Source organism: Stenotrophomonas sp. YJH_SMC_122 (assembly GCF_059369535.1).
In genome coordinates this window covers 113,020-168,786 of the sequence record NZ_JCAFST010000012.1, presented here as the reverse complement: position 1 = coordinate 168,786, position 55,767 = coordinate 113,020, and the positions used below count along the sequence as shown (strand labels likewise).

50 protein-coding genes and 7 tRNA genes (1 of these 57 only partly in view) are annotated in these 55,767 nt (G+C 67.1%); 25 read left to right on the top strand and 32 right to left on the bottom strand.

The features are described from left to right. Positions 1-342 precede the first annotated feature (342 nt). Positions 343-2,169: a methyl-accepting chemotaxis protein gene (locus tag AC5P66_RS16355; protein ID WP_099495732.1), complete on the top strand. Its 1,827-nt coding sequence runs from the start codon at positions 343-345 to the stop codon at positions 2,167-2,169. Here AC5P66_RS16355 and AC5P66_RS16350 read toward each other — a convergent pair. After that, positions 2,166-2,588, bottom strand: a complete 423-nt coding sequence (locus AC5P66_RS16350; protein ID WP_258390901.1) for a diguanylate cyclase — start codon at positions 2,586-2,588, stop codon at positions 2,166-2,168. The genes AC5P66_RS16355 and AC5P66_RS16350 overlap by 4 nt on opposite strands. An 80-nt stretch (positions 2,589-2,668) precedes the next feature. After that, positions 2,669-2,754 (bottom strand) — tRNA-Leu (locus AC5P66_RS16345). A 132-nt stretch (positions 2,755-2,886) separates the two neighbouring features. Here AC5P66_RS16345 and AC5P66_RS16340 point away from each other — a divergent pair. After that, positions 2,887-3,267: a response regulator gene (locus tag AC5P66_RS16340; protein ID WP_099495733.1), complete on the top strand. Its 381-nt coding sequence runs from the start codon at positions 2,887-2,889 to the stop codon at positions 3,265-3,267. Between the two features lie 72 nt (positions 3,268-3,339). After that, on the top strand, positions 3,340-3,537 hold the full coding sequence (locus AC5P66_RS16335) for a hypothetical protein (protein ID WP_049412313.1): 198 nt from the start codon (positions 3,340-3,342) through the stop codon (positions 3,535-3,537). Positions 3,538-3,582: 45 nt separating this feature from the next. Here AC5P66_RS16335 and AC5P66_RS16330 read toward each other — a convergent pair whose 3' ends face one another. Then, positions 3,583-4,539: an SOS response-associated peptidase family protein gene (locus tag AC5P66_RS16330; protein ID WP_049438471.1), complete on the bottom strand. Its 957-nt coding sequence runs from the start codon at positions 4,537-4,539 to the stop codon at positions 3,583-3,585. Positions 4,540-4,615: 76 nt separating this feature from the next. On the opposite strand from AC5P66_RS16330, the gene AC5P66_RS16325 reads away from it, so the two are divergent. Beyond that, positions 4,616-5,032, top strand: coding sequence for a GNAT family N-acetyltransferase (locus AC5P66_RS16325; RefSeq protein ID WP_049412306.1), 417 nt, complete (start codon positions 4,616-4,618; stop codon positions 5,030-5,032). A gap of 95 nt (positions 5,033-5,127) precedes the next feature. Here the strand turns inward: AC5P66_RS16325 and AC5P66_RS16320 are convergent. The 7 genes from AC5P66_RS16320 to AC5P66_RS16290 all read right to left on the bottom strand — a co-directional run bounded on the left by AC5P66_RS16320 (position 5,128) and on the right by AC5P66_RS16290 (position 6,464). Beyond that, a tRNA-Glu gene (locus AC5P66_RS16320) sits at positions 5,128-5,203 on the bottom strand. 47 nt (positions 5,204-5,250) lie between these two features. Continuing rightward, positions 5,251-5,326 (bottom strand) — tRNA-Ala (locus AC5P66_RS16315). 44 nt (positions 5,327-5,370) lie between these two features. Then, a tRNA-Glu gene (locus tag AC5P66_RS16310) sits at positions 5,371-5,446 on the bottom strand. 49 nt (positions 5,447-5,495) lie between these two features. Next, positions 5,496-5,571: transfer RNA gene (locus AC5P66_RS16305), tRNA-Ala, on the bottom strand. Between the two features lie 185 nt (positions 5,572-5,756). Beyond that, positions 5,757-5,832, bottom strand: a tRNA-Glu gene (locus AC5P66_RS16300). A gap of 54 nt (positions 5,833-5,886) precedes the next feature. After that, a tRNA-Ala gene (locus AC5P66_RS16295) sits at positions 5,887-5,962 on the bottom strand. Positions 5,963-6,065: 103 nt separating this feature from the next. Further along, the gene (locus AC5P66_RS16290) at positions 6,066-6,464 is read right to left on the bottom strand and encodes a heavy metal-responsive transcriptional regulator (protein ID WP_049440400.1); all 399 of its coding nucleotides are present in this window, start codon (positions 6,462-6,464) and stop codon (positions 6,066-6,068) included. A 186-nt stretch (positions 6,465-6,650) separates the two neighbouring features. Between AC5P66_RS16290 and AC5P66_RS16285 the strand changes: the two genes are divergently transcribed. The 7 genes from AC5P66_RS16285 (at position 6,651) to AC5P66_RS16255 (ending at position 16,085) form a co-directional block, all read left to right on the top strand. Then, a complete protein-coding gene (locus AC5P66_RS16285; protein ID WP_049415382.1) occupies positions 6,651-7,718 on the top strand; it encodes a GlxA family transcriptional regulator in 1,068 nt (355 codons plus the stop codon). Positions 7,719-7,800: 82 nt separating this feature from the next. Beyond that, on the top strand, positions 7,801-8,604 hold the full coding sequence (locus AC5P66_RS16280) for a redoxin family protein (protein ID WP_099495735.1): 804 nt from the start codon (positions 7,801-7,803) through the stop codon (positions 8,602-8,604). Between the two features lie 30 nt (positions 8,605-8,634). Continuing rightward, on the top strand, positions 8,635-9,474 hold the full coding sequence (dsbG, locus tag AC5P66_RS16275; RefSeq protein WP_049415375.1) for a thiol:disulfide interchange protein DsbG: 840 nt from the start codon (positions 8,635-8,637) through the stop codon (positions 9,472-9,474). Positions 9,475-9,988: 514 nt separating this feature from the next. Continuing rightward, positions 9,989-11,416, top strand: coding sequence for a DcaP family trimeric outer membrane transporter (locus AC5P66_RS16270; protein ID WP_099495737.1), 1,428 nt, complete (start codon positions 9,989-9,991; stop codon positions 11,414-11,416). A gap of 76 nt (positions 11,417-11,492) precedes the next feature. After that, a complete protein-coding gene (gene adiC, locus AC5P66_RS16265) occupies positions 11,493-12,845 on the top strand; it encodes an arginine/agmatine antiporter (RefSeq protein WP_049415369.1) in 1,353 nt (450 codons plus the stop codon). Between the two features lie 20 nt (positions 12,846-12,865). Continuing rightward, complete coding sequence (locus tag AC5P66_RS16260) at positions 12,866-15,154, top strand: Orn/Lys/Arg family decarboxylase (protein WP_049415368.1); 2,289 nt, start codon at positions 12,866-12,868, stop codon at positions 15,152-15,154. A 28-nt stretch (positions 15,155-15,182) separates the two neighbouring features. Then, positions 15,183-16,085 (top strand): cation diffusion facilitator family transporter, encoded by a 903-nt coding sequence (locus AC5P66_RS16255; RefSeq protein ID WP_099495738.1) that lies wholly within the window; start codon positions 15,183-15,185, stop codon positions 16,083-16,085. A 256-nt stretch (positions 16,086-16,341) separates the two neighbouring features. Here AC5P66_RS16255 and AC5P66_RS16250 read toward each other — a convergent pair whose 3' ends face one another. The 9 genes from AC5P66_RS16250 to AC5P66_RS16210 all read right to left on the bottom strand — a co-directional run bounded on the left by AC5P66_RS16250 (position 16,342) and on the right by AC5P66_RS16210 (position 24,236). Continuing rightward, the gene (locus AC5P66_RS16250; RefSeq protein ID WP_099495739.1) at positions 16,342-17,055 is read right to left on the bottom strand and encodes an energy transducer TonB family protein; all 714 of its coding nucleotides are present in this window, start codon (positions 17,053-17,055) and stop codon (positions 16,342-16,344) included. Next, positions 17,048-17,848, bottom strand: coding sequence for a ChaN family lipoprotein (locus AC5P66_RS16245; RefSeq protein WP_099495740.1), 801 nt, complete (start codon positions 17,846-17,848; stop codon positions 17,048-17,050). Before AC5P66_RS16245 ends, AC5P66_RS16250 begins: the two co-directional genes overlap by 8 nt. After that, positions 17,835-20,306 (bottom strand): TonB-dependent receptor, encoded by a 2,472-nt coding sequence (locus tag AC5P66_RS16240; RefSeq protein ID WP_099495741.1) that lies wholly within the window; start codon positions 20,304-20,306, stop codon positions 17,835-17,837. Before AC5P66_RS16240 ends, AC5P66_RS16245 begins: the two co-directional genes overlap by 14 nt. Before the next feature lie 64 nt (positions 20,307-20,370). After that, positions 20,371-21,297, bottom strand: a complete 927-nt coding sequence (locus AC5P66_RS16235; protein WP_049415359.1) for a FecR family protein — start codon at positions 21,295-21,297, stop codon at positions 20,371-20,373. Next, positions 21,294-21,803, bottom strand: a complete 510-nt coding sequence (locus AC5P66_RS16230; protein ID WP_049415357.1) for an RNA polymerase sigma factor — start codon at positions 21,801-21,803, stop codon at positions 21,294-21,296. The genes AC5P66_RS16235 and AC5P66_RS16230 overlap by 4 nt, the downstream gene beginning before the upstream one ends. Positions 21,804-21,928: 125 nt before the next feature. Next, positions 21,929-22,435: a hypothetical protein gene (locus tag AC5P66_RS16225; RefSeq protein WP_241896219.1), complete on the bottom strand. Its 507-nt coding sequence runs from the start codon at positions 22,433-22,435 to the stop codon at positions 21,929-21,931. Positions 22,436-22,543: 108 nt separating this feature from the next. Continuing rightward, positions 22,544-22,768, bottom strand: a complete 225-nt coding sequence (locus tag AC5P66_RS16220; protein WP_099495742.1) for a hypothetical protein — start codon at positions 22,766-22,768, stop codon at positions 22,544-22,546. Between the two features lie 8 nt (positions 22,769-22,776). Then, entirely contained in the window at positions 22,777-23,466 is a 690-nt protein-coding gene (locus AC5P66_RS16215) for a glutamine amidotransferase (protein ID WP_099495743.1), read from the bottom strand. After that, positions 23,463-24,236 carry a YggS family pyridoxal phosphate-dependent enzyme gene (locus AC5P66_RS16210; protein WP_049414236.1) on the bottom strand — a complete coding sequence of 258 codons (774 nt, stop codon included), beginning with the start codon at positions 24,234-24,236 and terminating at the stop codon, positions 23,463-23,465. The genes AC5P66_RS16215 and AC5P66_RS16210 overlap by 4 nt, the downstream gene beginning before the upstream one ends. A gap of 76 nt (positions 24,237-24,312) precedes the next feature. On the opposite strand from AC5P66_RS16210, the gene ptsJ reads away from it, so the two are divergent. Then, positions 24,313-25,599 carry a MocR-like B6 salvage transcription factor PtsJ gene (gene ptsJ, locus AC5P66_RS16205; RefSeq protein WP_099495744.1) on the top strand — a complete coding sequence of 429 codons (1,287 nt, stop codon included), beginning with the start codon at positions 24,313-24,315 and terminating at the stop codon, positions 25,597-25,599. A gap of 102 nt (positions 25,600-25,701) precedes the next feature. Here ptsJ and AC5P66_RS16200 read toward each other — a convergent pair whose 3' ends face one another. From AC5P66_RS16200 to AC5P66_RS16170, 7 genes are all read right to left on the bottom strand, one after another. After that, the gene (locus AC5P66_RS16200) at positions 25,702-26,208 is read right to left on the bottom strand and encodes a hypothetical protein (protein ID WP_049414232.1); all 507 of its coding nucleotides are present in this window, start codon (positions 26,206-26,208) and stop codon (positions 25,702-25,704) included. A gap of 81 nt (positions 26,209-26,289) precedes the next feature. Continuing rightward, on the bottom strand, positions 26,290-29,400 hold the full coding sequence (locus AC5P66_RS16195; protein WP_099488306.1) for an error-prone DNA polymerase: 3,111 nt from the start codon (positions 29,398-29,400) through the stop codon (positions 26,290-26,292). A 6-nt stretch (positions 29,401-29,406) separates the two neighbouring features. Next, complete coding sequence (locus AC5P66_RS16190; protein WP_495216499.1) at positions 29,407-30,816, bottom strand: Y-family DNA polymerase; 1,410 nt, start codon at positions 30,814-30,816, stop codon at positions 29,407-29,409. A gap of 9 nt (positions 30,817-30,825) precedes the next feature. Further along, positions 30,826-31,440 carry a translesion DNA synthesis-associated protein ImuA gene (imuA, locus tag AC5P66_RS16185; protein WP_021204497.1) on the bottom strand — a complete coding sequence of 205 codons (615 nt, stop codon included), beginning with the start codon at positions 31,438-31,440 and terminating at the stop codon, positions 30,826-30,828. A 217-nt stretch (positions 31,441-31,657) separates the two neighbouring features. Next, positions 31,658-32,665, bottom strand: coding sequence for a cyclase family protein (locus tag AC5P66_RS16180; protein WP_099495746.1), 1,008 nt, complete (start codon positions 32,663-32,665; stop codon positions 31,658-31,660). Next, complete coding sequence (locus tag AC5P66_RS16175; protein ID WP_099495747.1) at positions 32,662-33,351, bottom strand: DsbA family oxidoreductase; 690 nt, start codon at positions 33,349-33,351, stop codon at positions 32,662-32,664. Before AC5P66_RS16175 ends, AC5P66_RS16180 begins: the two co-directional genes overlap by 4 nt. A gap of 92 nt (positions 33,352-33,443) precedes the next feature. After that, entirely contained in the window at positions 33,444-34,349 is a 906-nt protein-coding gene (locus AC5P66_RS16170) for a LysR family transcriptional regulator (protein WP_049414221.1), read from the bottom strand. A 172-nt stretch (positions 34,350-34,521) separates the two neighbouring features. On the opposite strand from AC5P66_RS16170, the gene AC5P66_RS16165 reads away from it, so the two are divergent. Continuing rightward, complete coding sequence (locus AC5P66_RS16165) at positions 34,522-35,412, top strand: sterol desaturase family protein (protein WP_049438495.1); 891 nt, start codon at positions 34,522-34,524, stop codon at positions 35,410-35,412. A 9-nt stretch (positions 35,413-35,421) separates the two neighbouring features. On the opposite strand, the gene AC5P66_RS16160 is transcribed toward AC5P66_RS16165, so the two are convergent. Together AC5P66_RS16160 and AC5P66_RS16155 are read right to left on the bottom strand one after the other, a co-directional pair. Beyond that, the gene (locus AC5P66_RS16160; protein ID WP_111191488.1) at positions 35,422-36,126 is read right to left on the bottom strand and encodes an AraC family transcriptional regulator; all 705 of its coding nucleotides are present in this window, start codon (positions 36,124-36,126) and stop codon (positions 35,422-35,424) included. A gap of 293 nt (positions 36,127-36,419) precedes the next feature. After that, positions 36,420-36,854, bottom strand: a complete 435-nt coding sequence (locus AC5P66_RS16155; RefSeq protein ID WP_049429041.1) for a VOC family protein — start codon at positions 36,852-36,854, stop codon at positions 36,420-36,422. 338 nt (positions 36,855-37,192) lie between these two features. On the opposite strand from AC5P66_RS16155, the gene AC5P66_RS16150 reads away from it, so the two are divergent. Beyond that, a complete protein-coding gene (locus AC5P66_RS16150; protein WP_099495750.1) occupies positions 37,193-39,988 on the top strand; it encodes a beta-glucosidase family protein in 2,796 nt (931 codons plus the stop codon). 85 nt (positions 39,989-40,073) lie between these two features. Here AC5P66_RS16150 and AC5P66_RS16145 read toward each other — a convergent pair whose 3' ends face one another. After that, positions 40,074-40,979 carry a LysR family transcriptional regulator gene (locus AC5P66_RS16145; RefSeq protein WP_099495751.1) on the bottom strand — a complete coding sequence of 302 codons (906 nt, stop codon included), beginning with the start codon at positions 40,977-40,979 and terminating at the stop codon, positions 40,074-40,076. Positions 40,980-41,084: 105 nt separating this feature from the next. On the opposite strand from AC5P66_RS16145, the gene AC5P66_RS16140 reads away from it, so the two are divergent. The 3 genes from AC5P66_RS16140 (at position 41,085) to AC5P66_RS16130 (ending at position 44,962) form a co-directional block, all read left to right on the top strand. Then, positions 41,085-42,443, top strand: a complete 1,359-nt coding sequence (locus tag AC5P66_RS16140) for an MFS transporter (protein ID WP_495216498.1) — start codon at positions 41,085-41,087, stop codon at positions 42,441-42,443. Beyond that, a complete protein-coding gene (locus AC5P66_RS16135) occupies positions 42,443-42,829 on the top strand; it encodes a DUF4440 domain-containing protein (RefSeq protein WP_049438360.1) in 387 nt (128 codons plus the stop codon). The genes AC5P66_RS16140 and AC5P66_RS16135 overlap by 1 nt, the downstream gene beginning before the upstream one ends. A 222-nt stretch (positions 42,830-43,051) precedes the next feature. After that, the gene (locus AC5P66_RS16130; protein WP_049438361.1) at positions 43,052-44,962 is read left to right on the top strand and encodes a CocE/NonD family hydrolase; all 1,911 of its coding nucleotides are present in this window, start codon (positions 43,052-43,054) and stop codon (positions 44,960-44,962) included. Between the two features lie 224 nt (positions 44,963-45,186). Here AC5P66_RS16130 and AC5P66_RS16125 read toward each other — a convergent pair whose 3' ends face one another. Next, entirely contained in the window at positions 45,187-46,140 is a 954-nt protein-coding gene (locus tag AC5P66_RS16125) for a helix-turn-helix transcriptional regulator (RefSeq protein ID WP_049414561.1), read from the bottom strand. Positions 46,141-46,459: 319 nt separating this feature from the next. Here AC5P66_RS16125 and AC5P66_RS16120 point away from each other — a divergent pair, with 319 nt between their 5' ends. Together AC5P66_RS16120 and AC5P66_RS16115 are read left to right on the top strand one after the other, a co-directional pair. Further along, a complete protein-coding gene (locus tag AC5P66_RS16120; RefSeq protein ID WP_099495753.1) occupies positions 46,460-47,218 on the top strand; it encodes an SDR family NAD(P)-dependent oxidoreductase in 759 nt (252 codons plus the stop codon). 129 nt (positions 47,219-47,347) lie between these two features. Further along, complete coding sequence (locus AC5P66_RS16115; protein WP_049422814.1) at positions 47,348-47,797, top strand: MgtC/SapB family protein; 450 nt, start codon at positions 47,348-47,350, stop codon at positions 47,795-47,797. 70 nt (positions 47,798-47,867) lie between these two features. Here AC5P66_RS16115 and AC5P66_RS16110 read toward each other — a convergent pair whose 3' ends face one another. Continuing rightward, the gene (locus tag AC5P66_RS16110) at positions 47,868-48,260 is read right to left on the bottom strand and encodes a hypothetical protein (RefSeq protein WP_049438364.1); all 393 of its coding nucleotides are present in this window, start codon (positions 48,258-48,260) and stop codon (positions 47,868-47,870) included. Positions 48,261-48,497: 237 nt separating this feature from the next. Here AC5P66_RS16110 and lldP point away from each other — a divergent pair, with 237 nt between their 5' ends. The 5 genes from lldP (at position 48,498) to AC5P66_RS16085 (ending at position 54,838) form a co-directional block, all read left to right on the top strand. Continuing rightward, a complete protein-coding gene (lldP, locus tag AC5P66_RS16105) occupies positions 48,498-50,156 on the top strand; it encodes an L-lactate permease (RefSeq protein ID WP_049438365.1) in 1,659 nt (552 codons plus the stop codon). A 53-nt stretch (positions 50,157-50,209) separates the two neighbouring features. After that, on the top strand, positions 50,210-50,974 hold the full coding sequence (lldR, locus tag AC5P66_RS16100; protein WP_049438366.1) for a transcriptional regulator LldR: 765 nt from the start codon (positions 50,210-50,212) through the stop codon (positions 50,972-50,974). A gap of 4 nt (positions 50,975-50,978) precedes the next feature. After that, positions 50,979-52,118 carry an FMN-dependent L-lactate dehydrogenase LldD gene (gene lldD, locus AC5P66_RS16095; protein WP_049438367.1) on the top strand — a complete coding sequence of 380 codons (1,140 nt, stop codon included), beginning with the start codon at positions 50,979-50,981 and terminating at the stop codon, positions 52,116-52,118. Further along, positions 52,115-53,815 (top strand): D-lactate dehydrogenase, encoded by a 1,701-nt coding sequence (gene dld / locus AC5P66_RS16090; protein ID WP_049438368.1) that lies wholly within the window; start codon positions 52,115-52,117, stop codon positions 53,813-53,815. The genes lldD and dld overlap by 4 nt, the downstream gene beginning before the upstream one ends. Positions 53,816-53,953: 138 nt before the next feature. Beyond that, positions 53,954-54,838, top strand: coding sequence for a hypothetical protein (locus AC5P66_RS16085; protein ID WP_049438369.1), 885 nt, complete (start codon positions 53,954-53,956; stop codon positions 54,836-54,838). 135 nt (positions 54,839-54,973) lie between these two features. Here the strand turns inward: AC5P66_RS16085 and AC5P66_RS16080 are convergent, their stop codons facing one another. Beyond that, complete coding sequence (locus tag AC5P66_RS16080; RefSeq protein ID WP_049414567.1) at positions 54,974-55,270, bottom strand: hypothetical protein; 297 nt, start codon at positions 55,268-55,270, stop codon at positions 54,974-54,976. A 170-nt stretch (positions 55,271-55,440) separates the two neighbouring features. Between AC5P66_RS16080 and AC5P66_RS16075 the strand changes: the two genes are divergently transcribed. After that, positions 55,441-55,767, top strand: the 5' portion of a protein-coding gene (locus tag AC5P66_RS16075) for a hypothetical protein (RefSeq protein ID WP_049414568.1). Its footprint extends 333 nt past the window's final position; 327 of the gene's 660 nt are visible here — the first part of the coding sequence; the start codon lies at positions 55,441-55,443; its stop codon lies beyond the right edge, outside the window.

Genomic DNA, 55,767 nt, shown 5'->3' with positions numbered 1-55,767 from the left:
GGGCAGAATGTGAAGTACATCGCGATTGTCTACCGCATCCCTGCAGCCGCATCTGAAGTTGCGACGGGCGTCGCGGAATCCGGCTAAAGCCACCGATCGCATCGCCGATATTCCCTCTGGATCCCGCTCCAGTGGCCCGCCGCAGGACCCCAGGCCGTCCCCGATGGGCGGCCCGCGCTGTGTGTTCCGCCACTCCCAAATGCCGATCGCACCCGCAGCAGACGTTCTTGGTAGTCGCTCGAGAGGTGCCGGTTGGCACCTGTAGTCCCTGGCAACTGAAGTTGCCGTCGGGCATCCCGCCCGTCGGGTCGCAACCGCTTACCGGACACCGAGGATCAGACAATGCTCATTCCAGGCTTCACGGCAGGTGCGCAGGCGCCGGCCGAGCTGCATACCCGTTGGTCGCCGTGGCGTGCCCTGTTGGGCGCGCTGGCACCCCAGCACCGCACCGGCACCGAGGCCGTGTCGGATGGCCGTGCCGAGCTGGAAGCCCAGGTTGCGGCGCTGCACCGGGTCCAGGCGGTCATCGAGTTCGCCCTCGATGGCACCATCCTGCAGGCCAACGACAACTTCCTGCAGGCGATGGGCTACCGGCTGGAGGAGATCCAGGGAAAGCATCATTCCCTGTTCGTCGATCCCGAGCAGGCGCGTAGCGCTGCATACCGTGACTTCTGGGCGCGGCTGGGTCGTGGCGAATATGACGCTGGCCAGTACCGGCGTTTCGGCAAGGGCCAGCGCGAGATCTGGATCCAGGCCTCGTACAACCCGGTACTGGATCGGCAGGGGCGTCCCTACAAGGTGGTCAAGTTCGCCACCGACATCACCGCGCAGAAGTTGCAGGCGGCCGACTCGGCCGGGCAGCTGGCGGCGATCGACAAGTCGCAGGCGGTGATCGAGTTCGGTATGGACGGCCGCATCCTGTCGGCCAACGACAACTTCCTGGCCGCCACCGGCTACAGCCTGGACGACGTGCGCGGCCAGCACCACTCGCTGTTCGTCGAGCCCGAGCATCGTGGCAGTGCCGAGTATCGGCAGTTCTGGGAGAAGCTGGGCCGTGGCGAATACGATGCCGGCCAGTACCGGCGCCTCGGCAAGGGCGGGCGCGAGGTCTGGATCCAGGCGTCCTACAATCCGATCCTGGATCTCAATGGGAAGCCGTTCAAGGTCGTCAAGTACGCCACCGACATCACCGCGCAGGTGCATGAGAACCAGGCCATGCAGCGCGCCGTGGCGCAGACCCGTGAAGTGGTGGCGGCCGCCAAGGAGGGCGACCTGACCCGGCGCGTGTCCACCGCCGACAAGAACGGGCCGATCGCCGAGCTGTGCGAAGGTGTGAATTCGCTGGTCGAGGCGATGGCCGCGATCATCGGCCAGATCAAGTTCGCCGCCGACACCATCGCCGTCGGCGCCACCGAGATCGCGCAGGGCAACAGCGATCTGTCGCAGCGCACCGAGCAGCAGGCAGCGTCGCTGGAGGAGACCGCCGTGTCGATGAAGGGCCTGGCCGAGACCGTGCAGCGCACTGCGACCAACGCACGGCAGGCCAGTCAGCTGGCCGGTGGGGCTGCCGATGTCGCTGCGCGCGGCGGCAACGTGGTGCACGAAGTGGTCCAGACCATGGCGGTGATCAACGCATCCTCGCGGCGCATCGTCGATATCATCGGCGTGATCGACGGCATCGCCTTCCAGACCAATATCCTTGCGTTGAACGCGGCGGTGGAGGCGGCGCGTGCGGGCGAACACGGGCGTGGCTTCGCCGTGGTCGCCACCGAGATCCGCGAACTGTCGCAGCGCTCGGCCAGTGCCGCCAAGGAGATCAAGCAACTGATCGATGCGTCGGTGGCCAATGTCGGCGCCGGCACCGCGCAGGTCGAGAGCGCTGGCCGCACCATGGACGAGATCGTGGTCAACGTGCGCCGGGTCAGTGACCTGATGTCGGAGATCAGCACGGCCGCGCAGCAGCAGAGCGACGACATCCAGCAGATGAACCACGCTGTCGATCTGATCGACCAGGGCACCCAGCAGAACGCTGCGCTGGTCGAGGAAGCCTCGGCCGCGGCGCGCAGCATGGAGGAGCAGTCAGCGCAGCTGCTGCAGACCGTGGCCAGCTTCCGCGTGCACGGTGGGGCGGGGAACCTGCATGGCGCGGCGGTGCTGCGCGCGGTCTAGGCCCGGCGGTCGGAGTGCTGTTCCCCGGCCTCGAGCGCCGGGGCAGCATGCACGCAGTTGCGGCCGGCATGCTTTGCCCGGTACAGGGCCTGGTCGGCCCGCTCGACCAGGCCTCGTGGGTCGGCCTGCTCATGCGCGGCCTGCCAGGCTACGCCGACGCTGATGGTCACATGGGCCTCTGCGGCGGGCAGGCGGCGGCTTCCATGGCGGCGCTCGACGCCGCCCAGGCCCAGGGCTTGGGCGGCGTCGGGCGCGGGCAGGGCCGCGATGAACTCCTCGCCGCCGTAGCGGGCCAGCCGCCGCCGGTGCCGATCAACTGGTCGTCGGCGTTTGTGCTCGATCACGCCCGGCAGCGGGAAGTAGTGGGACAGGCGACTGCGTCGGACGCCGAAGGAGGGGCAATCGCGCGGGCAGGGCATGCTGGGGCATGCTTGCCAGTGCCGGCGCTCGGGCCTGGGAAATGCAAAAGGCCAGGTCATGGACCTGGCCTTTGATGCAGTGGTGCCGGTGAAAGGACTCGAACCTTCATGGGGTCACCCCCGGCTGATTTTGAGTCAGCTGCGTATACCATTCCGCCACACCGGCAGGCAGCGTGCGAGTGTAACCGAGGTCGGCAGGCGATGCATAGTAGGAGGGCCTATGAGGGCGGTTCCTGTCGGCATTGGCCCATTGATAGCTATACTCCCAGCGAGCAATTGCCTCCAGGAGCGGTAGCCGATGACAGTGTTGCAGGACCTGAGGGTGCTGGTGGTCGAGAACGACGAAATGAGTGCGGCCCTGCTGCAGATGCAGCTGGTGCACGCCGGTGCGACTGTGGTCGGGCTTGCAGCGAGTGTGTCCGAGGCCCTGCGGCTGCTGGAGCAGAGCACTCCTGACGTGGCCCTGCTGGATTACCGGCTGGCCCGCAACGAGACCAGTGAACCAGTGGCTGCAGCGCTTTCGGCGCGTGGCATTCCGTTCGTGCTGGCCAGCGGGATGCTGGCCGAGCAGCTGCCGGCGCCGATGTCGGCCGGCCTGCTGCTGGTCAAGCCGTACCTGTCGGCCGATCTGTCACGCGCGCTGGCGCGTGCGGTTGGCCGCTCCAGCGTCAAGGCCTGAGCATCCCACTGCGGACCGGCAGGAGGGATATGCTGCCAAGGCCTGAATGCTCAGGCCTACAAGGAGAGTGGCATGAAGAAGTGGATCAAGCGCATGGTTGCTGCGGGTGTCCTTTCGATGACGGTCTTCGGTGGTACGGCGTCTGCCGCATGGTGCGGCCAGCCCTGTTTCCAGCTCTACAAGAGCTGCATCGCACGCGGCGGTGAGGTTGAGCAGTGCCTGCAGGAACAAGCCTTCTGCGAAGAGGCGATGTGCGGCGGCCACCCCTGATCCAGGAACCCCGCCCAGGCGGGGTTTTTCAATTGCGTCCGGCGCTCAGCCCGCTTCCTCGTACACGTAACGGATCTCCTCGCGGTCATCGAGGATGCGGTACTGGCGCGCCAGGTCATCCGGTTCGGGGTTGAGCCAGGCGTCGAGGTGTTCCTTGCGGATCGGCACCACCCCGCGGTCATGCCCGGCAGCGGCGACGTCGCTGGGAGGTGCGTCGGTGATCGTGGCAAACGACAGCAGGCGGCCTTCCGGCCCTTCCCATTCCGCCCAGAGGCAGGCCAGCAGCAGGTCGCGGGGCGGATCGGGACGGAATTCGAGTACCACGTCCTCTTCCTTTTCGTTGGCACCGAGGGTGCGGCCGGCGATGGCGTGGCGGGGCACGTGCTCGTAGAACGCCTGCACCACCACCACGCCATGGCGCACTCCGAACGCACCCCGCCAGTAACCTTCCAGGCTGTCGCGCCGCGCATTGTAGGTACCGGGGTAAAGCACGTCGTTGCGCGCCGGCTTGTCCGGCAGCCGGCACTGGTAGCGCATGGGCTTGATCACGCGCTGGCCGTTCTCGCTGACCATCACCGGTGCGTAGGTGCCTGGGAAAATGCGGTTGTCGCGCGGCAGCAGCTGCACCCGATGCAGGTCTTCCAGCCGGGCCTGTGCGCGCTCGATGCGGTTGCCGGCCACGCGCAGGTCGTTGCGCGCCTTCTGCGTGGGCCGGGTGGCCAGCGTGGCATGGGCAATATCGCGTCGTTCGCGTTGCCGGGCCAGTTCGGCCTCCAGTGCCTGTTGCTCCTGCGCATGCCATTGCTGGATCTTCGCCACGATGTCCCGCCCCTGTTCGGTACGCGCACCGGCGAATCCGTCATCCATCGCCTTAGGGGTCTTCGGCCGTTTCTTGCCCGGATCGTGTGCGTACAGTTCGGCGAAGTCCTCCAGCGACAGGATGGCGCCGAACTCGCGTACCAGTTTGGCGTAGTCAGCGCGGATCAGGGCGGAATAGCACATGGGACTCTGTGGGCCTGGGTCGCAGCGGCTGCGACGTGGATGCGGCAGGATAGCCCGACCCATCCGGAGATGCCGCATGAATGATTCCATCACCTGCCAGTTCCGCGAAGCCGTACCCACGGTCGAGGACTACTGCCAGTTGCGCGTGCTCGCAGGCCTCAGCGCCAAGTCCCGCGAAGCAGCCGCCCGCGCGCTGCCCAATACGCTGTTCGGCGTATGTGCCTACCAGGGCGCTGAGCTGGTGGCGATGGGCCGTATCGTCGGCGATGGCGGCTGCCACCTGCAGGTCTGTGATATCGCGGTACTGCCGCGGTTGCAGGGGCAGGGCCTTGGCAAGGAAGTGATGCGGCGGCTGGACGGCTGGATGCAGGCCAACCTGCCGCCGTCGGCGTACGTCAGCCTGCTGGCCGATGGCGAGGCGCATCGGTTGTACGCGCAGTTTGGTTTCGCACCGACTGCACCGGCATCGATCGGGATGTATCGGCGGTTCTGAGCCGTGGGCGGGGTGAAGCCATCCACGGGCAGGGCGGTTTGATGGCAGGTCGCGGGCAAAGAAAAACCCCGGCCTGAGCCGGGGTTTTCAAGAATTGGCGTCCCCACGGGGATTCGAACCCCGGTCGCCACCGTGAAAGGGTGATGTCCTAGGCCTCTAGACGATGGGGACGCACGAAAACTTCAAGTTGTAGATCCTCCGACGGCCTAATGTCGAAGTGGTGGAGCCAAGCGGGATCGAACCGCTGACCTCCTGCATGCCATGCAGGCGCTCTCCCAGCTGAGCTATGGCCCCATGAAACTCCGGATATCTGCCGTGAGCAGAGTCCGTTTTGAAACTGGCGTCCCCACGGGGATTCGAACCCCGGTCGCCACCGTGAAAGGGTGATGTCCTAGGCCTCTAGACGATGGGGACGCACGAAAAACTTCAAGTTGTAGAACTTTCGACGGCCTAATGTCGAAAGTGGTGGAGCCAAGCGGGATCGAACCGCTGACCTCCTGCATGCCATGCAGGCGCTCTCCCAGCTGAGCTATGGCCCCGTGTTACCGAGCCGCCTATCATACCTGCGTGTTCACGTTTGTGGAAGCTTTTTTTGAACTTTTTTCGTTTCGGTTCAACCTTTGCCACCAAGGGCAGGGGAGCCGCAACGCCACAACCTGAATGCCGGTAGGCGGTGAACAAAAAAGACCCGGTTATCGGCCGGGTCCTCGTTGTTCGTGATGAGTGGCGTCCCCACGGGGATTCGAACCCCGGTCGCCACCGTGAAAGGGTGATGTCCTAGGCCTCTAGACGATGGGGACGCAATTCTCATCAATGTTCTTTAGCGACCTTTCGACGGCCTAATGCCGAAAGATTGGTGGAGCCAAGCGGGATCGAACCGCTGACCTCCTGCATGCCATGCAGGCGCTCTCCCAGCTGAGCTATGGCCCCACGTCGCTGAGGAGCGAAATAATAGCCTTGCCCCAGAGGGTTGGCAAGCATTTGTTGCACTTTTCCTCACGCGCGTTGCGAGGAGGACGACGATCGCACGTACTCAGTCGGCGCCGGCGGTCAGCGCCGCCAGGATCGGGCACTGATCCAGGGTGCCGTGGCCGGGGCAGGCGTCGACCAGCTGTGAGAGCGCGCTGTGCATGCGTTGCAGTTCAGCCATGCGCTGCGCGATGTCCTGCAGGCGGGCCTGCGCCGCGTCGCGCACGCTGCCCATGTCCTGCGGGTGGCGATCACTGAGTGCCAGCAGTTCGGCGATTTGTTCCAGGCTGAAGCCCAGCGTCTTGGCGCGGCGGATGAAGCGCAGCCGGCGCAGGTCCTGCTCCCCGAAGATGCGGTAGCCCCCGGCCGAGCGTGCCGCGGTGGGCAGCAACTGCTGGCGCTCGTAGTAGCGCACGGTATCGATCGGTACGCCGGCCTGGCGCGCCAGTTGACCAATGTTCATGGCGGATTCCTGCGGATGCTGCCGGTCATTCTGAAGCCTTGAGTCCGGTCCAGGGTCAAGCTCCCGGCGCTGACGGCGCATTCAGCGCACTTTGCAACTTTCTTCATAGCCCCGCCGTCGTGGCAGTTCCTACCCTGCGCCTGAACCGGCCGCTGGATGGCCCGCAACGAACCGAGGAGATGCTCTGTGGAAGGATTCAGGAACGAAGGATTCGTAGAGGTCGCGGTGGTCGAGTACCCGGGAGGCGACCCGTCGGCCGCCTCCGTGCTGACCGAAATGGCACATGTCGCCAACCGCCTTGCCCAGCAGCAGCGTCGCCCGTTCAAGCGTGTCCTGGTGACCCGCTGGGTCGTGCCAGCCAGCCAGACCGGCGTGCATCGCATTGCCGGCGCGGAGATGCTCGAGGCGGACATTCCCGCCGTGATCGCCGTGCCTGGCCAGATCAGTCAAGGCGTCTGCCTGCGCGCCGATGAGGTCCTGCTGGATTGGCTGCGCGCGCATTATGATGGCGGCAGTCTGCTGGCAGCTGCCAGCGATGGTGTCAGCATGCTGGCACGCGCCGGTCTGCTTGCCGGGCGCACCGTCAGTGGGCCGGACCTCGGGCGCCATCCGGGCCTGCAGGGGCAGTCGGCCAGCTGGGTGCCCAGTGAGCGCGCGCTGGTCGACGACGGTGATCTGCTGACGGTGGCCGGGTCCCAGGCCTGGCGCTTCCTCGCCCTGCGCCTGCTGTACCGGCTGCACGGTCAAGGCGTAGCGAGTTCCGTGGCGCAGCAGCTGGGGATCACGGTGCCAGCGGCGATCCAGCAGGATCTGGAGCGTTTCAGTGCCAACTTCGCCCACGGCGATCGCGACGTACTGAAGGCGCAACGCTGGCTGCATACCACCGCTGCGCGTGGGGCCACGCTCGGAGCGATCTGCGAGGTTTCCGGACTGGAACCGCGGACTCTGCAGCGGCGCTTCCTGAAGGCCACCGGCCTGCGTCCGATCGAGTATTGCCAGCGGTTGCGTATCGCCAAGGCGCAGACATTGCTGCAGCAGGGGGCGGGTATCGATGAAGTGGCCTGGGGCGTGGGCTATGCAGACCAGAGCGCATTCCGCCGCCTGTTCCTGCGCATTGTCGGAATGACGCCGGCCAACTATCGCCGGCAGGTCAACAACAATCGGCGCGAACGACCGCTGTTGTCGTCGGTGGCGGGCAGCCTGCGCGGGCTGCAACCGGCGCCTGGCATGCAGATGCCGCGCAGCGCGGCCTGAAGCCTGCGGCGGGCGTCGCACTTGCAACCTGGGCGCGACGCTTTGACCATGCAGGCAACGAGATGATGGGACAGGTGGGTTGATGTCGAGTGTTGGACCGGTGCCGATGCCGGTGGTGCTGATCCTGATGTGCGGGCTTATGGCCATGGCGGTGGCCCACCTGTGGCCGCGGCCGAAGGACGGGATGGCAGTGCCTTCCGCGGCCAGCCTGGTCCTGGACATGTTGCTGATCGGCCTGCTGTGTGGACGCATCAGCTTCGTGGCCTTGAACTTCGCGCTCTACCGTGAGGCCACCTGGAGCATCCTGCAGATCACCGACGGTGGGTATCACGTTGCCGTCGTGCTGGTTGCCGGCCTGGCGTGGGGCACCTGGCGGCTGCGGCTGTGGCGCGCGTTGCGTGCGCCGGTGCTGGCGGGGGCGCTGGTGGGTGTGGTGCTGTGGGCGGCGGGCAGCCACCTGCTCGCAGCATGGCAGGAGCGGCGGATGCCGCTGCCGGCGGTCCAGGTGGTCGATCTGCAGGGGCGCAGGATCGACCTGCAGCAGCTCCGTGGCAAACCGGTGGTGCTGAATCTCTGGGCCAGCTGGTGTGGACCTTGCCGTCGCGAGATGCCGGTGCTGGCATCCGCACAGCAGACCCATACTGACGTGCAGTTCGTGTTCCTCAACCAGGGGGAAACCCTGGACGAAGTGAAGGGTTTCATCGCATCCGAACAGCTCCGGCTGGGCAATGTATTGCTGGACGATACCGCGTCGGCGTCAACCGTGCTGGGTGTACAGGCCTATCCGTCGACGCTGTTCTTCGACGCCGAAGGCCGCCTGCGTGAACTGCACCTTGGCGAACTGACGGCGGCGGGTCTTGAACACAAACTGCGCCGGCTGCGGTAGCCTGCGCGGGCATCTCACTACGGAGTTCCCATGTTGTCGACTTCCCTGCGCATCGCTCCGGCGGTGCTGTTGCTGCCGGTCATGCTGGCATTGGCCGCCTGCAGCCAGGCCCAGACCCCGCCGGGCAAGGCGGCAGCGCCGGCAGCGAGCGCTCAGGCCCCAGCGGCGAAAGGCGAGCGCCCCGCAGTGCTGAAAGGCATCGAGAAGCACGGTTTTGAAGTCGTTGCCGAGTTCGATGCGCCGGGTGGCCTGCGTGGATTCGCTGGCGTGGTGGGCGGGCAGCAGCCGGCCGCAGCCTATGTCACCGCCGACGGCAAGCATGTGCTGGTAGGCAGCCTGTTCGATGCCGAGGGCAACGACGTGGCCGCTGAGGCAGTGGAGAAGCTGGTCGCAGCACCGATGTCGGCCAAGATGTGGACCAAGCTGGAGGCCAGTGCCTGGGTGCGTGACGGCAAGGCCGATGCGCCGCGCGTGGTCTATACCTTCAGTGATGCCAACTGCCCGTACTGCCACAAGTTCTGGGAAGCGGCGCGTCCGTGGGTCGACGCCGGCAAGGTGCAGTTGCGCCACATCATGGTCGGCGTGATTCGCGAGGACAGCCCGGCCAAGGCTGCGGCCATCCTGTCTGCGCGTGACCCGAGTGCGGCCTTGCTGGAAAACGAACACCAGTTCGACCGTGGTGGCATCAAGGCCCTGCCGAGCATCAGCCGCGAGATCGCCGGCAAGCTCGATGCCAACCAAGTGCTGATGATTGAAATGGGCTTCCAGGGCACGCCGGGCATCCTGTTCCAGGATGCGCAGGGCCAGGTGCAGCGTCGCGCCGGCCTGCCACAAGGCGCTGACCTGCAGACGGTGCTGGGCCCACGCTGACCGGCACCCATGCCGTGATGCGACACCACAGGCCCGCATGGCAGCATGCGGGCCTGTTGCGTTTGGTCACCTGTGCGGATGATGCAGGCTGCGCACCACCTGTTCGTCGTCACGTCTGAATCGTGACTGTCATCAAGCATCGCGCCTTGATTCCAATCAAGGCCAAAAACGACAGGCGGATTAGCCTGTGACGCATGGAATACAGCGTCAACGCGCCAGGGATGCCGCGCCTGACACGCCCTGAACCGGGGCAGTCGGCACAGCCATTCACGACGTTCTCACTCCCTGGTTGTTACCCAGACCGCTGCGGTCGCCACCTCTCCGGCAGTGCGGCCCTGAGGGCGTCGATATCGGTACGGGCGGGGCAGTGTCATCGTCCTGTTGCCTGCCACGCGCAGGCTGGCCGGTGTCGTCGACGCAGTACCCGCATTTCCAGCAACGGCAACGCAACGTCGGAGCTGCGCCTGCGCGCGCGCCGTCAGTGTGCTGCGAATGTTCGTCCAGGGAGGATGCAATGCGCTTTGCGGTACTGAGTCTGGCCTGCCTGACCGCGCTGGCGGTCACGCCAGCATATGCGCAGCAGAATGGTCAGGAGGATGCGCACGCATTGCGCCAGGAAATCGCTGCCATGCGGCAGGCACTGGAGGGCATGCAGAAGCGCCTGGATCGGCTCGAACAACGCGAGGGCGCTGTCGCGGCTGCGCAGGTAACGGCGCCGGTGACACCACCTGGCAGCAGCGCCAACCTGCTGCATCCCACCCAGGTGCCGGGTGTGGCGCAACCGGTGCTGCCGCAGCGCGAATCGGTGGCCGACCCCTCGACGGCGGCCTCGCGTCCCGACAGCGCCGCTGGGCCGACCGACCCGGATCTGAAGGGCTTCTTTGCCATTCCAGGCACTGACACGGTGATCCGCATTGGCGGCTATGCCAAGCTCGATGCGATTGCCGATTCGCGTGCGGCCGGTGACGAGGATCAGTTCATCCCCTCATCGATGCCGGTGGGCGGCAGCCATCGCGATGTTTCCAATTTCAACATCCACGCCAAGCAGACCCGCTTCAGCTTCGAGGCGCGGCGCCCGACCACGCACGGCAACCTGCGCTTCTACCTGGAGAATGATTTCTTCGGCAGCAGCGATGGCTACGCGTTCCGCCTGCGCCACGCGTATGGCCAGCTTGGCAATACCTATGCCGGCTACGGTTACTCCAGTTTCATGGACCCGGACAGCCTGCCCGACACGCTCGACTTCGCCGGTCCCGGCGGCGCCGGCTATCTGCTGGTGGCCGGCATCCACCACAGCTTCGCGATGGGCAAGGGCAACACCCTGACGCTGGCGGCCGAAGACCCCAAGACCGAACTGGCCGGTGCCAGCGATGAACGGGCCGCAGTGAACCGGCTGCCGGATGTGACCGTGACCGCACGCATGGAGCGCGACTGGGGCCATCTTCAGCTGGGCGCGGTGGCGCGCAGCCTGGCCTATGACGGCGAGGGCGAGCGTGACCGGCGCATGGCCGGCGGCATGCAGTTCAGTGGCTCGGCATCGGTGGGCGAGCGCGATCTGTTGCTGTTCGGCGCACTCGGCGGGCGCGGCCTCAGCCGCTACACCGCGGACCTGACCGGCTCCGGGCTGGACGCGGTGGTCGGTGCCGATGGCCGTCTCGACGCGCTGGACCTGCAAGGTGGCTTCGTCGGCTACACCCATTACTGGTCCGAGCTTTGGCGTTCCAACCTGATCTTCGGCCAGTTGACCCTGGAGCGGAATGCCGCACTCGCCGCCGATGCCTTCCGGCAGAGCCGATACGGCGTGTTCAACCTGATCTGGAGCCCGGCGCCGTCGTGGACGATGGGCATGGAGCTGCTGTACGGCCGCCTGGAACAGCAGGGCGGCGCGCGCGGCGACACCGTCCGGGTGCAGGGCAGCCTGCAATACAACTTCATCAAGTAAGCGCCAGCGGCGTTACGCCAGCGCAACCGTCCCCACGCCCGGCCGCACCGGGCTCATGCCAGTACCGGAGATTGTCATGGCAGAAGCAAAGAAAATCGGGGTGGTCGGAGCCACCTTCCTCGTCGCCGGCAACATGATGGGCTCAGGCGTGTTCCTGTTGCCGTCCAGCCTCGCCAAGATCGGTACCGCATCGATCTGGGGCTGGCTGATCACCACGGCCGGTGCGCTGTTGCTGGCCTTCGTATTCGCCAAGCTGGGCAAGCTGGCGCCGAAGGCGGGCGGTCCGTACGCCTATGCGCGTGACTGGTTCGGGCCCTACATGGGCTTCCAGACCAATACCATCTACTGGTTCGCCAACTGGATCGGCAACGTTGCCATCCCGATCGCCGCGGTGGGCTATTTCAGCTACTTCTTCCCGATCCTGTCCGAGCCGCTGGTGCGCTGCATCGCGGTGCTGATCCTGGTGTGGGCGCTGAGCTTTGCCAACGTGATCGGCCCGGCCTTCGTCAGCCGTGTGCAGACGGTCACCACCAGTTTCGCGCTGGTGCCGATCCTGGGCATCGCCATCTTCGGCTGGTTCTTCTTCGATGCCGATATCTTCAAGGGCGCCTACAACGTGTCCGGTGAGTCCAACTTCGGCGCGATCTCCAGTGCCGCGGCACTGACCCTGTGGGCCTTCATCGGTGTCGAATCGGCTTCGGTCACGGCTGGCGTGGTCGAGAACCCGGAGAAGAACGTGGCCCGTGCCACCCTGGCCGGCGTGTTCCTGGCTGCCATCGCCTACATCGCCAGTTCCTCTGTGATCATGGGCATGGTGCCGAACTCGGAACTGCAGGTGTCCGACGCGCCGTTCGCACTGGCGGCGGCCAAGGCGGTCGGCGGCTGGGGCGGCGCGCTGGTCAGCCTGTGCGCCTTCATCGGCGCCGCCGGCTCGCTGGGTGGCTGGATCCTGCTGACCGCGCAGAGTGCCAAGGCAGCCTCCGATGACGGCCTGTTCCCGAGCATCTTCAGCAAGACCAACAAGGATGACGTGCCGGTCAAGGGCGTGCTGATCGTGGCCGTGCTGATGACCCTGGCGGTGCTGGTGACCTCTACCTCGGAAACCGCGTCCGCCCAGTTCGACGTGATCACGTCGGCGGCCGTGGTGCTGACCCTGCTGCCCTACATCTACTCGTGTGTGGCCTGCTACTTCGTGGTCGAACGTTCGCACACCCTGGTCCATACCGGTGCGTTCTGGACCCTCACCAGCCTGACCGTCGTGTACTGCCTGTGGGCGATCTACGGCTCGTCGGGAACCATCGTGCAGTACGCCTTCCTGTTCGTGCTGTTCATCACCGTGTTCTATCCCTTCTTCAGCGAGGAGCGCCGCCAGCAGCGGCAGCGCGCCCGCGAGGCATCGGCCATCAGCGCCGGCGCCCAGCGTTCCTGAGTTCGACAAGGAGAATCAACGTGTACTTCAAGTCCCTGGACTACCCGGTCATTGTCATCGACAACGACTACGAGTCGCCGCGCATCGGCGGCATCCTGATCCGCGCCCTGGTGGAAGAGCTGCGCAGCAACGACCAGCGGGTGCTGTGCGGGCTGAACCTGGATGATGCGCGTGCCGGCGCCCGTACCTACGTGGCGGCCTCGGCGGTGCTGATCTCGATCGATGGCAGCGAAGAGGTGGATGGCGAGTTCCAGCGCCTGACCGCCTTCCTGCGCGAGCAGAGTGCGCGCCGCGCCAACCTGCCGGTGTTCCTGTACGGCGAGCGGCGCACCATCGAAAAGGTGCCGAGCAAGCTGCTCAAGTACATCCACGGCTTCATCTTCCTGTTTGAAGACACCAAGAGCTTCATCTCGCGGCAGGTGATGCGCGCGGCCGAAGACTACATGAAGAATCTCTTGCCGCCGTTCTTCAAGGCGCTGATCCATCATGCGGCCGAGTCGAACTACTCCTGGCATACGCCGGGCCATGCAGGCGGCGTGGCGTTCACCAAGTCGCCGGTCGGCCGTGCGTTCCACCAGTTCTACGGTGAGAACACCCTGCGCAGCGATCTGTCGATCTCGGTGCCGGAGCTGGGTTCGCTGCTTGACCACACCGGCCCGATCAAGGATGCCGAGGAAGAGGCAGCACGCAACTTCGGCGCCGACCATACCTTCTTCGTCACCAACGGCACCTCCACCGCCAACAAGATCGTCTGGCACGGTACAGTGGCCCGCGGCGACGTGGTGTTCGTCGACCGCAACTGCCACAAGTCGCTGCTGCATGCGCTGATCATGACCGGTGCGGTGCCGGTGTACTTCACTCCCAGCCGCAACGCGCACGGCATCATCGGCCCGATCAGCCTGGACCAGTTCACGCCGGAGTCGCTGCAGCAGCGCATCGCCGCCAATCCGCTGGCCAGCCAGGCCTACAAGGCCGGTTCCAAGCCGCGCATCGCGGTGGTCACCAACTCGACCTACGACGGCCTGTGCTACAACGCCGAGAAGATCGCCGCCGAAATCGGCAGCGCGGTCGACTTCCTGCACTTCGACGAAGCCTGGTACGCCTACGCCGCGTTCCATCCGTTCTATGAGAACCACTACGGCATGGCCAAGGGCAAGCCGCGCGAGCAGGATGCGATCATCTTCACCACGCATTCCACCCACAAGCTGCTGGCCGCGTTCTCGCAGGCGTCGATGATCCACGTACGCAACTCGGCGCAGCGCGACCTGGATGCCGAGCGCTTCAACGAGTCGTTCATGATGCACACCTCGACCAGCCCGCATTATGGGGTGATCGCGGCCTGTGACGTGGCCTCGAAGATGATGGAGGGCGAGGCCGGCCGTTCGCTGGTGCAGGAAATGCATGACGAGGCGATCGCCTTCCGCCGCGCGATGCTGCACGTCCGCGACGACCTCGGGCGCGACGACTGGTGGTTCAGTGTGTGGCAGCCGACCAAGGTCGAGCGCAGCCTGGACAAGGGCGATACGCCGGCGCCGCTGGTGGCCAAGCGCGAGGAGTGGTACCTGCAGCCGGACGCGCACTGGCACGGCTTCGAGAATCTGGTCGATGACTACGTGCTGATCGACCCGATCAAAGTGACCCTGCTGACCCCGGGCCTGGCGATGGACGGCAGCATGGGCAAGCTGGGCATTCCGGCGGCGGTGCTGAGCAAGTTCCTGTGGGGCCGCGGCATCACTGTGGAGAAGACCAACCTGTATTCGGTGCTGTTCCTGTTCTCGATGGGCATCACCAAGGGCAAGTGGAGCACGCTGGTCACCGAGCTGATGGCCTTCAAGGAGCTGTACGACTGCAACGCGCCGCTGAGCCAGGCATTGCCGACGCTGGCGGCGGACTATCCGATTGCCTACGCCGGCTGGGGACTGCGTGACCTGTGCGATGCATTGCACGCGTTCAACCAGGAGTTCGAGGTCGCCAAGGTGATGCGCGAGATGTACGTGGATCTGCCGACGCCGGTGATGACCCCGGCCGATGCCTACAACCACCTGGTGAAGGGCGAGATCGAGCGGGTCGACATCGAGCAGCTCAGTGGTCGCGTCGCGGCGACCATGCTGGTGCCGTATCCGCCGGGCATTCCGACCATCATGCCGGGCGAGCGATTCGGCGACAGCGACGAGCCGATCATCCAGTCACTGCGTATTGCCCGTGAACAGAATGCGCGCTTCCCGGGCTTCGAGTCGGATGTGCACGGGCTCATCATCGAGCACGATGGCGATGTGACCTCGTACAAGGTGGAGGTGCTGAAGGCCTGACCGGCGACGGTCGGCCCTTCGGCGAGTGATGGATACCGCGCGCGAGCAACGCATCCTGAAGTTCTCCATCGGGCTGACCATTGCGGTGAGCGCGGTCGGCTTCATCGGGGGCCTGCTGGTGGGATCGCAGGCCATCCTGTTTGACGGCGTGTACAGCCTGGTCGACGTTGCCTTGACCCTGGTGTCGTTGTCGGTACTGCGGCTGGTGGCGCGGGAGCAGAGCCCGCGCTTCCAGTACGGCTATTGGCACCTGGAGCCGATGGTCGAGGCACTCGGCGGGGTGATCCTGTCGCTGGCCTGCGTGTATGCGCTGGCCAACGCGGTCATTGGCTTGACCACGGGCGGGCACGAAGTGAAATTCGGGCCGGCGCTGTGGTGGGCGGCGCTGCTGAGTGCCAGCAACCTGGCGATGGCGGCATTCGTCGCGCAGCGCGCGCGTCGGCTGCGCTCGGCGCTGTTGTGGCTGGATGTGCGCGGCTGGCTGCTGGGCGGCGTGATGAGCCTGGCGGTCGTGCTGGCCTTCGTGCTGGCCCTGGTCCTGCATGGCGGCGAGTGGCACCACTGGGTCCCGTACCTGGATTCGATCGTGCTGGCGTTGATCAGCCTGGCGGTGCTGCCAGTGCCGGCGCGCAGTGCATGGAAAGCCATGCGCGAAGTGCTGCAGGTGGCGCCGGATGACCTGGACCGGCGCGTGCAGCAGGTAATGCAGGCGTTCGTGTCCGAGCGTGGCTATGCCGGTTTCACCAGCCACGTGGCGAAGATGGGGCGGATGCGCTTCATCGAGATCCATGTGCTGGCAGACCCCGGTACGCCATTGGGCTCGGTGGGCGAGGTCGATGCGATGCGCGATGAGATCGCCGTGCGGCTGGATGCGCGGGGCAGCACGTTCTGGTTGACCATCGATTTCACTGCGGATCCGGCGTGGACGTAGCCCTGCTTGTTCGGCTCGGGCACCACGGGCGGCCGCCTTCTCCGGCCCTGTACAGCCGGGCCGTGTTCGACTGCCGTTGGCGTGGAGCAGCCGAGCGTGGGCCCGGCTCTACGACTGCCGATTGCGTGGAGCGGCCGAGCATCGGTCCGGCGATACGCGACGCGATCGTTGCACACGGCGGACTGCTCTGTTGCGCCGGATGGGTTTGACCTGAACCTGGGTTGAGGTCGCAGACTGCGGCACAGTTCCACAACGCCTAGCGCAGGTAGTACTCCACCGGCACCACCAGTTCCTGTGGTGCCTTCAGTTCATCGGGAATGGGCGGTAGTGGCTGCGCGCGGCGGAAGGTCTGCAGTGCGGCGCCGTCAAGCATCGGTTGTCCACTGGACTGCTCCAACCGCAGGGCCAGCAGGCGTCCGTCGCGATCGATGCTGGCCCTGACCCAGGCAGTGCCCTGCTGGCGCCGTGAGCGGGCCGCAGCAGGGTAGTAGCGATAACGCTCCAGCCGTGCCATCAGGCGGGCTTCCCACTGGTCGCTGGCGGCGCCGGCCTGGAAGTCCGCCGGTGGGGCGTCGGGAGCGGGCGGCGCGGCCGTGATCGATGCCGGTGCGGGACTTGCATCGGTCGCGGCCGCAGGCGGGGCGACAGGCAGGGCTTGCCGGCCAGCGCCACCGCGTTCGCTGGCGGCCACCTCGCCCTCGCGTGCGGCGGTGGGCTTCGGTGGAGGGGGCGACTTCGTCGGTTGGGATGCGCGCGCCTCCTGCGCCTGGCTGGGTGTGTCGGCCTGGCGTTCTTCCAGTGGCTGCGGCGGCGTCGCCGGTGCCAGCAGGCGCAGGCTGATGCGCACGTCCTGCTCGGGCGGCGGCAGCGATGGCGGCGCGGCCACCCAGTGCACCAACAGCAGCAGGGGCAACAGGTGAAGCCCGATGCTGATGGCGATCGCCTGCCAGTGTTGGCCACGCTCACTCATCGTCCAGCGCCCATAGCAGGTCGGCGTCGACCGCCTCGACGGATTCACCCGGCGAGGCCAGTGCGATCACCAGCGCTGGTGTGTCCGCTGGCAGGTAGCCCGGCACGCCGGTACCGCGCAGTACATGCCAGCGGCCGGCCAACAGCAGCGTGGGTGCCGGTGCCTCGGTCGTTACCTGTGCCATGCGCGTGTCGCGGGCCTGTTGCACCGCCAGCATCCCTTCCAGCATCGGTGCTGCGTCCGCATGCTGGGCCAGCACCACGGCCGACAGGCGGTGCCGGGCGGTGGGCATCGGGAACCGCACCGGCCCGTTGGAAGCGAGCAACGCATTGACCTCGGCACGCGACAGATTGCCGCCGAACAGGGGGATGCCGGCAGCGGTGGCGTCCTGTACCAGCCCGCCATGGGCAGCCCACGGCCAGCGTGTATCCCAGCCCAGCAGCTCCTGCAGGCGCGCACCGTCGGCATGGTTGCCGGTGGCCAGCCAGCGCTGCACCCGCTGCAGGCGCGGCTGGCGTTCGCTGGCAATCATCTCCAGCACCAGCGCGCCTTGTGGACGCTGCTGCTGCAGCGCGTGCAGCAGCCAGCGCTGGGCGGCGTGGTCACCGGCCAGATCGTGGCGTTCGCCCAGCAGCAGTCGCGGGGCATTCGCTGCGCGCTTCACGAATGCGGCTTCGTCCAGGGGCTGGCCACTGGCCAGGTCGATCACCGTGCCGGGCATCGGCTGCGCGCTGACCATTGCGGCCAGCGCAAGCAGGCACAGCGGCAGCCAGCGACGGCTAGAACGCCACATTGACGCCCATCGAGACGGTGCGGCCACGGCCGTTGCCGCGGTCCAGAATCGGGCTGAAGATGCTGTCGATCGAGGCATTGTTGTCATAGGCTTTGTTCTGCAGGTTTTCGATGTTCAGCCACAGCGTGGTGCTGGGCTGGGGCTTGAAGCTGGCGTAGAAGTCGAGGAGTACACCGGTACCACCGGTCTTGCGGGTCTGGAAGAAGTCGTAGCCTTCTTCGGTGGGCCCGGAGTATTCGGCACGCAGGCCGGCCTGCACGCGCTGCTGCCACCAGCGGCCGCCCACGTCCAGCGTCCAGTAGCGGTCGGGCAGGGCGGTGATGTCTTCCAGGTTGACGAATTCGATGGCGGGCGCGCTGGTGTGCGAGCGGGTCCAGCTCAGCGTCGCGTGATAGCGCGTGCTGGCGTAGTGCGCTTCCAGCTCGATACCGCGCATGCGCACCACGCCCGGGTGGTTCATCCAGCGCGTGGTGGTGCTGAAGTCGTCCACGTCCAGTGCATCGGTCCAGGCAGTGAGCTGCGGATCGCTGTCGATCGGTACCACGACTGGCTCCACTTCCGGCGGATGCACGATCAACAGGTATTGCGGCTTGATGTAGTCGCGGATGCGGTTGTCGAAGCGGGTGACGCGCAGCTGGGCCAGGTCGCCGTCAACCAGCAACGCGTCGGTGCTGAGGTTGGCGCCGAACTGCAGGTTGCGCGAGCGCTCACGGCGCAGGAACGGATTGGCGCCGACGCCATCGGCATCGCTGATGCCTTCCAGTGGTATCTTCTCGAAGAACATCTCCTGGACGCGTGGCGGCCGCGAAGTGCGGGAGACTTCAGCGAACAGTTGCAGCGAGTCGGTGGCCTGCCACGAAACCGCCAGGCTGGGGCTGAGCGCGTGCTGGGTGCGGCGCACGTCGATGCCGCCGCCATTGATCTCCGCGCACTGGCCGGGGACATCCGAGCACACCGGAACGTGGCCGCGGATGCCGTAGCGATCCTGGCGCAGGCCTGCGGTCAGCGCGTAGACGTCGTACTGCAGTTCCAGCGTGCTGAACACGCTGTCCAGCTGGCTGCGGCCCTGCGGGTTGGCGCCGCGCAGGGTGGGGGTGTCGGCCACATAGATATCCGACTGGTGCTTGATGCCGGTGTTCCAGCGGGCCTGCAGCGCGCCGATATCGAAGCGGCTGGTGTTGTCGAGGGTCCAGCTGCTCAGGCTGCTGTGGGTGCGCCGACCGATGTAGCTGGAATCCTCCACGGGCGGATAGAACAGCCGGGTCTTGTTGCTGGCAAAGGTCGCGCGCAGGTCGATCCACGGCGAATAGGGCGTGTAGTGGTAGCTGGCGCGCTGGTTGCGTGCGGAAATCTGCCACGGGTAGTTGTGGTAGAAGTCGTTTTCGTAACGCATGTGGCTCAGGTCCAGCCGATGCTGGTCGCTCGGCTGCAGGCGTGCTTTCAGCAGCCAGCTGCTGGGCTGCTGGCTGCCCGGGTCGGCGGTGTTCTTCTGCCCCCGCGCGGTGGCGTATTCGCTGCTGCGGCTGCTGCTGGCAGCGGTCAGCAGGCCGAACTGGCGATCACCGCCGTCCTCGCTGTGGCGCCAGGCGCCGGCGAAGGTGCGGCCATTGCCGTAGCCGTTGTTGCCGTGGCGGTAGCCTGCACGCAGGCCCCAGCGACGGTCTTCACCGAGCAGGTCATCGATATCCAGCGTGCGGAAATTGGCACTGCCGGCCAGCGTGCCTGCGCCATCACCACCGGCGACCGCGCCGCGTTGCACGTCCACGCCGGCCAGCAGGAACGGGTCGACGTAGGCGAACGGGCCACCGGAGCCATGGCCCGCGTTGTTGCGGAAGGCCTGGGTGACACCATCGATCATGGTGTTGACCCGCCCGGCGCCGGTCATGCCGCGGATGTTGACCTGCAGGCCGGGCTGGCTGCGCGAATGGAAGCTGTGGGTGCCGGGCATCGAGCGCAGCAGGCTGTTGCCGTCCTGGCGCTCGGCCATCGCCACGCGTTCGCTGCCGACGGAGGGCGCGAAGCCATCGCCGGTGGCCGGTACATATTGGCTGGCGCCGGCACCCGGTGCCCGGCCGTGCGCGGCAGTGGCCTGTACGCGCAGCGGGCCGGTTCGACGGCTGCCGTCGGTGGGTGCGGTCGGCGCCGGTTCCAGCGTGGCACGGCGTGTGTCGATGAAGCGGGGGCGCAGGCCGCTGCCGACCAGCAGGTGCGACAGCGCCTGCGCATCATCGAACTGTCCTTGCAGCGCCGGTGCCGTCTGGCCACTCGGCAATGCCGCCCCGATCACCAGATCGACTCCGGTCAGCCGGCTGTACGCATCCAGCGCACTGGCCAGCGGTTGTGCAGGAAGATCGAAGTGGCGCGTGACGGTCTGCGCGTGCGCGCTGGCCGCCAACAGTGGAAGCGGAATGGCGCAGGCCAGTGACAGGGCGAGGACAAGGGGGCGGTGAAACGGCATCGGGAGCTCCAGGGGCTGACGCAGCGCGTCGTCATCCTGGGTAGACGCAGCGGCAGGGCTGATGTCAGGGTGCATCGCGATGTCCCTTGCGTGGCGGCAGCCACACCTGCACGCCCGCGCCCAGGCGGAGCACGCGCACACGCAGCTGTGTGGCCAGCTGGTCGCGGCTGCGCGCCGCGCCGTCGGCGCTGCCGAGCAGGGTGACCGGCTGCTGGCGCAGCTGTGCGCCGATGATCCAGGTGTAGCCGCCATGCCAGCGATCCAGGCCCTGGGTGACCTCGGCCAAGGGTGCGGAGATCCAGTGCAGGCGCCGCTCGCGCCAGGCCAGGGCAGCCCCTTCCGCTGGAAGCAGCGTGGCGGATGCCTTCGCGTCGAATCGCATCTGCTGCCCTTCGGATGCTTGGCGGGTGCTGCTGCCGGACACCACGTTGACGCGGTGCTCGGTGACCGTGACCACGCTGTCGTCGCGCAGTACCGCCAGATCGAACGCGGTGCCCAGCGCGGTGACAGTACCGTGCGGGGTATGCACCTGGAACGGTCGCGCAGCGTCGGCGCTGACCTGGAACCAGGCCTGGCCGCGCTCCAGCTGCAGCTGGCGGCGCTGTGCATCGATGCGGACATGGACTTCGCTGCCGGGCGAGAGCAGTACGCGCGAGCCATCCGGCAGTACTTCTTCGCGGATCTCGCCTGCCGCCGTGCGGATCATCTGCGCGGCCGGGGGCGCGGCTTGGTGGGTATACAGGCCCAACGCACAGAGCAGCAGCACGGCCGTACCGGCGTCGCGCAGGCGCCGGCGCTGCCGCCGGAGCTGGTGCCGCTGCAGGCTGGGTGTCGCATCACCGGCCAGCCAGAGCGCCTGCAGGTGCTGGTACTGCGCGGCGTGGCGCGCATCGGCGTGGTACCACTGGCTGAACGCACGCTCGTCACGGCCGCCGTCGCGGCCGTCCAGCCACCAGCGTGCGGCCTCGCGCGCGATCGCCTCCTGGCTCATGCGCCGGGTACCTGCTGCAGCGCGACCAGCGCACGCAGCAGATGGCCGTGCGCGGTCTGCCGGCTGATCCCCAGCTGTCGGCCGATCTGGGCCAGCGTCATCTGCTCCACCCGTGCCAGCAGGAACACCTGGCGCGACCGGGGCGGCAACGCGGCAATGACCGCGTCGAGGTGGCGCAGCTGTTCGGCATCGAGCAGGCGCTGGTCCGGCAGGGGCGAAGGATCAGTGATGGCGAGCAGCTGCACGTCATCCAGAGCGTCTTCGCGCCGGCGTTGGCGTTGCCGGTAATGATCGGCGATCAGGTTGTGGGCGACGCGGTACAGGTAGGCGCGGCCATTGCTCAGCAGGCCACTGGCGGCGATTCTGACGACGCGCAGCCAGGTTTCCTGGACGACGTCATCGGCGTCGCTGCGTTGCGGGAGTTTACGGCGGACATGGGCGTGCAGCGGCCGGTAGTGGGCCGCGCACAGCTGCGCGACATCAGTCGGTTCGACAGGCGTGGACACGGGGCGGGCGACAACTGGGAAAGGGAACAGCCCGCGGCGGCAAGGGCAGCGGCTGCACCTTACAGCAAAAGAGAATCATTTGCATCAATGGGCGCAAGGCGCGGCATGCATGGCCGACTGCGAGGTCAGCGCGGACGATAATCGCAGTGGATCTGCAAGGCTTCGGTGGGGTTGTGTGCAGCGCGAAACCGCATTGCTGGAGGCTGCGCTTCACGCAGGCGATCGCTTTGGCGTGGCGGGCGGTGCGACGATCCTGCCAGCGCGGCGGGGTGAACACGCCCAGTGGCAGCAGCCGCAGCCGCTTGCCGTGCAATACCACCGAGACATCGATATGACGGCCATCGATGTCGTGGCCGTTGGCGCCGAAAGATGGCATCGACTTCATCATGGCGCTGCGGATAGCAGGCGCGGAGCACCGCGATGCCGAGCCAACGCGCGCCACGACGGAAGCTGCCAAGCCGGCGGTGGCTGGGTTCGAAGCCGCGCGTGACCGGCAGGCCCAGCCCGGCAGGCAGCAATGCCTGCGCGTCGAGCAGGCGTTGCAGTACATCTTCTTCCAGCTGGATGCGGGTGGAGGGCCAGCGCGGTGCGACGAGCAGCCCGTGGTGGCGGCCGCGTTGCAGGGTCAGCATGGGTCAAGCTTCGCATGCGGGCGAACGGCCGGGGTAGTGCCGGCCGCTGGCCGGCAAATCTGTTCCCCGTCGGGTGCCGGCCAGCGGCCGGCACTACCGTGACGATCGTCAGAGGTCGCGGTACTGGATCTGCGACGCCAGTACGCGCAGGCCATCGGCATTGCTGGACAGGATGCGCTCTTCGCCGATGCCTTTCTGCCGTTTGAGCTGGAAGCCCTGGTCTGCAGGCAGCTGCGCGGCGATGCTGTCCATGCGCTGCAGGGCATCAGGCCCGCTGCAGTCGAAGTGGCCCCAGTAGGCGCCATCGCGGTGGATCTGCAATCGGTAGTTCATCGCGGTAGCTACGGCAGGTCCTGCAGCCAATGGTCGAACATCGCGGTGGCGGCCGCGGCCAGTGGCGCGCCATAGCGACGCGCCTGCGTGCGCAGGTCGTTCGGATCGATGCCAGCCTGCGCCAGTTCCAGGGTGTGACCGATCAGCCAGCGCTCGAACTGGCGCGCGTCCAGCTCCGGATGGCATTGCAGTGCCAACGCATGGTTACCGATGGCAAAGGCCTGGTGGCGGCAGGCCGGCGTGCTGGCCAGGCGGCGTGCACCCGCCGGGAGTTCGAACGCCTCGCCATGCCAATGCAGTACCGGAATGCCCTGCAGGGCCTGCAGTGGCGAGCGCTGGCCGTCATCGGTGAGCAGCAGCGGCGCAAAGCCGATCTCCTTGCCACCACTGGCGGCGACGTCGGCACCGAGTGCACGCGCCATCAGCTGCGCGCCCAGGCAGATGCCCAGCGTGGGCCGCTGCTGCTGCAGCCGACATTGCAGCAGCGCGATGCTGTCATCGAGGAAGGGATAGAGATCAACGTCGTTGACGCTTACCGGACCGCCCAGCACCACCAGCAGGTCGGCGGCTTCGGCCGGATCGAGGGCGTCGACACCGGCCTGCAGCACCTGCAGCTGCCAGCCCTGTGCCATCAGCAGAGGCTGCAGGGTGCCGAGGTCTTCAAAGGCGACGTGTTGCAGGACGACCGCGTGCTTCATGCCAGGGCTCCATTGCTGGGCCAGTAGAAACTGTCCGGGGTGGCGCGTGCGCCGAAGATGGCCTGCCCGACGCGGACCACGGTGGCACCTTCCTCGATGGCCACTTCGAAGTCACCGGACATGCCCATCGACAGCTGCGACAGGTCGATGCCGGGAGGTGCAGTGCGCTGCAGCTGGTCGCGCAGTTCGCGCAGGCGCACGAAGCAGGCACGCACGCGCTCGACCTCGGGGGTGAAGATGGCCAGCGTCATCAGGCCGCGTACGTGCAGGCGGTCGAACGCTGGAAGCTGCTGCACAAAGGCCTCGACGGCAGCAGGTTCCAGACCGTACTTGCTGGGTTCGGCGGAGGTGTTGACCTGCACGAACACATCCAGCGTGCGGTCTTCCAGCTGCAGGCGCTGCTGCAGTGCTTCGGCCACGCGCAGGCTGTCCAGCGCCTGGAACTCGCTGGCGAAGCGCGCCACGTAGCGCGCCTTGTTTGTCTGCAGATGCCCGATCACCGACCAGTGCACGCCCAGATCGGCCATCGTCTCGGCCTTGCGCTGCGCCTCCTGCACCTTGTTCTCGCCCAGCTCGCGGCAACCGGCGGCCACCGCCATGCGGATGCGGGCGTCATCGACGGTCTTGCTGACCGGCAGCAGGCGCACGCTGGCCGGGTCCCGGCCGACGCGGGCGCAGGCAGCGGCGATGCGTTGGCGCACCGTGACCAGGTTGGCGGCGATCTGTTCAACGGACTGGGCGACGGGCCAGTCGGCGGCGGCAAGGGGCATGCGGGCACCTCCAATGCGGGATGGCCAGGGTGGGATACACTGGCACAGGACAAGAATTATTTTGGCATAGGACAAAATGAAAATCACCGGGCATAGCGCCGAGTCGATCTTCGACAGCATCCGTGATGGCATCGGCAAGGGCCGCCTGCCGGCCGGCAGCGTGTTGCCGCCGGTGCGCGAACTGGCCGATCAGCTGGGGGTCAATCGCAACACCGTGGCTGCTGCCTACAAGCGACTGGATGCGGCCGGCCTGGCCAGTACCGCGGGCCGACGCGGCACGGTGGTGCGTGGCCTGCCGCCGACGCTGGCGCGCGAGGGCAGTACGCCGGGATTGGCGCTGCAGGACCTGGCCGGTGGCAACCCGGATCCTCGCCTGCTGCCCAGCCTGCGCCTGACCCCGGCGGCGCCGCGGCTGTATGGCGTGGGTACGGTCGACCCGAGGTTGCAGGCGTTGGCACGCGCCTCGCTGGATGCGGATTGCCCCGAGGGGTACGCGCTGGAGCTGACCCATGGCGCGGTCGATGGCATCGAGCGCCTGTTGGCGGCATGGCTGCTGCCGGGCGATCGCATCGCGGTGGAGGATCCATGCTTCCTCGGCAGCCTCAATGTGCTCAATGCCGTGGGCCATGCGCCGTTGCCGGTGACGGTGGATGCGCATGGCATGCAGGTTGAATCGCTGCGACAGGCGCTGGAGGCCGGTGCACGCGCGGTGCTGCTGACCCCGCGTGCGCACAACCCGACCGGGGCCAGCCTGGATGCGAAGCGGGCACGGGCGTTGCGCCAACTGCTGGCGGCCTACCCGCAGGTGGCGGTGCTGGTCGACGATCATTACGCACTGCTCTCGCAGCAGGCCTACCACTCGGTACTGCCGGTGGATGGCCGGCGCTGGGCGCTGCTGCGTTCGCTGTCCAAGCCGCTTGGCCCCGACCTGCGCCTGGCCTGGCTGGCCTGTGATGACGAGACCGCGGTGCGGTTGCGGTTGCGGTTGGCGTCCGGCATCGGTTGGGTCAGTCATCTGCTGCAGGATGCCGCCACGTCGGTGCTGGCGTCGGCGCCGCAGCGGGCGAAGATCGCCTCGGCAGGCGAGCGGTACCAGCAGCGCCTGCAGTCCCTGCAGGAACTGCTGCGCGTGCGTGGCGTGCCGACGCCGTTGCCGATGGAGGGATTGAACCTGTGGCTGCCGTTGCCGGCCGACAGCCATCCACAGGTACTGGCGCTGGCTGCGCGCGGATGGCATGTGCGTGCTGGCGAAGTGTTTGCGGTGGCTGCACCAGGGCATGGCCTGCGCATCACCTGTGCGGCACTGGGGGCGGCGCAGCTGCGGCAGCTGGCCGATGACCTGGCGGCGGTGTGTGGGGTATAGCGCCCAGCCATGCTCGACGTTGCTTCGCCTTTGTAGAGCCGAGCCATGCTGGGCTGCTTCTACCAACAGCAGCCGAGCATGGCTCGGCACTACAGAAGCAGATCAGGGCGCGGCGTTGGCGCCGGGGCGCACGTAGTAGGACTGGCCACTGTCATCGACGAACATCAACTCCGGCTTGCCCTGCCAGGACGTGAGCATGGCGCCGGTATTGTTCTGGTGCTTGACCATCAGGCTGGCGCCACGGTCCGGGTTGGCGACGACCTTGAAGACTTCGGTGGTGCCGGTGGCATCGTCCAGAGTGAGCAGGGCTTCGCCCCCGCGGTCGCTGGTGCCATAACCGCCGCGCTCGGAACCGTCGGGGCCAAGCAGGATCAGGCCGGACAGTGCGGTTGCACGCGGTCCTTGGGTGCGGCCCTTGCTGAGGGGGTCCGGCACCGGCGCGCCGAGGATCAGCCGTGGTTGCCCAGTGCCATCGTGGATGACCAGGCCGCGCGCTTCGATGATCCGCTCAGGCGATTGGCTGCGATGCAGGCTCCAGGCGGTCCAGCCGGAAACGAGCAGGGCAAGGGTCGAGACCACCAGGGTGGTCAGCAGCAGCACACGGGGCATCGGGTCGTCCTTCCTTGGATAGGCCGACGATAGCGGATGCCGGCGGGCAAAGGCCAGTTCGTTGTGTGACGATGTGTATCGTCAGTGGAAATCGCGGCTGTGGCTGCGCAGTCCCTGCAGCAGCTCATCCAGGCAGTGCATGCGCTGCACGATGACATGCTGCACGCCATCAACGCGCTCCAGGCGGCCATCGATCTGCATCAGCTGGGTGTCGACCAGCACCCGGTGCTGGCGGTCGGCCAGGTGGCGCCAGACCACGGCGTTGACCATGCCGGTCTCGTCCTCGAGGGTGAGGAAAGTCACCCCGCTGGCGGTCTGTGGCCGCTGGCGCATGCGCACCAGTCCGGCGATGCGCACACGGCGGCCGTGGCCGTGCCCGGCCAGCTGTGCGGCATCCAGGCAGCCACGGCTGCGCAGCTGCGCGCGCAGGAACGAGATCGGGTGGCGGCCGAGGGTGGTGCCCGTGCTGCGGTAGTCGGCCTGCATGTCCTCCCAGGCGCTGGGCAGTGGCAGCGGCACGCGGGCTTCGGCAGTGGCACGGGCCTGGTCGAACAGCGGCAGCCGGTTCTCTACGCCCGAGATATCCCAGCGTGCACGATGGCGATGGCCGCTGAGCCCGCGCAGTGCCCCGGCATCGGCCAGCAGGCCCTGCTGGCGGCGGTCCAGCGCGGTGCGCTGGCACAGGTCGCCGACGTCGTCGAACGGGCGCCGCGCGCGCTCGCGCATGATGGCCTGCACGGCACCTTCGTTGCAGCCGTCGATCAGGCGCAGGCCCAGGCGGATCGCCGCCGGCCCCCTGCTGAAGTCCAGCGTGCAGTCCCAGTCGCTGTGGCGTACGTCCACGGGAAGAACGGTAATGCCATGCCGCCGCGCGTCCTGCAGCAGCTGGTCGGGGCTGTAGAAGCCCAGCGGCTGGCTGTTGATCAGGCTGGCAGTGAATGCGGCCGGGTGGTGGCACTTCAGCCAGCAGCTGTTATAGGTCAGCAGGGCGAAGCTGGCGGCGTGGCTTTCCGGAAAGCCGTAATCGCCGAAGCCCTTGATCTGCTCGAACAGGTGCTCGCCGTATTCGCGACTGAAGCCGTTCTCCAGCATGCCGGCCAACAGCTTCTCGCGATGCGGTTCCAGCCCGCCACGACGTTTCCAGGCGGCCATCGAACGGCGCAGGGCATCGGCCTGGCCAGGCGTGTAGCCGGCGGCTTCGACCGCCAGCTGCATCACCTGTTCCTGGAACAATGGAACGCCCAGCGTACGCGCGAACACGCGTTCCAGCTGCGGTGGGTAGAGCGGATTGTCCGGATCGTTCAGTGCCTCCGGGCCCTGTTCGCGCAGGATCCGCCGCCGCTCCAGGTAGGGATGCACCATGTCGCCCTGGATCGGTCCGGGGCGCACGATCGCCACTTCGATCACCAGGTCATAGAACGTGCGCGGCTGCATGCGCGGCAGCATCGCCATCTGTGCGCGCGATTCGATCTGGAACACGCCGATGGTATCGGCGGCGCAGATCATGTCGAAGGTCTTCGCATCCTTGGGCGGGATGGCGTCCATGCGCCCTTCGTGCAGGCCATGCTGTTTCAGCATCGCCAGGCACTTGCGGATGGCCGTGAGCATGCCCAATGCCAGGCAGTCGACCTTCATCAGGCCGGTGGCATCCAGGTCATCCTTGTCCCACTGGATGACGGTGCGGTCGGCCATCGCCGCGTTCTCCACCGGTACCAGGGTCGACAGTGGATGCTCGGAAATCACGAAACCGCCCGGGTGCTGCGACAGGTGGCGCGGGAAATCGATCAGCTCTGCGGTGAGTGCCAGCAGGCGCCGCATCAACGGCGTGTCCGGATCGAAGCCACGCTCGCGCAGGGTTTCCGGCAATGGGATGTTGCCGCCCCAGTGGTCCATCGCCGCGCCCAGTTCGTTGACCTGGTCCATCGGCAGGCCCAGTGCGCGGGCCACGTCGCGGATCGCGCTGCGGCCACGGTAGCTGATCGCCACTGCGGTCAGTGCGGCGCGCTCACGGCCGTAGCGCTTGAACACGTACTGCAGCACCTCCTCGCGACGCTCGTGCTCGAAGTCGATGTCGATATCCGGCGGTTCGTCGCGCTCGGCGGAGATGAAGCGCTCGAACAGCAGGTTGCTGCGTGCCGGGTCGATCTCGGTCACGCCCAGCACGAAGCACACCGCTGAGTTGGCCGCTGAGCCACGGCCCTGGCAGAGGATGTCCTGGCTGCGCGCAAAGCGCACGATGTCCTGCACGGTGAGGAAGTAGGAGGCGTAGTTCTTCTGCTTGATCAGCGCCAGTTCGTGCTCGATCTGCGTGCGTTGCTTCGCTTCGATGCCGCCTTTCCAGCGCCACCGGATGCCGCGCTCGACCAGCACGCGCAGCCAGCTGTCCGGATCGTGTCCTTCGGGCACCAGCTCACGCGGATAGGTGTACTGCAGCTGTTCCAGGGTGAAGTGGCAGCGTTCGGCGATGCGCAGGGTTTCAGCCAGCAGTTCGGGCGGATACAGCTGGGCCAGCGCGGTACGCGGGCGCAGGTGGCGCTCGCCATTGGGAAACAGGCGCCAGCCGGCCTCGGCCACGCTGCAGCGGTGGCGGATCGCGGTCAGTGTGTCCTGCAGGGCACGGCGGCGGCGCACGTGCATATGCACATCGCCACTGGCGACCAGGGGCAGGCGGTGGCGTTCGCCGAAGGCCCGCAGCTGCTGCAGGCGGCGTGCGTCATCGTGTTCGCGGTGCAGTTCCACCGCCAGCCACAGCCGGTCATCGAAGCCGGTGCGCAGCAACTCGAGATCGGTGGCGGATGGCTGCCGGTCCAGCCACAGGCACAACAAACCGTCGGGCAGGCCGAGCAGATCGTCGCGCAGGCAGCGGTACTCGCCCTTGGCAGCCCGCCGCCGACAGGTCGTGATCAACTGGCACAGCCCGGCATAGGCGGTCTGGTCGGTGCACAGCAGGGCCAGCTTCGGCCCGTCCTCGACCTGGAATTCGGCGCCGACGATCAGTGCCACGCCATGTGCCTTCGCTGCCTGCCAGGCGCGCACGATGCCGGCCAGCGAGCATTCGTCGGTGATCGCCAACGCGCGGTAGCCCTGGCCCGCGGCGCGCGCGAACAACTCTTCGGCGATCGAAGCACCGCGCTGGAAACTGAAGGCTGACAGGCAGTGCAGTTCGGCGTAGCCGGGCAGTTCGCTGTGCATGGCGGCTCAGCCGAACCAGCCGTGCAGCATCCACGGCGCATGCGGATCGTTGCGCGCGCGGAAGGCCCAGCCGCGCTGGCCATGCGCGGTTTCCACCACGTAGTAGTCGCGGCGCGCATCAGCCTGGTCCCACCAGCCCGATTCGATCCGCTCCGGCCCGGCGATGATGCGCAGGCGCGGGTCACGCAGCGGCTGTGGAGCGTCCAGCAGCCAACCGGGGCGCAGTGGCCAGTATGCCGGTGGCCTGGCCGCTGGCTGGGTGCCGCTGGCACGTTCGGGACGATGGTCGGCCTGCACTGCCAGCGGCTGCACGGCATCATCGCCGAGCCGCGCGCGCAGGCGCTCACGCAGCTGGTTCCACGGCATCGCCTGCGCCGGACGGGTATCGAACAGGTCACGCGCGGCGGGTACGAACGGCGGCAGCTGTTCGGCCTGCAGGCGTAGTGCGCGGCTGCCGGCCGGCAGGGCGAACGCTTCCATGCGGTTGCGTGCGATCTCGAACAGCAGCGTGGGATCGCGCTCGGGCGCCAACAGGCCGATGGTCAGCACGCTGGCCGGCAACAGGTCATGCTCGAAATGCAGGTCGAAGCGCTGCACGCCGCCATCGCGCGAGCACAGGAAGGCGGCCAGGTCGAGCAGAAGGCGGCGCAGCGGGAACAGCAGGGCCTGGCTGGATTCGATCTCGTATTCGAATTCGATGCGCGCATCGAAACGGTCCGGTGGCTGGTAGTAGCGCAATGGCGCGGTGGGCAGCCCGCGCAATGCATCCAGCTGCTGCAGGACCTCGGGGGCGAAGCGCCGGGCCAGGCTGTCGCGCGGCAGCTTGAGCACCGCGCCCAACGTGCGCAGGCCGGAACGGCCAAGCACCGTCACCGCCTCGCTGGGCAGGCCACAGCGCGCCAGGGGCAGCTGCGCCAGCGCCGCCGGCAGCTGCTGCGCATCAAGGCCGAGGCCATCGTGGACGTTGGCCAGCACGCGCGCGGCATGTGGGGTAGGCGCGGCCACCAGGCGGTGGCGGAAGCCGAGTTCGTGCAGTTCGTTGCGCAGGCGCTGCTGGATCGTCAGCCAGTCACCGAACAGGGCGCGGCTGGCACCGATTTCCAGCACCAGCGCATGCGGAAAATCGAGGCTGACCTGCGAGCTGTAGGCATAGGCCCAGCTGGCCAGCAGATGCCGGGTGTGCTGTTCAGCATTGGTGTCGTAGTCGTGCAGGTGCATGTCCTGCACCAGTACCTGTGCAGCCGACAGCAGCATGCCCGGGCGCAGCCCTGCTGCACGTGCCGACGGGCTGACCGCGCGCAGCACGCGACGCTGCGCCGGCCCCTGCAGCAGTACCAATGGCCGCTGTGGGTCGGGCTGCAGGCGCAGCACGCTGTCCAGCGCCAACTGCGGCAACAACAGGCAGGCCCAGTGCATGGCGCGTCCTCAGTGGGCGATGGCCAGCGGCAACGGTTGTGCCGGCGGCAGGCCGCCACGGCACTTCAGCACCCGCACCTGGCCGTGGTCGAGCTGCAGGCGCAGGCTGGCCGGGGAGGGATTGCGCGCGGCCTGCGCCTCGCGGAACACGAAGCCCAGGCACTGGCCGCTGTCGGCGGCCACCTGCAGGCGGCGCAGGGCGCGGTCGTCGGCTTGATGCGGCCAGCACAGTACCGCCGCGCAGGCCGCAGAGCGCAGGCACTGTTCGGCGGCCCACAGTGCCTGCTTCGGCGCGGCGTGGATGATCTGCAACTGGCCCAGGTCCAGCCCGGCGGCGGCCCAGGCCGGGGCATGCGGACGGTAGGGCGGAGCGACCAGGACGATCGGGCGGTCGCGCTGGCTCAGCCTGGCCAGTGCCGGCCATACCAGCGCCAGTTCGCCAACGCCCGGCGCCGCCTGCAGCACCTCGCACAGTCCGCTGGCCGGCCAGCCGCCGCCGGGCAGGCGTGCGTCCAGCGCCGGGTGGCCGCTGGCCAGATGGTCGCTGGCTGGGCCCTGGCGGGCCGGGCCGCGCCACAGCTGGCGCCCGTCCAGCAGCCGGTCGAGGGCAACGACCGCACCCATCAGCCGATCCTCCCGGGGAGGCGCCGGGTGGGCTGGAAACGGCAGGAACGGGCGGAAACGGCGGGCATGGCGCGAGTATCGACGGGCCGGTATCAGGGGCTGAGACCAGACATGCTACTCGCGTTGTAAGTAGAATTACTAATGAAATCGGAGGGCCGGGTTTCAGGTTGCTGAAGGGGTAGGAGTGCCGGCCAAGGTCGGCACCCACAGGATGCGGTTACGGGTGGACCGGCAACGCCACCGGGCGCAGGGGCGCGGCATCGCCACCGCGGATCTTCAGCGGGCCGCCGATGAAGGCGAATTCGTAGACCTTGTCGCGGGCCAGTTCGTCCAGCGCCACCAGCTCGATGATCGGCGCACCCTGCTGGGCCAGCAGGTAGGTGTGCAGCGGCACGTAGTCGTCGGACACCTCCGAGGGGAAGGTCTCGAAGCTGAGGTTGTCGGCGCCGACGATCATCGCGCCGCTGTCCTCCACCAGGAAGCGCGCCGCATCCAGGCCCATGCCCGGCGGGTTGGCCATGTAGGCCCTGGGCTGCTCGAACAGGCGCATGCGGCCGGTGCGGATCAGCACCACGTCGCCCTGCTGCAGTTTCACCTTCTGGCGTGCCAGCGCATCCTTCAGGTCCTGGCGAGTGACGCGATAGCTGTCCGGCAGCATGTCCACGCCCTTGGCGGCGGCCACGTCGATCAGCACGCCACGCGCGATCAGCGGCGGGAACTTCTCGATGCCGGTGACATTCCAGCCACGATCGCCGAGATGCTGGTCGGCCTCGAAGCCGTTCCAGATCTTCCCGTGGATGCCGAAGTGGTTCAGCGCATCGATGTGGGTGCCGGTGTGGCTGTACATCGAGAACGCGGTGCCGGTGTAGCTGCGGGTGAGGTTCATGGTCTCGCCCACGCCCATCGGGTCGTCCATCACCGTGCCGCGCGGGGTGTGGGTCATCCAGAACTGGTAGTGCGGGTCGCCGGCATCCTGCCAGCTGGGCATGCCGACGTAGTATTCGGTGGCCAGGTCATAGGCTTTGCCGCCGCTGACCCGCGACAGGATCGCCGCACGCGAGGCGTCGGTGATCAGGTTGATGCGGCCGATCTCGTCCTTCGGCCCCCAGGGGCTGGTGCCGACCTGCTGGCCGGAGGGAGCGCGTTCGTGCGCGGATACGGTGGTGGAAGCCGCAGTGGCGGCCAGCAGCAGGGCCAGCGCGGTGGACAGGGTACGTGGGGTCATGGGGAAATCTCCTTGCAGGGTGGGGAGGGTGCGGCTCTGGCCGCGACCAGGGGCGCCAGGGCCTGGCGCAGGTGTGGCAGCGGCAGGGTCTGCAGGCGCAGGCCGTTGCCGCCGATCACGGTGGGTATGGACCGGATGCCGAGGGCAGCGGCTTCGGCACGATCGGCCTGCACGCGCTGGCGCACTGCGTCGCTGCGCATGTGGTCAGCGAAGGCGCCACGTGGATGGCCCAGCGATTCGGCGATATCCAGCAGTACTTCGGCGTCGCCGATGTTGCGGTGCTGGTGCAGGTGCGCCCATTGCACCGCGTCGAACATCGCGCCATGGGCGTCGTTGCCACCGAGCATGCCGGCGGCCTGGCAGGCCAGTGCGCCGAGCCAGCCGGAGGGATACTCGAAGTCCTGTGCGCGCATGCCTTCGATATCGATGCGCGCGGTGTCTTCATGCGCGGCGCAGTCGGTCCAGTGACGCAGGATGATCGCCTTGGCGCGCGCCATCGAACCGAACACCTCGACCATCTGCGCGCGCGAGTCCTGCAGCACGAAGCTGCGGTGGCGCACCTGGATGCCGAGTTCGGCGGAGACCTTCTGCAGGCGCGGGGCCAGCACGAAGCACCAGCCGCAGACCACGTCGTGGAAGAAATCGACCACCGGCGCTGCGGTGGCGGGGAAAGGAACGGAAGACATCTGCCTGCCATCGGTGAGAGAGGAGGCGGCAGAGTAGGCAGCGTGGCATGGCCGAAACAGCACGCTGCGGGCAGCTCAGTTTTCGCTGGCGGTTACGAATCCAGGCCGGCGCAGCCGGGCAGCTCGGTGTGCAGGAAGTCGATGAAGGCACGCACCTTGGGCTGCAGGTGGCGCGAGGTGGGGTAGACCGCATGCACGAAGCGCGGCGGATAGCGGTGGTCGGGCAGCACCTGCTGCAGTTCGCCACGGGCCAGTGCGGGTGCCGCCAGGAACGAGGGCAGGGCGCCGATGCCCATGCCGGCCACCAGCAGGTCGCGCAGCAGCAGGCTGTTGTTGACGGTGACGCGCGCTGGCAAGGTGATCGTCACCTGGCCATCGGGGCCGAGCAACGGCCAGCTGCCCGGTGAGTCGGACAGGCTGTAGGCCAGCACGCTGTGCGCCTGCAGATCGTCCACTGCCTGCGGTGCTGGATGCTGCCGCAGGTAGGACGGGGCAGCGCACAGCACCTGTTGCAGCGAGGCAAGCCGGCGCGCCACCAGTCGCGAGTCGTCCAGCTCGGCACGCAGCCGCAACGACACATCGAAACCCTCACCGACCGCATCGAGCAGGCGATCTTCCATCACCAGATCCAGCGACAGCTGCGGATGCTGCTGCAGGAAGCGTGGCAGCAGCGGCGACAGCGTGCTCAGCGCGAACGACTGCGGCGCGTTCACGCGCAGGCGCCCGGCCACGTCGCTGCGCTGTTCGGCGATGCCGCGTTCCAGCGCCTCCAGTTCGTCGAGCAGGCGGCAGCATTCGCGGTAATAGGCGTGGCCGGTCTCAGTCAGGCTCATGCGCCGCGTGGTCCGCTGCAGCAGTACCACGCCCAGATGCGCTTCCAGCGTGCGCAGCTGTTTGCTGAGCCCGGCCGGCGACATGCCCAGATCTTCGGCGGCACGGGCCAGCCCACCGCGTTCGACGATGCGGCGGAAGGCACGCATCAGGTTGAAGGAATCCATGCCGGCCCCGGGCGCGATGAGGGCGCCATTGTAGAGCCGCGCCGTGCGTGGATGTGGGAAACGCGGTGCCCACCAAGGTGGGCCTCTGGCAGCGGCACGGGTTGCGCCGTTTGTTCAAGCCCGTAACCCGCATCCCGCGCCAGCATGCAGGCCCTCACTTCCCGGGTTGCCCATGAAACACTGGATCCTCCGCCTGTATGCCCCGTTGTTCCTGCTGGGGTTCGTTGCCACTGCCGTCGTCTGGGTCGGCCACTGCCATGGCGATCCGTTGTGGCTGCTGGCCCTGCTGGTGATCGCCAGCGCGGTCTCGTTCGTCGCCGAGCGCGCCTGGCCGTATGACCCTGCGTTCAACCACGACCATGGCGACCGTGTGCGTGACGCCCTGCACGCGCTGGTCAACGAGGGCCTGAACCTGTTGTCGATCGCGGCGGTGCCGCTGCTGGCGGCGATCATTCCGTGGCAGGTCTGGCCGCTGCAGTGGCCGTTCGCGCTGCAGGTACTGGTGGCGATCATCGCTGCCGATCTCGGCATCACCCTGGTGCACTACGCAAGCCATCGCATCGGCTGGTTGTGGCGCCTGCATGCGGTGCATCACAGCGTGACCCGCATGTACGGTTTCAACGGGCTGATGAAACACCCGCTGCACCAGGCGGCCGAAGCGGTGGGCGGTGTGCTGCCGCTGCTGCTGTTGGGCCTGCCGATGCCGGTGGCGGCGGTGCTGGCGCTTGCCATCGCGATCCAGCTGCTGCTGCAGCACTCCAACGTGGACATGCGCCCTGGCGTGCTGGGCCGGGTGATGGCGTGGGCGCCGCTGCATCGCTTCCACCACATGCGTTACGGCACCGCCGGCGACGTCAACTTCGGCCTGTTCCTGACCGTCTGGGATCACCTGCTGGGGACCGCCTTCGATGCGCCCGGTTATCGGCTGCAGCAATGCGATCTCGGCATCGGCAGCCAACCGGACTATCCACGCGATTACACGGGGCAGCTGCTGGCGCCGTTCCGCGAACTACCGCATGGCGAGGTGCCGGAGTTGCCCGAAGGCCTGCGCAGGCGCGAATGATCGAACATGTCAGGCCGCGTGCAGCTGCAGGCCCTGCAGCTGCGCGGCACCGATGCCGAACATGCGGCGCAGGCTGCGCGAGAGATGGGCCAGATCGGCGAATCCAGCGGCATGCGCACTGTCGGTCAGGTTGTGCCCGCGCAGATGATGCGTGAGCGCAGTGCGTAGCCGTTGCCACAGCACCCAGCCGCGCAGGGTTACCGCCAGGTCGGACTGGAAACGCCGGTGCAGCTGGCTGGTCGACAGGTGCGCGGCTTCGGCGATGTCGGCAGCCGGCACCGGACCGGGCAGGTACTGGGTGATACGGGCCAACGCCGCCTGCACGCGGCGGTCCAGCGGTTGCGGGCGGCTCAGCCGTGGCAGCCAATCGCGCAGTTCCAGCGCGTTGCCCGGCAGCGCGTGCAGATGCTGCTGGATCTGGGTGGGATCGGCGTGGGCAGGTTCGAGGAACACCGTGCAGCCTGCTTCCGGTGCCGACAGGATCGCGTGCGGCTGGAACGAAGGCAGCCATAGCCGTTGGCCCTGCTGCCGTACGCCATCGACTTCGATCTGCCAGGGCGTATCGTCGCTCAGCAGCAGTTGATGGGCGTAGTGCGCATGCGAAGCGCTGTCACCGGCATGACCGTGCAGTACGGCGGCGTGCGCATCCAGCAGCAACGTGCCATTCCAGGGCAGGGCGGGGGAGGACATGGAGGGATTGTAGATCCACGCCATGCGTGGATGAATCTCCATCGAAATCGATTATTTCGACAATGAAACGAAGAGCATCCACGCATGGCGTGGATCTACTGCAGGTCGCGAGAGACTGTCGAAGGCGGGGTGGGGCCGGTTGCGGGGGCGTGAGCGCCATGGATGGCGCGACCGAGCTTACATGGACGTACTTGCAGCGCCCCCCGCAGCCGGACCCACCCCGCCTACCTGCAGGAACCCAGCTTTTGCTGTTGCTCTGGTTTTTAACGTTGATGTCGCCTCTGCGGGTGCCGGGCGCAGCCCGGCCGTGCGCACCCTCACCGCCCCTGCGGATCAGGCCGGTGATGCACGTACTCGACCACCGTGCCATCGGGATGCACTGCATTGAACGCCGCCCCGGTCGGGACCACCTGCAACGGGAAGATGATCTCGGCGCCGGCGGCGACCAGCTTGTCGTGATAAGGCCGAACGTCATCGACCAGCAGTGTCCCCGTGGTCGAGGTGAACGGCGCCAGCGCCGCCTCGCTGCCCTCGATCAACAGGAACGCACCGACCATGGCCAGGCGCAGCCCGGCCTCCGGAAACGGAAAGCCCGCATCGGCCACCACGCCCTGCAACTGCTCGTAGAACGCCACGCTGCGTTCCAGCTCACCGGGGGCCACGAACACCCGGATCAGCACGCGCGGCGCACGCTGGCTGGAGGTATCACAGCGGTCACGCCAGAGATGGTCGAAGTCGCGATGGACAGTCATGGGCTCGGTTCGTGGCCAGGGACCTTCATTATCGGCAGCCCAGCGCGGCCCGCTGATGACCGCCGGTGATGGCCTGATAACTGCAGGCAGGGATCGCCCCTGTGACTTAGGTCCTGTTGACAGGCGTGAACGCCCTCGCACAATCTTCACAGGATTGGGTCGCCCTGCGCGGCCCGGGCAGGCAGGTTGTCACGCCGGGAGGAGGGTCCCGCGCGCAGACCGGCCCGTCCTTCGGCCTGCGGGGTGTTGCCTGGCAACCCCTGCGCGGCATGAACGCTGCACCCTTCGGCGGCACTTTCCCTGGACCGATTGCCTTGGCAACGGAATTACGCCCGTCGATGAAAACGTTTACAAAGCCGCTTGCACTGTCCCTGGCCCTGTCTGCCGCACTGGCCGCTCCGGCGTGGGCCGACCCTGCCGCGTTCACCGTGCTGACCCTGGAACAGGCCCCGACCGCCGAGGCGATGCCGGCCCTGGCCGCCCAGCTGAAGACCCTGCAGGTGGACGCGGTGAGCGTGCGCCAGGTGCAGCGCGGTATTGGCCAGGTCGATCCGCTGCAGGTGCTGGCCGATGGACTGGGTTACGAATACCGCTTCGTTGCTGCGGGCAAGGACGATGGCCAGACCCAGCGCGGCCAGGCCGTGCTGACCCGGCTGCCGATTGCTGCCGAATCCGGCCCCGACCAGCCGGGCCTGAACTACCTGCGCCTGGACGATGGCCGCCACACCGTGGCGGTCTATACCGATGCCGGCGCAGGTGCCGCGCAGCTGCCGGCGCTGGTCACCCGTTCCCGGCTGGGTGCACCGGCGGTGCTGCTCGGCGCGGTGGCCGGTGAATCGGCCAAGGCCGCAGGCTTCGATCCGGCGCGTGTGGCGCTGGAAGCCGATGCCAGCTACTTCAGCGACGGCTTCCAGGCCGCCAGCAGCGCACCGTTCAAGATCGAAGGCAGCAGCCTGCGTGCCACCCTGCTGACCCTGGCCTATGCCGCCGACAAGCACGGCGAAAAGCCATGGATGGACACCACCCTCAACGCCGACGCGCGCGCCGCGCTGCTGCTGAAGGCGATGACCGAGGATGAGAAGTTCCAGATGCTGCACAGCTACTTCGGGCTGGGCAAGGACGGTGGCCCACTGCCGGAAGGTGCGGTCGGTTCGGCCGGTTTCGTGCCGGGCGTGCCGCGCCTGGGCATTCCGTCGCAGCAGTCGGCCGATGCCGGTGTCGGCGTGACCAATCCGGGCGGCATCCGCCCGGGCGACTTCGCCACGGCAATGCCCTCAGGCCCGTCCACCGCCTCCAGCTGGAACCGCGAAGTCGCCTTCGCCGGTGGCGCGACCATGGGCCGCGAAGCCTGGCAGCAGCGCTTCAACATCCTGCTGTCGGGCAGCGTCAACCTGCAGCGCGACCCGCGCAACGGCCGCAACTTCGAATATGCCGGTGAGGACCCGCTGCTGGCCGGATCGATGGTCGGCGCGCTGATCCAGGGCGTGCAGAGCCAGCACGTGATCTCCTCGATGAAGCACTTCGCGCTGAACGACATGGAGACCCGGCGCAACTTCCACGACGTGCGCATCGGCGAACAGGCCATGCACGAGTCGGACCTGCTGGCCTTCGAGATCGCGCTCGAAGCCGGCCGCCCGGGTGTAGCGATGTGCTCGTACAACAAGATCAACGGCACCTACGGTTGCGAGAACGGCTACCTGATGAACCAGGTGCTGAAGCAGGAATGGAAATTCCCCGGTTTCGTGATGTCCGACTGGGGCGGCGTGCACAGCGGCTCGAAGGCGGCGCTGGCCGGCCTGGACCAGCAGTCGGCCGGTGAAGTGTTCGATGCGGCGGTGTTCTTCGACGAACCGCTGCGCCTGGCCGTGCATGGCGGCGTGGTGCCGCAGGCGCGCCTGAATGACATGGTCACGCGCATCCTGCGCACGATGTTCCTGCACGGCAACTTCGACAACCCGCCGCAGCACCAGAAGGTGGATGCCGAGGCCGGCTTCGCCGTGGCCCAGCGCACGGTGGAAGAGGGCAGCGTGCTGCTGCGCAATGAAGGCAACCTGTTGCCGCTGGCCGACAGCGTGAAGCGCATCGTCATCATCGGTGGCCACGCCGACAAGGGCGTGATCGGTGGCGGTGGTTCGTCGATGGTGGGCGTGACCGCCAAGGGCACCAACGCGGTGCCGGGCGTGCTGCCGACCACCTGGCCGGGCCCGGTGATCTTCCACCCGTCCTCGCCGCTGGAATCGCTGCGTGCGGCGCGTCCGGACGCGACCATCGAGTACGTGGACGGCACCAACGCCGCCGCAGCGGCCAGGGCCGCCGCACAGGCCGACGTGGCCATCGTGTTCGCCACCCAGTGGGCCGCCGAATCGGTGGACCTGCCGGACATGCAGCTGCCGGACAATCAGGACGCACTGATCTCGGCGGTGGCCAAGGCCAACCCGAAGACCGTGCTGGTGCTGGAAACCAATGGCCCGGTGCGCACCCCTTGGCTGGCGCAGGTGCCAGCGATGCTGCAGGCCTGGTACCCGGGCATCCGCGGCGGCGAAGGCATCGCCGCGCTGCTGACCGGTCAGGTCAATCCGTCCGGCCGCCTGCCGGTGACCTGGGTGACGGACGAATCGCAGCTGCCGCGCCCGCATATCGACGGTCTCGGCTTCAAGCCGGCCAAGCCGTTCGGAGATGTGTTCGATTTCGATATCGAAGGTGCCAACGTCGGCTACAAGTGGATGGCGGCCAGGGGCCTGACCCCGACCTTCGCCTTCGGCCATGGCCTGTCCTACACCTCGTTCGCCTATGAGAACCTGAAGGTGAGCGTGGAAGGCTCGCGCCTGGTCGCCAGCGTCGATATCCGCAATACCGGCAAGCGTGCCGGTGCCGATGTGGCCCAGCTGTACCTGAAGCTGCCGGCCGGCAGCACCACGCCGATCCGCCTGATCGGCTACGACAAGGTGAACCTGCAGCCGGGCGAACAGCACCGCATCCGCATCGAAGCCGAGCCGAAGACGCTGGCCCACTACGATGCGCAGGCGCGCCAGTGGAAGATCCACGGCGGCACCTACCAGGTGCAGCTGTCGCGCAATGCGGCCGAGCCGCTGCAGAGCGTGGACGTGCAGCTGGTGGAGCAGGTGCTGCGCTGATGCCTGACGACACGGCCCGCACAGGGCCGTGTCCGTTCGTGGCGTCCTGTAGAGCCGAGCCCACGCTCGGCTGATGAACTCGGCTCTACAAAGGTGCGGTGCCGAACCACCCGCGCAGGAAATCGATCAGCTGCCGTACCTTTGGCGAGGGCTGTGTGCTGTGCGGGTAGACAGCGTACACGCTCTGCTGCGGGAAGCGGTGCTGGCGCAGCACCGGGCGCAGCCGGTCCTGGGCCAGGTCGTCCTCGATCAGCCAACGCGGCAGCACGGTAACCCCGGCGCCGGCCACGGCGAAAGCGCGCAGGCTGCTGGCACCATCTACGCGCACCACGGCATTGCCCGGATTAGTGGCGAAAAGCGCGTCGCTGCCATCGGGGGCAACCACCGGCACGTCGGCCAGGCGTGGGTAGCCCAGGCGGGGCAGGGTGCCCAGCTGCACGGGGTCATCGGCCGCATCGGCAGAGGGCAGGCGTGCCAGCAGGGACGGAGCCGCCACCGCGCACAGTGGATGGCGTTCCAGCTCGCTGGCATGCAGCCCTGAATCCGGCAGGCGGCCGAGGCGGATCGCCAGGTCGAAACGCTCGGGAATCAGGTCGGCCGGTGCCGGTGAGGTCGACAGGTGCAGCTGCAGGGCCGGGTGCCGCGCACGGAACGCCTCCAACGCAGGAATCAAGCGTAGCTGGGCGTACTCCGGCGTGGTGGTCAGGCGCAGCACGCCCTGCAGCTGGTGCTGGTCGCGGCGTGCGGCATCGATCGCCGCCTGCGCAGCATCCAGTGCCTGCACGCAGTGTTGCAGGAACTGTTCCCCGGCCTCGGTCAGGGCCAGATGGCGGGTGCTGCGCAGCAGCAGGGTCACGCCCAGCTCCTGCTCCAGCCGCTTCAGGTTGAAGCTGACCACCGCGCGGCTGAGGCCGAGGCGATCGGCCGCAGCGGTCAGGCTGCCGGCCTCGACCACGGCGCGGAAGATATCGAAGCGATCAAGGCTGACCATGGCAATTCATTGTCAAAGTAGATTTGACAGTGTTGCAGTTGCTGTCGTGTTTTTCCAACAAGGCCCGCACGGCATGCTGGCCGCTTCCCTGCTGGAGCGCCGCCGATGCCGTCCCCCCGCCTGCGCCATGAGGCGATCTTCCTGCTGGTATTCGCTCTGGATCTGGTCAACATGTTCGTCGCCACGGTGGCCTATCCGGCATTGGCAGCGGAGCTGCACGCCGACATCAGCACCCTGGCCTGGGTGGGCACCGCCTACATGCTGGGCCTGAGCGTGGTGATTCCGCTGGCGCCGTGGCTGGCCGCGCGCTGGGGTGAGCGTCGCCTGCTGCTGGTGGCGTTGCTGCTGTTCGCGGTTGCTGCTGCGCTGGCCGGCGCAGCACCGGGTATTGGCTGGCTGCTGAGCTGGCGCCTGCTGCAGGGCCTGGCCGGTGGCCTGCTGATTCCGGTGGCACAGGCGGCGGCCTACCGACAGTGCACGCCCGGGCAGCGTGGTGCGCTGACCCGGCGCATCCTGCTGGTTGCGCTGCTGGTACCAGCACTGGCGCCCGCGCTCGGTGGGCTGCTGGTGCAGTGGTTGTCCTGGCGCGGTGTGCTCTGGGCCAGCCTGCCGCTGGCCGTGGTGGCGATTGGACTGGTGCTGGCGTGGATGCCGGCCGATGGCGCGCGCAGTGCGCCGCGCCTGCAGGCCTATGCGCTGTCCACCGCGATGCTGGCGCTGGGCGCGCTGCTGCTGGCGCTGACCTGGCTGGGCGAATCGGGACATCGCGGTGCAGGTGCCGTGTTGCTGCTGGCCGCGCTGTTGCTGGCGGCGACGCACCTGCGGCATGCACGTCGGCAAGCGCAGCCACTGCTGCGCTGGTCGTTGCTGTCCCATCGCAGGCTGCGGCTGGCGATGCTGGTGTATCTCGCCGTACCCGGTGTGTTCATTGGCAGCCAACAGGTCAGTACCCTGCAATTGCACCACGCCGGTTACAGCGCGGCACGCATCGGCGCGCTGATGCTGCCCTGGGCGCTGGCTGCGGCCATCGCGATCATGGCCAGCAAGCGCCTGCTGGCTCGCTTCGGTCCGGCCGCGGTACTGCGCGTCGGCATGCTCCTGCAGGCCAGTGGCCTGTTGTTGATGGCGCTGCTGCCACAGCCGGCCTTCGTGCTGGCCGGATCGTTGTTCGCGCTGACGGGCGCCGGCGGCAGCCTGTGCAGCAGCACCGCGCAGACGCTGGCCTTCCAGGGCGTGGAAGGCGAGGCGTTGGGCGATGCCAGTGCACTCTGGAACCTCAACCGCCAGCTCAGCTTCTTCCTCGGCACCGCCGCCATCGCACTGCTGCTGGCATTGGCCATGCAATGGCTGCCGGCCAACGCCACCCGCGTGGCGTTGGGGCTGGCCGCCCTGCTGACCCTGCTACCGATGGCATTGCTGCGCAGGTCGCAGAGGATCACCTTTCAGCAACCGGAGAACACCTGATGGACACCACCGCAGAACATGAAATCCACTGCCTGCATGACAAGCTGCAGGCCTGGTTCCGGGCCGAGGTTGATGCGGATGCGCTGGATGATCTGATGACGCATTTCTGCAGGGACTTCAGCATGGTCGGCATCGCCGGACGCCGATTGGATCGGCAGGCCGTGCAGGCGTTGTTCGCCGGTGGTCACGGGGCGCGCCCAGGGCTGCGGATTTCCATCGACGCCGTGCAGGCGGTGGATGTGCCGTTGCCGCTGGCGGTGCTGCGCTATCGCGAAGGGCATTCGATCGATGGCGGCCAGCCCGCGTGGCGCGAATCGCTGGCGGTGCTGAGGCAGGAAGAGGGTCGCTGGCGCTGGCTGGCGCTGCATGAGGTGGTGGTGGCCTGACCGGGTAGTGCCGGCCGCTGGCCGGCAACTTCATGATCCTGGGGCGCGTTACGCGGTTGCCGGCCAGCGGCCGGCACTACCGTTCGCCGGCGAGCGCAGCGGCACCGCAGGCACATGTGCCATCAGTCCTGCCTGCATCCACCGAAGAATGCAAAGCCTGCACACACTTCACGGCGCCAGGCAGGAGTAGGCTTGAGGCTTTCCTGCCGGGAGGGGTTGTCCATGCGTGTGCGTGCCGTCGCTGTAGCCATTGCCCTTTGCCTGTCCAGCACCGTGCTGGCCGCCGATACCCCGCCGATGACCCCGGATATCAGCGGCAAGCCGTTCGTTGCCCCGGATGTCGGTCGCGACTACGACAAGCGCGTGGTGATGGTGCCGATGCGTGATGGCACCAAGCTGTACACGGTGATCGTGGTGCCCAAGGGCGCCCACAATGCGCCGATTCTGCTGACCCGGACCCCCTATGATGCTGCCGGTCGCGCCAGCCGCAGTGATTCGCCGCGCATGCGCGACCTGTTGCCGCAGGGTGACGAGGTGTTTGTCGACGGCGGCTACATCCGCGTGTTCCAGGATATCCGCGGCAAGTATGGCTCCGAGGGCGATTACGTGATGACCCGGCCGCTGCGCGGGCCATTGAACAACACCAAAGTCGACCATTCCACCGACGCCTGGGACACCATCGACTGGCTGGTGAAGAACGTGCCGGAGAGCAATGGCAAGGTCGGCATGCTCGGTTCGTCGTACGAGGGTTTCACCGTGGTGATGGCGCTGACCGACCCGCACCCGGCACTGAAGGTGGCCGCGCCGCAGAGCCCGATGGTTGATGGCTGGATGGGCGACGACTGGCTCAACTACGGTGCGTTCCGCCAGGTCAACTTCAACTATTTCGCCATGCAGACCGAGAAGCGCGGCAAGGGTACGCCGCTGCCCAGCCTGGGCTACGACGACTACAGCACCTTCCTGCGCATCGGCTCGGCAGGCGACTACGCGCGTTTCACCGGCGTGGACCAGTTGACCTGGTGGAAGAAGCTGGTCGAGCATCCGGCCTATGACGGCTTCTGGCAGGGCCAGGCGCTGGACGCGGTGATGGCAAAGACACCGCTGAAGGTGCCGACCATGTGGCTGCAGGGCCTGTGGGACCAGGAGGACATGTGGGGTGCCAACCACGCCTACCAGGCGATGGAAGGACGCGATAGCGGCAACAACCGCAATTACCTGGTGATGGGCCCGTGGCGACACAGCCAGGTGAACTACAGCGGCAGCGAACTGGGTGCGCTGAAGTTCGACGGCGATACCGCGCTGCAGTTCCGCCGCGACGTGCTCAAGCCCTTCTTCGACCAGTACCTGGTGGATGGCGCGCCGAAGGCCGATACGCCACCGGTGCTGATCTACAACACCGGCGAAAACCACTGGGACCGCTTGAAGGGTTGGCCGCGCAGCTGCGACAAGGGTTGTGCCGCCAGCAGCAAGCCGCTGTACCTGCGCGCCGGCGGCAAGCTGGCGTTCCAGGCACCGGCAGCGGGCGAGGGTGATTTCGAGGAATACGTGTCCGACCCGGCCAAGCCGGTGCCCTTCGTGCCGCGCCCGGTCCGCTTCGGCGACCGCGACATGTGGACCACCTGGCTGGTCAAGGACCAGCGCTTCGTCGATGGGCGCCCGGACGTGCTGACCTTCATCACCGAACCGCTGACCGCGCCGCTGCGCATCGGCGGCACGCCGGTGGTTCACCTGCAGGCCTCGACCAGTGGCACCGACAGCGACTGGGTGGTGAAGCTGATCGACGTGTATCCGGACCAGGAAGCGTCCACGCCGGAGATGGGTGGCTACGAGCTGCCGGTGTCGCTGGCGATCTTCCGTGGCCGCTACCGCGAGAGCTTCAGCGATCCGAAGCCGCTGGCCGCCAACCAGGTGCTGCCGTATCGCTTCGATCTGCCCAACGCCAACCATACGTTCCAGAAGGGCCACCGGGTGATGGTGCAGGTGCAGTCCAGCCTGTTCCCGCTGTACGACCGCAATCCGCAGACCTACGTGCCGAACATCTACCTGGCCAAGCCAGGCGATTACCAGAAGGCCACGCAGCGCGTGTGGCACAGCGCTGCGCAGGCCAGCTACATCGATCTGCCGGTGTATTGAGGCGGAGAGGATGACGCCGGGCATAGCCCGGCAGCACGTGGTAGTGCCGGCCGCTGGCCGGCATCCGCAATGGCGCAGGAGCGTGTCGACCAAGGTCGACACCTACCAGGGCTGAGCCATGGCAGGTGGATCCAGGCGGGTGTGGTAGTGCCGGCCGCTGGCCGGCATCCGCAATGGCGCAGGAGCGTGTCGACCAAGGTCGACACCTACCTGGGCCCGGGCCTTCAGCCCACCTTCGACGGGCCCGTGCGCCAGCGGCTGGGGACCAGGCCGAAGCGCTTGCGGAACGCGGCGGCGAAGTTGCTGGGGTGGCGGTAGCCGCTGGCGGCGGCAGCCTGCTCGACGGTCCATCCGTTTTCGCGCAGGCCCTGTTCGGCATGGCGCATGCGCTGCTCATGCAGGTAGTCGAACACCGAGCTTCCGTATTGCTGGGCAAAATGGCGACGCAAGGAGCTCGGACTCATACAGGCCAGCTGGGCCAGTTCGATCAGGCTGTGGGCATGGCTGGGGTCGTCATGCAGGTAACTGCGCACCCGTTCCAGTCGCTCGCGCTGGCCGGCGCGCAGCGTGCGTACATGCTCGGTCTGCATATCCTGGGCCTGCAGGCCGACGGCCAACACCTGCAGGGCCACGCCTTCGCGCCACAGCGCATCGATGTCGTCCTGCCAGGGGCTGTCGAACAGTTGGGCGAGCGTCGGCAGCATCGCGTGCGGAATGGCCCAGTGGCGGCACTGCAGAGGGGACTGAAGGATCCGTTGCAGTGCCGGCAGGCGCAGCATGTCCACGTCCAGATCGGCCGGTACGCTCAAGCTGACCCCGCGCAGGTGGCTGCCGCCAGGATGCAGACCGGCCATGGAAACAGGTTCATGGTGACTGGTGGTCATGCCTGTGCCGGCGCGCAGGGTGAAGCCCTTGCGACGAGGAAACTGGACATCCACTTCGCCCTGCAGCATCAGGCGGATGGTCAGGCCGGCATCGTGCACAGCGGTTGCCGTATAGGTAAAGCGGTTGTGCACGTCCGAGGCGATCAGGCCCAGGCCACCGCGCAGTGACTGTTCGTGGACGTCGCCACGCCCTGCCCATTGGTCGTCGCGCAGTTCACTCCCTTCGATCCGGTAGTCGTAGCCATGGCGTTCGCCGAACTGGCGGTAATCAGCAAAAGTGAAATATCGGGACATCGCTCTGCGCAAACACAGGTTGAATTGAATGTGTCGAAGAATCTGGAAGCGTTTCCCATTGTCGCCGCGATTCGCGTGCTTTTGACTTCAATAAGGTCAAAACGATTGGCGATTACGGCCAAAGTGAAAATGTCGACGAACATACGCCGGCGTTTTGCACGCATGTCCGTACGTAATTCCATACATAAACTGCAGTTGAGGTTTCATGGCTGGAACGATCTGAAGATGCGATGTCAGCCTGGCCATCACGGGCGCGCGCGTAGGGTGGGTGGGTTGGCTGTTGCAGGCCACTTCGATACCCCACCGATGGAGAATGGAGATGATTGATTACCAGTTGACCGGCAAGACCGCGATCGTGACCGGAGGCGTGTCGGGCATCGGCCTGGCCGTGGCCCAGACGCTGGCCGCATCCGGTGCCCGTATTTCGGTCTGGGACCTCAAGCAGGATGCAGTGGATGCCACCGTGGCGCAGTTGCGCAGCACCGGCGCACAGGCCATTGGCATCGCGCTGGACGTCACCGACGACGCGGCGGTGGAGGCAGCGGTGCAGCGCACGATCAAGGAACTCGACGGCCTGCACGTGGCGGTCAACAACGCCGGCATCAGCGGGCCGGCCGCCGCCAGCGGTGACTATCCTCTCGATGGCTGGCAGCGCGTGATCGATGTCAACCTCACCAGCGTGTTCCTGTGCCAGCGTGCGCAGATCCAGGCCATGCGCGCGGCCGGCACGGGCGGCAGCATCATCAACATGGCCTCGATCCTGGGCCAGGTGGGCTATGCCGGCTCCACCGCGTATGTGGCGGCCAAGCACGGCGTGGTCGGGCTGACCCAGACCGCAGCGTGGGAACATGCGGCTGACGGCATCCGTGTCAACGCCGTGGGGCCGGGCTTCATCAGCACGCCACTGCTGGAGAGGATGGACCCGAAGGTGCGCGCCACGCTGGAAGGGCGGCACGCGTTGAAGCGGCTGGGTACGCCGGAGGAAGTGGCCGCGTTGGTAGCCTGGCTGGCCAGCGACGATGCCTCGTTCGCGACCGGCACGTACTACGCCATCGACGGTGGCTACCTCGCGCAGTGATGCGCTGAACGCGGGTTACGGCGTCGCCGGGCATCGCCCGGCGCTACCGGGTGAACGCACTGTGGGGTGGCCTTCACCTCTGTGCCACGCATTCCACGCGACGCTCAGGGAAATTCCCGGAGCCTGCCCATGGAACTTACCCAGGATGTCTCGATCCTGCTGCGCGTAGCCGCAGCGATGCTGTTCGGCGGTGTGCTCGGTGTCGAGCGGGAAATGGGCAAGCACGCCGCCGGCCTGCGAACGCACATGTTGATCGCCGGGGCCGCCGCGTTGATCGTCGGTCTCGGCGACTCGGTGGCCGAACATTTCCAGCAGGAGCGTTACCGCGACCTGTTGCAGGTCGATCCGGTACGCCTGATTGAAGCGGTGGTGGCCTGCGTCGGCTTCGTGGCCGCCGGCACCATCCTGCGCGGCTCACGCGAGGACCAGGTCAGCGGCCTGACCACGGCCAGTTCGCTGATCATGGCAGCGGCCATCGGCATCGCGGTGGGGATCAGCAAGTACGTGATCGCGATCGGGGTCAGCGTGCTGTGCGTGCTGGTGCTGGCGGTGATGCGGCGGTTGGAGAAGAAGATCTGAGGCGTTGAGGGGATGGGATCATAGTCTCAACGGGTGATCTGACCGTGATTGCAAGGCGGAGTTGAAGCAGTCAGGTCTTCTGCGGAGCGTTGCGCTGCAGGATGGCCAGTGCTCTGGCCAACATCTGGTCAGGAACACCCGTCGTAGCGCCGTACAGATCTGCGATTCCCACTTCAACGCACGAACAGATCAGGTCGTTCAACTCCTCGTGCTTGTCCGTGGCGATCTGCCCCAACAGAGATGGCGGCAATGGATCACCTCGACCCGCGATCTGGAGCTCTGAGCCTGCCTGATCCCAGCTTGGCAATGCCATGGCTTCGCCCGCATCCGGATATGCGCGCAGATGGGCGATGAGTGCATCCAATCCTGCGTGATCAAGCCGGTTCGCCTCAGCGTAGTTGGCAAGGCAGTCAGCTGCCTGCCGCTGCATGGACTGCAGGTCGCGGGTGGGGGCGGGTGTCATTCGTGTACCAGAGGTGGGGCAGGATCCAGTGTGGTGGATACGCGCCACTGTCTCAACTGGCTTAATGGTCGTACCAATAATTCATTCTAACCCTATGGTCTAATAGGATCTTCGCGCAATCGTCGGTTCAATCTGCGTCCAGTGGCTTCGCAATTCATTATCGGTATGACCAATAATGATGGGGCCAACGACCACCCACCCCTGCGGTGGTGAACCCGCCCCCAGTCGAGAGTCTTCATGCAGCCCTGGCAACACCTGTACGACCCCGCCGGCAACCTGTGGTTGTCCAGCCTGATCGCGCTGCTGCCGATCGCGTTCTTCTTCGTTGCCCTGGCCGTGCTGCGCATGAAGGGCTGGCTGGCCGGCACGATCACCGTGGCCATCGCACTCGGCGTGGCCCTGTTGTTCTACCGCATGCCGTTGCCGCAGGCGCTGGGCGCGGCTGGCTTCGGCTTCGTCTACGGCCTGTGGCCGATCGCGTGGATCATCATCGGCGCGGTGTTCCTCTACAAGGTCTCGGTCAAGACCGGACAGTTCGACATCATCCGCGCCTCGATCCTGTCGGTGACCGAAGACCAGCGCCTGCAGATGCTGATGGTCGGTTTCGCGTTTGGTGCCTTTCTGGAAGGCGCGGCCGGCTTCGGTGCGCCGGTGGCGATCACCGCAGCGTTGCTGGTCGGGCTGGGCTTCAAGCCGCTGTATGCCGCTGGCCTGTGCCTGATCGTCAACACCGCGCCGGTAGCGTTCGGCGCGATGGGCATTCCGATCATCGTGGCCGGGCAGGTCACCGGCCTGGACGCATTCGAGATCGGCCAGATGGCCGGCCGCCAGTTGCCGTTCCTGACCATCATCGTGCTGTTCTGGATCATGGCGATCATGGATGGTTGGCGCGGCATCAAGGAGACCTGGCCGGCGGTGCTCGTTGCGGGTGGTTCGTTCGCCATCGCGCAGTACCTGACCTCCAACTTCATCGGCCCGGAGCTGCCGGACATCACCGCCTCGCTGGCGTCGCTGGTTTGCCTGACCCTGTTCCTGCGCCGCTGGAAGCCGGTACGGATCTTCCGTTTCGACACCGAAACCAGCGCCGAGGCGGCCGCACAGGCGCTGCAGGCACCGCGCCACAGCGTCGGCCAGATCGCCAGGGCATGGTCGCCTTTCCTGATCCTCACCGCGATGGTCACGCTGTGGAGCATCAAGCCGTTCAAATCGCTGTTCGCGGCGGATGGCCCGCTGGAAGGCTGGGTGCTGAAGATCCCGGTGCCAGGCCTGGACCAGCTGGTGCAGAAGATGCCACCGATCGTGGATGCGCCGCTGAGCTATGACGCCGTCTACAAGTTCGACTGGTTCTCGGCCACCGGTACCTCGATCATCCTGGCCGGGGTGATCGCCATCATCGCGCTGCGCATGCCGGCCCGTTCGGCGCTGCAGACCTTCGGCGAGACCGTGCGTGAGCTGCGCATGCCGATCTACTCGATTGGCATGGTGCTGGCGTTCGCCTTCATCGCCAACTACTCGGGACTGTCTGCCACGCTGGCCCTGGCGCTGGCGCATACCGGCGACGCGTTCCCGTTCTTCTCACCGTTCCTGGGCTGGCTGGGTGTGTTCCTGACCGGCTCGGACACCTCGTCCAATGCGTTGTTCTCGGCGTTGCAGGCGACCACAGCACAGCAGATCGGCGTGTCCGACGTGCTGCTGGTGGCGGCCAACACCACCGGTGGTGTCACCGGCAAGATGATCTCGCCGCAGTCGATCGCCATTGCCTGCGCGGCGGTCGGCCTGGCCGGCAAGGAGTCGGACCTGTTCCGCTTCACGGTCAAGCACAGCCTGATCTTCACCACGATGGTCGGCCTGATCACGCTGGCCCAGGCCTACTGGCTGACCTGGATGATCCCCTGAGCCATGCACGATCGGTCGGCCACCCGTTGCGTGCTTCGGGCCACAATGGCGCCATGAGCACGCATCGTATTTCGGACAAGGTGGCCGCGCAGCTGCGCGGCCTGGTGCAGGAACAACGGCTGCAGCCGGGTGACCGGCTGCCCGCAGAGCGCACCCTGGCGGTGCAGCTGGGGGTCTCGCGCACGGCCTTGCGCGAGGCCATCGCGCAGCTGGCCAGCCAGGGCCTGCTGACCGCACGCGTCGGTGGCGGCACCTACGTGGCCGAGCCTGCGGCACGCGCGCGGCAGGCGCTGGATGAACCGCTGGCGCCGTACCTGCCGCTGTTCCAAGGCGACCCGGAATACCGCTTCGACGTGCTGGAGATCCGCCACGCGCTGGAAGGTGCCACCGCCTGGCATGCGGCGCTGCGTGCCACTGACGAGGACCGCACGCGCATCGCGCAGGCCTTCCAGACCATGATGGACGCGCACGGCAAGGACGACCCCACCGGCGAAGCCGAGGCCGACGCGGCCTTCCACCTGTCCATCGCCGAGGCCTCGCACAACCTGGTCCTTCTGCAGGTGATGCGCGGCCTGTTCGAACTGCTTCAGACCAACATCTCGCAGAGCCGCGAAAAGCTCTACACCTCGGCGAGGACCTTCTCGCCGTTGTCCGACCAGCACCGCGAGATGATGGACGCGGTGCTGGACGGCGATCCCGAACGCGCGCGCGCCGCCGCGCATGCCCACCTCGAGTTCGTGCACACCACGCTGCGCACTCTCGATGACAACGAAGCCCGGCGCGCGCGGGCCTCGCGCCTGCCTTCCCCCCACGGTTGACCCCATGATCATCTCCGCCTCCACCGATTACCGTGCTGCTGCCGAACGCCGGCTGCCGCCGTTCCTGTTCCACTACATCGATGGCGGCGCGTATGCCGAGCACACGCTGAAGCGCAACGTTTCCGACCTGTCCGACATCGCGCTGCGCCAGCGCATCCTGCGCAACATGTCCGACCTGAGCCTGGAAACCGAGCTGTTCGGTGAGAAACTGGCGATGCCGGTGGCGCTGGCGCCGGTCGGCCTGACCGGCATGTATGCGCGGCGCGGTGAAGTACAGGCGGCGCGCGCGGCCGACGGCCGTGGCATTCCATTCACCCTGTCCACGGTGTCGGTGTGCCCGATCGAGGAAGTGGCACCGGCCATCCAGCGGCCGATGTGGTTCCAGTTGTATGTGCTGCGCGACCGCGGCTTCATGCGCAACGCGCTGGAGCGGGCGCAGGCCGCAGGCGTGACCACGCTGGTATTCACCGTGGACATGCCGGTGCCGGGCGCGCGCTACCGCGATGCACACTCGGGCATGAGCGGCCCGAATGCCTCGCTGCGCCGTATCGGCCAGGCCATCACCCATCCGCACTGGGCGTGGGACGTGGGCCTGTTCGGCCGCCCGCATGACCTGGGCAACATCTCCACCTACCGCGGCAACCCCACCGGGCTGGAGGATTACATCGGTTGGCTGGGCAGCAACTTCGATCCCTCCATTTCGTGGAAGGACCTGGAGTGGATCCGCGAATTCTGGAAGGGCCCGATGGTGATCAAGGGCATCCTCGACCCGGATGACGCGCGTGATGCGGTGAAGTTCGGTGCCGATGGCATCGTGGTCTCCAATCACGGTGGCCGCCAGCTGGACGGCGTGCTGTCCACCGCACGTGCGTTGCCGGCCATCGCCGATGCGGTGCAGGGCGACCTGAAGATCCTCGCCGATTCCGGCATCCGCACCGGCCTGGACGTGGTGCGCATGCTGGCACTGGGGGCCGATGCCGTGCTGCTGGGCCGCGCCTTCATCTATGCGCTGGCCGCGCAGGGCGAGGTCGGCGTGGCCAACCTGCTGGACCTGATCGGCAAGGAAATGCGCGTGGCGATGACCCTGACCGGTGCGCGCCGCATCGCCGACATCGGCCGCGATTCGCTGGTCAGCCTGCTATGAGCGGCTACGACGCCGTGCTGGCACAGTTGCGCGATGCGGTCGGCAATCGCCATGTACTGACCGGCGACAAGGCCACGCGGCGCTTCCGTCGCGGCTACCGCTTCGGCGATGGCCCAGTGCTGGCGGTGGTGCGCCCGGGTACGCTGCTGGAACTGTGGCGCGTGCTGCAGGCGGCGGTGCAGGGTGGGGCGGCGATCATCCTGCAGGCGGCCAATACCGGCCTGACCGGCGGCTCGACCCCGGATGGCGATGACTATGGCCGGCCGGTCGTGCTGGTCAGCACGCTGCGCCTGACCGGCATCCAGTTGTTGAACGAAGGCCGCCAGGTGCTGTGCCTGCCCGGCGCCACGCTGGACCGCCTGGAGCAGACGCTGGCTCCGCTGGGTCGCGAACCGCATTCGGTGATCGGCTCGTCCTGCATCGGAGCCTCGGTGCTGGGCGGCATCTGCAACAACTCCGGTGGCGCGCTGGTGCGACGTGGCCCGGCCTACACCGAGCTGGCGTTGTATGCGCAGGTCGATGCGCAGGGCCAGTTGCAGCTGGTCAACCATCTGGGCATCGCGCTGGGTGATACGCCCGAGCAGATCCTGCAGCGCCTGCAGGCCGGTGACTACACGGCCGCCGACGTGGGCGATGGCGACGGCCGTGCGGCTTCCGATCCGCGCTACGCCGACGAAGTGCGCAAGGTCGACGCCGATACCCCGGCGCGTTTCAATGCGGATCCCAGCCGCCACTTCGAGGCGGCCGGGTCCGCGGGCAAGCTGGCGGTGTTCGCGGTGCGCCTGGACACCTTCGAGAAGGAGGCTGCCGAGGTCTTCTATATCGGCAGCAACCGCACCGACAGCCTCACCGCGATCCGTCGCCAGCTGCTGACCGGCTTCGAGCGCCTGCCGATTGCCGGTGAGTACATCCACCGCGATGCCTATGACGTCGGCGAGCGCTACGGCAAGGACAGCTTCCTGCTGATCGATCGACTCGGTACCTCCCGTGTGCCCGCGGCGTTCGCGCTGAAGAGCCGCATCGATGGCTGGTTCGAACGGCTGGGCCTGCGCGGGGTGACCGACCGGGTGATGCAGGTGCTGACCGGCCTGCTGCCCTCGCACCTGCCCAAGCGCATGGGCGAGTTCCGGCAACGCTATGAGCATCACCTGTTGCTGAAGGTTTCCGCGCAGGACGCGGCGGCGACCGAAACCTGGCTGCGCGGGTTCTTCGCCGGGCACGAAGGCGGCTATTTCCACTGCACGGCCGAGGAGGGGCGCAAGGCGTTCCTGCATCGCTTCGCGGTGGCCGGTGCGGCAGTCCGCTATCGCGAAGTGCATCGTGAGCAGGTGCAGGACATCGTCGCGCTGGATATCGCATTGCGCCGCGACGATGCGGATTGGTTCGAGCAGTTGCCACCCGATATCGACGCCCGCCTGCTGCACAAGCTGTATTACGGGCACTTCCTGTGCCACGTGTTCCACCAGGACTACATCGCGCGCAAGGGTGAAGACCCGATGGCGATCGAGCATGCGATGTGGGCATTGCTGGACCAGCGTGGTGCCGAGTATCCGGCCGAGCACAATGTCGGCCACCTGTACCCGGCCAAGCCGGCGCTGGCGGATTTCTACCGGCAGCTGGACCCGAGCAATACGTTCAATCCCGGTATCGGCCAGACGTCAAAGGCCAAGGGCTGGGGGAACTGCGACTGCGGATGATGCAGAGCCGGGCCGGCGCTCGCCTGATGTCGGATGGCAAGCAGTCGAGCAGGGTTTGGCGCTACAAAAGCCAAGTCGAGCAGTTCGACGTCGCCCGGGCAGCGGTTACCATCGGAACCCCAGCCACAGGAGCCACCCATGCATTCCATTTCCGTCCGCGCCGCCCTGTGCGCTGCACTGCTGGCGACCCCGCTGCTGGTGCTGGCCCAGTCTTCTATCCTGCCGCAGCAGCGCGACGCGGCCGGCAACGTGATGGAGCCGCTGGGACAGGTGCTGATCGCGAATGAGACCGGACCTTCGGGGCTTTATGACTGCACGCGGGACGGCACCTGGTGCGTGCGCGTGCAGCCGGTTGCCGAGGAGGGTGACCGGCCGAGCGTGCTGGAAGTGCTTGAGAAGGTGCAGGGCCAGGGCAAGCCACACACCTACCACGTCAGCATCGACGTGCCGCAGGAAGCCGACCTGTCACTGTGGCCGTGGATCGTGCGGCTGGCGCCGGGCGTGGGCAGCGATGAAGCGGTGACCGACCCGCAGCAGCGCGCCCACCAGAATGTGCTGGTGGGCGGCATCGTCAAGTTCAGCACCATGTACTCCGGTGGAGGTGCCGACGCGTCCACGCTGCAGTTGGCACGCGTGCGCCACCTGCAGGACGACATCCAGGTGGACGACGACGTGCTGACCGTGCCATGGCTGGGCAATGCGATGATCCGAGCCTGTTTCAGCGAGCAGGACAGCAAGCAGCGCGCAGGCGCCTGCCACGACGAGTACGGCTTCTCGGCGAAGCTGGCGCTGGACACGGCTGCCCAGGGCATGCCGGTGCTGCGCTACCAGACGGTGGCGACCCGGTTCCCGGCCGGCGTTTCACGTTTCGAGGATTCACTGGCCAAGGGGCCGCTGAAGAAGAAGGATCTGCGCACCGAGCAGGACCCGGCGTGCAGCTACACGCGGCTGTTCCGCTTCAGTGATGGGGTGTTCCGCCCCGACCAGGCGCTGCCGGACTGCGCCGGCTATACCGAGCCCTGAGCTGTAGCGTCGAGCCATGCTCGACTCGCGTTTTCTGTAGAGCCGAGCCTGCGCTCGGCTGTCACGGAAGCGCAGCCGAGCGTGGGCTCGGCTGTCACGGAAGCGCAGCCGAGCGTGGGCTCGGCTCTGCAGCGCCTACTCGCAGCGCGTGGAAGTGATGATGTTGTCCTTGTCCACGAACACGCGCAGGCGGTCCTGGCGGATGTCCTTGGTGGTGATGGTGCTGGGGCCGATCGGGTTGACCAGGCCGGCGCCGCTCTCGCTGGACAGGCGGCGGATGTTGGGTTCGTTGGCCGGCTGGCCGATCGCCCAGCCCAGCTGGCTGGCATCGCAGTGGCCGGTACCCTTGACCTGCGGGCCAGGAGTGCTGACGCAGGCCGACAGCAGCAGGGCCGACGCAGGCAGTAACAGGGACAGACGGAAGGCGGACATGCGAGCGCTCCTGCGCGGGGAAGATGGGCGGAACGATAGCACCCGTCGCGCGAAAGGCGTCAGCACCCCGGTCATTGCCGGCACAGCGTGGCCATTGCATAGTGGCAGGGGTGGCTGGCAGCACGCCAGCGGGCAGGCCGGGCCATTCCGGTGCAGATGTTGGATACGCTATGACGGCAGGCAGTTTGCGCGACAAGCGCAGGGCGAGAAGGATACTGGCAGTGTCGGTGCTGGGCGTGGCGTTTGCCGCCTCTGCCATCGAGCCGGCGCCGGACGCCGCTGCGGAAGCGCCGGTGTTCGGTGCCTGGCGCAACCTGCAGACCGAGGCAGGCTACGCACCCGCCCAGCGCAACCTGGCGTTCGCGATGCTGCCGCAGGCCGCCACCCGCGGCGATCGATTCGCCATTGTCGATCGTGAGGGCAAGCGCGCGGTGTGCTGCCTGCAGGTGGCCAGCCCGTCGCTGGGCGTGGCCGCACTGCGCGAGCAATACCACCTG

Coding starts and splice junctions, on each gene's coding strand:
- AC5P66_RS16355 (WP_099495732.1), top strand. CDS start 343: ATGCTCATTCCAGGCTTCACGGCAGGTGCGCAGGCGCCGGCCGAGCTG.
- AC5P66_RS16350 (WP_258390901.1), bottom strand. CDS start 2,588: ATGCCCTGCCCGCGCGATTGCCCCTCCTTCGGCGTCCGACGCAGTCGC.
- AC5P66_RS16340 (WP_099495733.1), top strand. CDS start 2,887: ATGACAGTGTTGCAGGACCTGAGGGTGCTGGTGGTCGAGAACGACGAA.
- AC5P66_RS16335 (WP_049412313.1), top strand. CDS start 3,340: ATGAAGAAGTGGATCAAGCGCATGGTTGCTGCGGGTGTCCTTTCGATG.
- AC5P66_RS16330 (WP_049438471.1), bottom strand. CDS start 4,539: ATGTGCTATTCCGCCCTGATCCGCGCTGACTACGCCAAACTGGTACGC.
- AC5P66_RS16325 (WP_049412306.1), top strand. CDS start 4,616: ATGAATGATTCCATCACCTGCCAGTTCCGCGAAGCCGTACCCACGGTC.
- AC5P66_RS16290 (WP_049440400.1), bottom strand. CDS start 6,464: ATGAACATTGGTCAACTGGCGCGCCAGGCCGGCGTACCGATCGATACC.
- AC5P66_RS16280 (WP_099495735.1), top strand. CDS start 7,801: ATGTCGAGTGTTGGACCGGTGCCGATGCCGGTGGTGCTGATCCTGATG.
- dsbG (WP_049415375.1), top strand. CDS start 8,635: ATGTTGTCGACTTCCCTGCGCATCGCTCCGGCGGTGCTGTTGCTGCCG.
- AC5P66_RS16270 (WP_099495737.1), top strand. CDS start 9,989: ATGCGCTTTGCGGTACTGAGTCTGGCCTGCCTGACCGCGCTGGCGGTC.
- adiC (WP_049415369.1), top strand. CDS start 11,493: ATGGCAGAAGCAAAGAAAATCGGGGTGGTCGGAGCCACCTTCCTCGTC.
- AC5P66_RS16255 (WP_099495738.1), top strand. CDS start 15,183: ATGGATACCGCGCGCGAGCAACGCATCCTGAAGTTCTCCATCGGGCTG.
- AC5P66_RS16250 (WP_099495739.1), bottom strand. CDS start 17,055: ATGAGTGAGCGTGGCCAACACTGGCAGGCGATCGCCATCAGCATCGGG.
- AC5P66_RS16245 (WP_099495740.1), bottom strand. CDS start 17,848: ATGTGGCGTTCTAGCCGTCGCTGGCTGCCGCTGTGCCTGCTTGCGCTG.
- AC5P66_RS16240 (WP_099495741.1), bottom strand. CDS start 20,306: ATGCCGTTTCACCGCCCCCTTGTCCTCGCCCTGTCACTGGCCTGCGCC.
- AC5P66_RS16235 (WP_049415359.1), bottom strand. CDS start 21,297: ATGAGCCAGGAGGCGATCGCGCGCGAGGCCGCACGCTGGTGGCTGGAC.
- AC5P66_RS16225 (WP_241896219.1), bottom strand. CDS start 22,435: ATGCTGACCCTGCAACGCGGCCGCCACCACGGGCTGCTCGTCGCACCG.
- AC5P66_RS16220 (WP_099495742.1), bottom strand. CDS start 22,768: ATGAACTACCGATTGCAGATCCACCGCGATGGCGCCTACTGGGGCCAC.
- AC5P66_RS16215 (WP_099495743.1), bottom strand. CDS start 23,466: ATGAAGCACGCGGTCGTCCTGCAACACGTCGCCTTTGAAGACCTCGGC.
- AC5P66_RS16210 (WP_049414236.1), bottom strand. CDS start 24,236: ATGCCCCTTGCCGCCGCCGACTGGCCCGTCGCCCAGTCCGTTGAACAG.
- ptsJ (WP_099495744.1), top strand. CDS start 24,313: ATGAAAATCACCGGGCATAGCGCCGAGTCGATCTTCGACAGCATCCGT.
- AC5P66_RS16200 (WP_049414232.1), bottom strand. CDS start 26,208: ATGCCCCGTGTGCTGCTGCTGACCACCCTGGTGGTCTCGACCCTTGCC.
- AC5P66_RS16195 (WP_099488306.1), bottom strand. CDS start 29,400: ATGCACAGCGAACTGCCCGGCTACGCCGAACTGCACTGCCTGTCAGCC.
- AC5P66_RS16190 (WP_495216499.1), bottom strand. CDS start 30,816: ATGCACTGGGCCTGCCTGTTGTTGCCGCAGTTGGCGCTGGACAGCGTG.
- imuA (WP_021204497.1), bottom strand. CDS start 31,440: ATGGGTGCGGTCGTTGCCCTCGACCGGCTGCTGGACGGGCGCCAGCTG.
- AC5P66_RS16180 (WP_099495746.1), bottom strand. CDS start 32,665: ATGACCCCACGTACCCTGTCCACCGCGCTGGCCCTGCTGCTGGCCGCC.
- AC5P66_RS16175 (WP_099495747.1), bottom strand. CDS start 33,351: ATGTCTTCCGTTCCTTTCCCCGCCACCGCAGCGCCGGTGGTCGATTTC.
- AC5P66_RS16170 (WP_049414221.1), bottom strand. CDS start 34,349: ATGGATTCCTTCAACCTGATGCGTGCCTTCCGCCGCATCGTCGAACGC.
- AC5P66_RS16165 (WP_049438495.1), top strand. CDS start 34,522: ATGAAACACTGGATCCTCCGCCTGTATGCCCCGTTGTTCCTGCTGGGG.
- AC5P66_RS16160 (WP_111191488.1), bottom strand. CDS start 36,126: ATGGCGTGGATCTACAATCCCTCCATGTCCTCCCCCGCCCTGCCCTGG.
- AC5P66_RS16155 (WP_049429041.1), bottom strand. CDS start 36,854: ATGACTGTCCATCGCGACTTCGACCATCTCTGGCGTGACCGCTGTGAT.
- AC5P66_RS16150 (WP_099495750.1), top strand. CDS start 37,193: ATGAAAACGTTTACAAAGCCGCTTGCACTGTCCCTGGCCCTGTCTGCC.
- AC5P66_RS16145 (WP_099495751.1), bottom strand. CDS start 40,979: ATGGTCAGCCTTGATCGCTTCGATATCTTCCGCGCCGTGGTCGAGGCC.
- AC5P66_RS16140 (WP_495216498.1), top strand. CDS start 41,085: ATGCCGTCCCCCCGCCTGCGCCATGAGGCGATCTTCCTGCTGGTATTC.
- AC5P66_RS16135 (WP_049438360.1), top strand. CDS start 42,443: ATGGACACCACCGCAGAACATGAAATCCACTGCCTGCATGACAAGCTG.
- AC5P66_RS16130 (WP_049438361.1), top strand. CDS start 43,052: ATGCGTGTGCGTGCCGTCGCTGTAGCCATTGCCCTTTGCCTGTCCAGC.
- AC5P66_RS16125 (WP_049414561.1), bottom strand. CDS start 46,140: ATGTCCCGATATTTCACTTTTGCTGATTACCGCCAGTTCGGCGAACGC.
- AC5P66_RS16120 (WP_099495753.1), top strand. CDS start 46,460: ATGATTGATTACCAGTTGACCGGCAAGACCGCGATCGTGACCGGAGGC.
- AC5P66_RS16115 (WP_049422814.1), top strand. CDS start 47,348: ATGGAACTTACCCAGGATGTCTCGATCCTGCTGCGCGTAGCCGCAGCG.
- AC5P66_RS16110 (WP_049438364.1), bottom strand. CDS start 48,260: ATGACACCCGCCCCCACCCGCGACCTGCAGTCCATGCAGCGGCAGGCA.
- lldP (WP_049438365.1), top strand. CDS start 48,498: ATGCAGCCCTGGCAACACCTGTACGACCCCGCCGGCAACCTGTGGTTG.
- lldR (WP_049438366.1), top strand. CDS start 50,210: ATGAGCACGCATCGTATTTCGGACAAGGTGGCCGCGCAGCTGCGCGGC.
- lldD (WP_049438367.1), top strand. CDS start 50,979: ATGATCATCTCCGCCTCCACCGATTACCGTGCTGCTGCCGAACGCCGG.
- dld (WP_049438368.1), top strand. CDS start 52,115: ATGAGCGGCTACGACGCCGTGCTGGCACAGTTGCGCGATGCGGTCGGC.
- AC5P66_RS16085 (WP_049438369.1), top strand. CDS start 53,954: ATGCATTCCATTTCCGTCCGCGCCGCCCTGTGCGCTGCACTGCTGGCG.
- AC5P66_RS16080 (WP_049414567.1), bottom strand. CDS start 55,270: ATGTCCGCCTTCCGTCTGTCCCTGTTACTGCCTGCGTCGGCCCTGCTG.